46 protein-coding genes and 1 riboswitch are annotated in these 40,871 nt (G+C 49.4%); of the genes, 41 read left to right on the forward strand and 5 right to left on the reverse strand.

Going from position 1 to position 40,871, the window contains the following annotated elements:
- Window positions 1-243 precede the first annotated feature (243 nt).
- From M3212_RS19430 to M3212_RS19450, 5 genes are all read left to right on the forward strand, one after another.
- A complete protein-coding gene (locus M3212_RS19430; RefSeq protein ID WP_251195614.1) occupies window positions 244-432 on the forward strand; it encodes a hypothetical protein in 189 nt (62 codons plus the stop codon).
- A 22-nt stretch (window positions 433-454) separates the two neighbouring features.
- On the forward strand, window positions 455-1,570 hold the full coding sequence (locus M3212_RS19435; protein ID WP_251195615.1) for a GerAB/ArcD/ProY family transporter: 1,116 nt from the start codon (window positions 455-457) through the stop codon (window positions 1,568-1,570).
- Window positions 1,567-2,763 carry a Ger(x)C family spore germination protein gene (locus M3212_RS19440; protein WP_251195616.1) on the forward strand — a complete coding sequence of 399 codons (1,197 nt, stop codon included), beginning with the start codon at window positions 1,567-1,569 and terminating at the stop codon, window positions 2,761-2,763. Before M3212_RS19435 ends, M3212_RS19440 begins: the two co-directional genes overlap by 4 nt.
- A 12-nt stretch (window positions 2,764-2,775) precedes the next feature.
- The gene (locus tag M3212_RS19445; protein ID WP_251195617.1) at window positions 2,776-4,329 is read left to right on the forward strand and encodes a spore germination protein; all 1,554 of its coding nucleotides are present in this window, start codon (window positions 2,776-2,778) and stop codon (window positions 4,327-4,329) included.
- Between the two features lie 121 nt (window positions 4,330-4,450).
- Window positions 4,451-4,813, forward strand: a complete 363-nt coding sequence (locus M3212_RS19450; protein ID WP_251195618.1) for a GNAT family N-acetyltransferase — start codon at window positions 4,451-4,453, stop codon at window positions 4,811-4,813.
- A 184-nt stretch (window positions 4,814-4,997) separates the two neighbouring features.
- On the opposite strand, the gene M3212_RS19455 is transcribed toward M3212_RS19450, so the two are convergent.
- Entirely contained in the window at window positions 4,998-5,525 is a 528-nt protein-coding gene (locus M3212_RS19455) for a DUF309 domain-containing protein (protein ID WP_251195619.1), read from the reverse strand.
- Window positions 5,526-5,660: 135 nt separating this feature from the next.
- On the opposite strand from M3212_RS19455, the gene M3212_RS19460 reads away from it, so the two are divergent.
- The 3 genes from M3212_RS19460 to M3212_RS19470 all read left to right on the forward strand — a co-directional run bounded on the left by M3212_RS19460 (window position 5,661) and on the right by M3212_RS19470 (window position 7,991).
- Window positions 5,661-6,422 carry a segregation/condensation protein A gene (locus tag M3212_RS19460; RefSeq protein WP_251195620.1) on the forward strand — a complete coding sequence of 254 codons (762 nt, stop codon included), beginning with the start codon at window positions 5,661-5,663 and terminating at the stop codon, window positions 6,420-6,422.
- Window positions 6,419-7,009, forward strand: a complete 591-nt coding sequence (gene scpB, locus M3212_RS19465) for an SMC-Scp complex subunit ScpB (RefSeq protein ID WP_251195621.1) — start codon at window positions 6,419-6,421, stop codon at window positions 7,007-7,009. The genes M3212_RS19460 and scpB overlap by 4 nt, the downstream gene beginning before the upstream one ends.
- Before the next feature lie 85 nt (window positions 7,010-7,094).
- Window positions 7,095-7,991 (forward strand): superoxide dismutase, encoded by an 897-nt coding sequence (locus M3212_RS19470; RefSeq protein WP_251195622.1) that lies wholly within the window; start codon window positions 7,095-7,097, stop codon window positions 7,989-7,991.
- 306 nt (window positions 7,992-8,297) lie between these two features.
- Here M3212_RS19470 and M3212_RS19475 read toward each other — a convergent pair whose 3' ends face one another.
- Entirely contained in the window at window positions 8,298-8,978 is a 681-nt protein-coding gene (locus M3212_RS19475; protein WP_251195623.1) for a DUF421 domain-containing protein, read from the reverse strand.
- A 61-nt stretch (window positions 8,979-9,039) separates the two neighbouring features.
- Window positions 9,040-9,564: a hypothetical protein gene (locus M3212_RS19480; RefSeq protein ID WP_251195624.1), complete on the reverse strand. Its 525-nt coding sequence runs from the start codon at window positions 9,562-9,564 to the stop codon at window positions 9,040-9,042.
- Window positions 9,565-9,707: 143 nt separating this feature from the next.
- Here M3212_RS19480 and M3212_RS19485 point away from each other — a divergent pair, with 143 nt between their 5' ends.
- The 7 genes from M3212_RS19485 to M3212_RS19515 all read left to right on the forward strand — a co-directional run bounded on the left by M3212_RS19485 (window position 9,708) and on the right by M3212_RS19515 (window position 13,413).
- The gene (locus M3212_RS19485; RefSeq protein ID WP_251195625.1) at window positions 9,708-9,911 is read left to right on the forward strand and encodes a DUF1657 domain-containing protein; all 204 of its coding nucleotides are present in this window, start codon (window positions 9,708-9,710) and stop codon (window positions 9,909-9,911) included.
- Between the two features lie 116 nt (window positions 9,912-10,027).
- Window positions 10,028-10,462: a hypothetical protein gene (locus M3212_RS19490; protein ID WP_251195626.1), complete on the forward strand. Its 435-nt coding sequence runs from the start codon at window positions 10,028-10,030 to the stop codon at window positions 10,460-10,462.
- A 15-nt stretch (window positions 10,463-10,477) separates the two neighbouring features.
- Window positions 10,478-10,957 (forward strand): stage V sporulation protein AC, encoded by a 480-nt coding sequence (gene spoVAC, locus M3212_RS19495; RefSeq protein ID WP_251195627.1) that lies wholly within the window; start codon window positions 10,478-10,480, stop codon window positions 10,955-10,957.
- A 1-nt stretch (window position 10,958) separates the two neighbouring features.
- On the forward strand, window positions 10,959-11,975 hold the full coding sequence (gene spoVAD, locus M3212_RS19500; RefSeq protein WP_251195628.1) for a stage V sporulation protein AD: 1,017 nt from the start codon (window positions 10,959-10,961) through the stop codon (window positions 11,973-11,975).
- Window positions 11,972-12,322, forward strand: coding sequence for a stage V sporulation protein AE (spoVAE, locus tag M3212_RS19505; RefSeq protein ID WP_251195629.1), 351 nt, complete (start codon window positions 11,972-11,974; stop codon window positions 12,320-12,322). Before spoVAD ends, spoVAE begins: the two co-directional genes overlap by 4 nt.
- An 11-nt stretch (window positions 12,323-12,333) precedes the next feature.
- Entirely contained in the window at window positions 12,334-12,540 is a 207-nt protein-coding gene (locus tag M3212_RS19510; RefSeq protein ID WP_251195630.1) for a DUF1657 domain-containing protein, read from the forward strand.
- 15 nt (window positions 12,541-12,555) lie between these two features.
- Window positions 12,556-13,413, forward strand: coding sequence for a DUF421 domain-containing protein (locus M3212_RS19515; protein WP_251195631.1), 858 nt, complete (start codon window positions 12,556-12,558; stop codon window positions 13,411-13,413).
- Here the strand turns inward: M3212_RS19515 and M3212_RS19520 are convergent, their stop codons facing one another.
- On the reverse strand, window positions 13,414-14,133 hold the full coding sequence (locus M3212_RS19520) for a YetF domain-containing protein (RefSeq protein ID WP_251195632.1): 720 nt from the start codon (window positions 14,131-14,133) through the stop codon (window positions 13,414-13,416).
- A gap of 282 nt (window positions 14,134-14,415) precedes the next feature.
- Between M3212_RS19520 and M3212_RS19525 the strand changes: the two genes are divergently transcribed.
- From M3212_RS19525 to M3212_RS19650, 26 genes are all read left to right on the forward strand, one after another.
- Window positions 14,416-15,564, forward strand: coding sequence for a D-alanyl-D-alanine carboxypeptidase family protein (locus M3212_RS19525; RefSeq protein ID WP_285874789.1), 1,149 nt, complete (start codon window positions 14,416-14,418; stop codon window positions 15,562-15,564).
- Window positions 15,557-16,150, forward strand: a complete 594-nt coding sequence (locus M3212_RS19530; protein ID WP_251195633.1) for a nucleoside recognition domain-containing protein — start codon at window positions 15,557-15,559, stop codon at window positions 16,148-16,150. Before M3212_RS19525 ends, M3212_RS19530 begins: the two co-directional genes overlap by 8 nt.
- Window positions 16,147-16,683, forward strand: a complete 537-nt coding sequence (locus M3212_RS19535; protein ID WP_251195634.1) for a spore maturation protein — start codon at window positions 16,147-16,149, stop codon at window positions 16,681-16,683. Before M3212_RS19530 ends, M3212_RS19535 begins: the two co-directional genes overlap by 4 nt.
- A 227-nt stretch (window positions 16,684-16,910) precedes the next feature.
- Window positions 16,911-17,639, forward strand: a complete 729-nt coding sequence (locus M3212_RS19540) for a pseudouridine synthase (RefSeq protein ID WP_251195635.1) — start codon at window positions 16,911-16,913, stop codon at window positions 17,637-17,639.
- A gap of 131 nt (window positions 17,640-17,770) precedes the next feature.
- Window positions 17,771-18,298: a thiol-disulfide oxidoreductase ResA gene (resA, locus tag M3212_RS19545; RefSeq protein WP_251195636.1), complete on the forward strand. Its 528-nt coding sequence runs from the start codon at window positions 17,771-17,773 to the stop codon at window positions 18,296-18,298.
- A gap of 14 nt (window positions 18,299-18,312) precedes the next feature.
- On the forward strand, window positions 18,313-19,950 hold the full coding sequence (locus M3212_RS19550) for a cytochrome c biogenesis protein ResB (protein ID WP_251195637.1): 1,638 nt from the start codon (window positions 18,313-18,315) through the stop codon (window positions 19,948-19,950).
- Between the two features lie 58 nt (window positions 19,951-20,008).
- The gene (ccsB, locus tag M3212_RS19555; protein ID WP_251195638.1) at window positions 20,009-21,196 is read left to right on the forward strand and encodes a c-type cytochrome biogenesis protein CcsB; all 1,188 of its coding nucleotides are present in this window, start codon (window positions 20,009-20,011) and stop codon (window positions 21,194-21,196) included.
- Between the two features lie 143 nt (window positions 21,197-21,339).
- On the forward strand, window positions 21,340-22,056 hold the full coding sequence (locus M3212_RS19560) for a response regulator transcription factor (RefSeq protein WP_251195639.1): 717 nt from the start codon (window positions 21,340-21,342) through the stop codon (window positions 22,054-22,056).
- Entirely contained in the window at window positions 22,056-23,834 is a 1,779-nt protein-coding gene (locus M3212_RS19565) for an ATP-binding protein (RefSeq protein ID WP_251195640.1), read from the forward strand. Before M3212_RS19560 ends, M3212_RS19565 begins: the two co-directional genes overlap by 1 nt.
- A 311-nt stretch (window positions 23,835-24,145) precedes the next feature.
- A riboswitch (cobalamin riboswitch) is annotated at window positions 24,146-24,335 on the forward strand.
- A 139-nt stretch (window positions 24,336-24,474) separates the two neighbouring features.
- On the forward strand, window positions 24,475-25,473 hold the full coding sequence (locus M3212_RS19570) for a helical backbone metal receptor (RefSeq protein WP_251195641.1): 999 nt from the start codon (window positions 24,475-24,477) through the stop codon (window positions 25,471-25,473).
- Window positions 25,436-26,494 carry a FecCD family ABC transporter permease gene (locus tag M3212_RS19575; protein WP_251195642.1) on the forward strand — a complete coding sequence of 353 codons (1,059 nt, stop codon included), beginning with the start codon at window positions 25,436-25,438 and terminating at the stop codon, window positions 26,492-26,494. The genes M3212_RS19570 and M3212_RS19575 overlap by 38 nt, the downstream gene beginning before the upstream one ends.
- Before the next feature lie 18 nt (window positions 26,495-26,512).
- A complete protein-coding gene (locus M3212_RS19580) occupies window positions 26,513-27,988 on the forward strand; it encodes a heme ABC transporter ATP-binding protein (RefSeq protein WP_251195643.1) in 1,476 nt (491 codons plus the stop codon).
- On the forward strand, window positions 27,988-28,941 hold the full coding sequence (gene cbiB, locus M3212_RS19585; protein WP_251195659.1) for an adenosylcobinamide-phosphate synthase CbiB: 954 nt from the start codon (window positions 27,988-27,990) through the stop codon (window positions 28,939-28,941). The genes M3212_RS19580 and cbiB overlap by 1 nt, the downstream gene beginning before the upstream one ends.
- The gene (gene cobD, locus M3212_RS19590; RefSeq protein WP_251195644.1) at window positions 28,928-30,001 is read left to right on the forward strand and encodes a threonine-phosphate decarboxylase CobD; all 1,074 of its coding nucleotides are present in this window, start codon (window positions 28,928-28,930) and stop codon (window positions 29,999-30,001) included. Before cbiB ends, cobD begins: the two co-directional genes overlap by 14 nt.
- Window positions 29,998-30,576 (forward strand): bifunctional adenosylcobinamide kinase/adenosylcobinamide-phosphate guanylyltransferase, encoded by a 579-nt coding sequence (locus tag M3212_RS19595; protein ID WP_251195645.1) that lies wholly within the window; start codon window positions 29,998-30,000, stop codon window positions 30,574-30,576. The genes cobD and M3212_RS19595 overlap by 4 nt, the downstream gene beginning before the upstream one ends.
- The gene (locus tag M3212_RS19600; protein WP_251195646.1) at window positions 30,570-32,090 is read left to right on the forward strand and encodes a cobyric acid synthase; all 1,521 of its coding nucleotides are present in this window, start codon (window positions 30,570-30,572) and stop codon (window positions 32,088-32,090) included. The genes M3212_RS19595 and M3212_RS19600 overlap by 7 nt, the downstream gene beginning before the upstream one ends.
- On the forward strand, window positions 32,077-32,868 hold the full coding sequence (cobS, locus tag M3212_RS19605; RefSeq protein ID WP_251195647.1) for an adenosylcobinamide-GDP ribazoletransferase: 792 nt from the start codon (window positions 32,077-32,079) through the stop codon (window positions 32,866-32,868). Before M3212_RS19600 ends, cobS begins: the two co-directional genes overlap by 14 nt.
- Window positions 32,826-33,455, forward strand: coding sequence for a histidine phosphatase family protein (locus M3212_RS19610; protein WP_251195648.1), 630 nt, complete (start codon window positions 32,826-32,828; stop codon window positions 33,453-33,455). The genes cobS and M3212_RS19610 overlap by 43 nt, the downstream gene beginning before the upstream one ends.
- The gene (locus M3212_RS19615; protein WP_251195649.1) at window positions 33,455-33,829 is read left to right on the forward strand and encodes a bifunctional adenosylcobinamide kinase/adenosylcobinamide-phosphate guanylyltransferase; all 375 of its coding nucleotides are present in this window, start codon (window positions 33,455-33,457) and stop codon (window positions 33,827-33,829) included. The genes M3212_RS19610 and M3212_RS19615 overlap by 1 nt, the downstream gene beginning before the upstream one ends.
- Window positions 33,830-33,839: 10 nt before the next feature.
- Window positions 33,840-34,424: a cob(I)yrinic acid a,c-diamide adenosyltransferase gene (locus M3212_RS19620; RefSeq protein ID WP_251195650.1), complete on the forward strand. Its 585-nt coding sequence runs from the start codon at window positions 33,840-33,842 to the stop codon at window positions 34,422-34,424.
- 229 nt (window positions 34,425-34,653) lie between these two features.
- On the forward strand, window positions 34,654-35,577 hold the full coding sequence (locus M3212_RS19625; RefSeq protein ID WP_251195651.1) for a DMT family transporter: 924 nt from the start codon (window positions 34,654-34,656) through the stop codon (window positions 35,575-35,577).
- Between the two features lie 29 nt (window positions 35,578-35,606).
- Window positions 35,607-36,635 (forward strand): LacI family DNA-binding transcriptional regulator, encoded by a 1,029-nt coding sequence (locus tag M3212_RS19630; RefSeq protein WP_251195652.1) that lies wholly within the window; start codon window positions 35,607-35,609, stop codon window positions 36,633-36,635.
- A 178-nt stretch (window positions 36,636-36,813) separates the two neighbouring features.
- Window positions 36,814-37,485, forward strand: a complete 672-nt coding sequence (locus M3212_RS19635; RefSeq protein WP_251195653.1) for a GntR family transcriptional regulator — start codon at window positions 36,814-36,816, stop codon at window positions 37,483-37,485.
- Between the two features lie 20 nt (window positions 37,486-37,505).
- Window positions 37,506-38,390, forward strand: coding sequence for an acetaldehyde dehydrogenase (acetylating) (locus M3212_RS19640; protein WP_251195654.1), 885 nt, complete (start codon window positions 37,506-37,508; stop codon window positions 38,388-38,390).
- Between the two features lie 12 nt (window positions 38,391-38,402).
- Entirely contained in the window at window positions 38,403-39,410 is a 1,008-nt protein-coding gene (gene dmpG / locus M3212_RS19645; RefSeq protein ID WP_251195655.1) for a 4-hydroxy-2-oxovalerate aldolase, read from the forward strand.
- Between the two features lie 19 nt (window positions 39,411-39,429).
- Window positions 39,430-40,413, forward strand: coding sequence for a C-terminal binding protein (locus M3212_RS19650; protein WP_251195656.1), 984 nt, complete (start codon window positions 39,430-39,432; stop codon window positions 40,411-40,413).
- A 76-nt stretch (window positions 40,414-40,489) separates the two neighbouring features.
- Here the strand turns inward: M3212_RS19650 and M3212_RS19655 are convergent.
- The coding region (locus tag M3212_RS19655) for a hypothetical protein (RefSeq protein ID WP_251195657.1) at window positions 40,490-40,871 on the reverse strand (382 nt) is incomplete at its 5' end.

Consider the following 40,871-nt stretch of genomic DNA (forward strand, 5'->3'; position numbering starts at 1 on the left):
AACCACCTCACCAGAGGGTGAGATGGCTGGCAATCTTCTTTTATGAGTAATTTCTTAAATCCTAGAGAAAAAAGCAAAGGCAAAATAGAAACCCCACTTTTCAGAAGTGGGGTTTCTCGACAATCTGCCACCCGTTCTCACGGGTGGTTTTGATTTTTGCCGGTGTTCGTAAACGATAAATAAAATGTATGAAAGACGTGAAAGCTAAGGAAATGAAAGGAACGAAAACATGGAGGGAAGAAGATGACCCAGATTTTTCAAGATGTATTGGGCTTCATGCCAAATTTTTCGGTCATTATCGTTGCCGGTATTGCATTTTTTCTTATTTTAGTCTTCCATAATCTGGCCGAATGGTTTGAGAGAGTGACACGTCTTCCCTGGATGAAGGAAGAAAATCAGCACATACGGGATAAGCTCAAGAAACAAGAGTAGCTCATAAAAAGGAGTTCGTACTATGAGTAGTAATACCAGGCCATATAACATAGTTCCGGTTGAAATTAGCATGACGCTGATTGGGATGATTGTCGGGATTGGAATTTTAACATTGCCGAGAAGCCTGGCTGAGGAAGGCGGGACAATCGTCGCGTTATTGTCGATTTTAATCGGCAGTCTGCTGACGATTCTTTTCATCGTGGTATATACGAAGCTTCAACGCAATTTTCCTGGTGAAACGCTGCTTGAAGCATTTACCAATACAAAGGCCGGCTCCTGGCTGGCCAAATTTTTAGGGATGGCCTTTGCCTGCTACTTCCTGCTGTTACTGGCGTATGAAACAAGAATTCTTTCCATTGTCGTCCGAATATACTTGCTGATTGATACACCGGCCGAGGTCGTCGCAGCTGTCTTTCTTTTGACGACAACGTACGCCGTTACGAAAGGGCTGCAAGGCATCATCCATTTAAATTTGATGTTTGTGCCGATTACGGTTTTCTTTCTGATTGCGATGATGATCGTCGTATTACCGGAATTTGACTATGAACTGTTACTTCCTCTAACGGTAGGAGATAGCCGCTCAATTCTCCAGGGGGTAAAGGAAACAACACTTTCCTTATTGGGTGTCGAGATTATTTTTTTCTTTTTAGCAGCGATGAAAAAGGAAAATTTAAAAGTGGCGCCGATGATCGCCAGTGTTGTGATCATTTTTATTTTATATTTGGGAATTACCATCATCAGCTTCGCTATCTTCAGCGTGGGAACGACAGAAGTACTGACGTTTCCGACCGTGGAACTGGTGAAAGAAATCGAGATTCCCGGAGGGGTGTTTGAACGGGTTGAGGCGTTGATGATTACCATCTGGATGATGAGCATCTTTAACACGATGTCGGTTGCCCATTTCCTCGCGACGAAGATTGTGCGCGAGACGCTGGATATTAAGGAGCACTCACGGGTTTTACCAAGCTGGATTACGCTTGTGACACTGATTATTGCTTTTATTCCGCGCTCCATTTCGGAAGCTTTTCTGTTTGGAGAGATCGTTGGCTTTCTCGGGATTGGTTTAATCATTATTTCGCTCGTTTGTGCGACGTGGATTGTCTTAAAGCGGAAAAAGCAACAAGGAGGAGCGAGATGAAACGCGCTGGCTCAATCATCTTTATTCTATTCATTTTAACAGGCTGCTGGGATAGCCAAGATATTGAAGAACTTGGATTCGTGCTCGGGATAGCCTTTGATCCTGTCAAGGAAGAGGAAAAGCACGAAGCCTTTGTAGAAGAGGAACTCGGCGAGACGATTGGCGATAGCGATGTGGATGAACGTTTTTTTCGCAAAACGTATCAAATTGCTGTCCCGCAGGATTCGCAAAACGGAGAAGACATTCAATCTCACTTTAATTCAACATCAATTGGCTTAACGAATTTCAAAGTGGCGCGTAATTTGGCGACAAGGAGCAGCCGGGCTTTAAACAGCGAGCATTTAAAGGTGCTGATTATTAACGAAGAGCTTGTCAGAAACGGAATGCTCGAACATCTCGCCGATTTTTATTTACGTGACCATGAAATGAGACGAAGAGTACTTGTTTTAATATCGAGAGGAGAGGCTAGGTCAAGTTTCGATGTCAGAGTACCGTTGGAGAAAATGCCTGCTCTTTATATACGCGAGGTGCTGGAAAATTATGAAGTGGCTTTGCAAATGCCAAAGTATGTCGAGATGGGTGATGTAACGAGCTTCATCATTAATCAGCACAGCTATATCATTCCACGGATTGTCAGTGGTAAGACTGATATTAAAGTAGCGGGAGCCGCCGTGTTTGATGGGCAGGAAAATAAAATGGTTGGTTGGCTCGGCGAAGCAGACATAGAAGGATATAACTGGGTCGTTGGAGATGCCGAAAATGGTGTGCTCGAGGTGGATTACGAGGATAAGGGAGTCTTTGTTTATGAATCGTTTTCGGCCCGTGCATCAACACACTATGAACGGAAAGGCGATCAAAATATTTTTACAGTCGACGTAAAAACGGAAGGCGCCTTCGCTGAAAAGTGGATCGAAGGAATAGATGTGGCCGATATTGAGACGAATATAAAGCTGCAGCGCGCAGTGGAAGAGAAAATCAGGACCGAAATGGAACAAATCGTCGAGAAAATGCAGAATGAATTCGGTCTCGATATCTTTCAGTTTGGCTTGAAAATAAGGCAGAAAGAACCGAAATATTGGGAGGGAATTAAAGATAGGTGGGACGGGGAGGACGGCTTGTTTAAGGAGGCTGTCGTTAACTCGAATGTTAACGTTAAAGTGCGGAATTATATGACGGAGGAAAAATTAAAATAAGGAGGGTATCATTTGTTTAATAAAGTATACAAACGGCTGCGGGCAAGGCAAACGGAGACCGGAAATCAACCGACGCTTCCATTAAAGCTGTCGTCTGAGCTTAGTGAACTCTCCAAAACAATCGAGGAACTGTTTGAAGGAAGCGATGATTTTATTGTCCGCCCTCTTTTAATCGGTAAAAAGAAAAAAGCCGTTTTGTATTACATGGAAGGGTTAGTGAACTCAAAAAAAGTGGAGCAGGTCAGCCGGACTTTAATGGCAATGGAGGAAGAGGAACTGCTGGAGCTTGAGGAAAAAGAAACAGATTTTCTAACGCTTTTGCAGGAGCAGTATTTGGCATTGGAAGGCAGCCATGCCTTTCAAAGTTTTGATGAAGCAATACCTAAGCTGCTAGCCGGTGAAAGTCTACTGATCATTGATGGTCAGCCGTATTTAATCATTATTGACAGCCAGCAAGTGGAAGGGCGCGCAGTGGAGGAGCCGCAAAGTGAGGTGGTCATTCGCGGTCCCCGCGACGGATTTACGGAAAATATTCAAACGAATATTGTGTTGATCCGCCAAAGAGTTCGTGATGTAAGCTTCAAAGTACAAACAACATCGCTAGGTCTCCGCTCCAAGCGCAAGGTCGCGATCCTTTATTTGAAAGATCTTGTTACGCAGAACGTCATCGATGAAGTGACGTACCGGATCTCTTGTATTGAAACGGATGATATCGCGGAAACAGGGGTGCTGGAGCAGTTCATTGAAGATAATGTCCTTTCTCCGTTTCCGCAAATATCCCATACCGAAAGGCCGGACAAAACAGCGGCGCATCTCCTTAATGGCCAGGTTGTTATTTTAGTCGATGGCACCCCCTTTTCTCTTGTTGCGCCGATCACATTTCATCAGCTGTTTAAGTCACCGGAGGACTACTATGACCGCTGGCTGATCGGCAGTTTGATTCGTATTCTGCGCTATGTCGCCGCGTTTTTTACTGTTTTCTTACCTTCAATTTATATTGCGATTGTCTCGTTTCATCAGGGGATGGTGCCAACGACCTTGGCGCTCTCCATAGCCGGATCGAGGGAAGGGGTCCCCTTTCCGATCTTTGCCGAGGCGATGCTGATGGAAGCTACGTTTGAACTGCTGCGGGAAGCCGGAAACCGACTGCCGCGGCCGATTGGTCAAACGGTTGGGATTGTTGGCGGGATTATTATTGGAGATGCCGCTGTCCGCGCCGGAATTTTTAGTCCGATTATGGTCATTGTCGTCGCCTTAACCGCGATTTCGTCCTTTACGTTTCCATCCTACAATGTCGCGATCACCTTCCGGATTTTACGGTTTGCCGTGATGTTTGCCGCTGCGCTGTTCGGCTTGTATGGCATTGTCATCAGCTATATTTTGATCAATATCCACCTCGTTGGCTTAAGGAGCTTCGGGAGCTATTATTTGTCGCCTTACGCGCCATTTAACTCGAAAGACTGGCTTGATTTGGTAATCCGGGCCCCAGTTTCACTTCTTAAAATGAGAACGAAGGAACCGAAAACGAAGGAACCGAAAACGAAGGAAAGACAAACGCAGCCGTAAGAGCAGCAAGTCGTTACGAAAAAAAGAACCATTTTTTTCTCTTATTTAGTTCCCGATTTGTTTATGGTAGAATAAGCAGAAGTATAGGGGAATGACGAGATTAAAAAGTGAGAGGGTTCGTATGCTAGTACCTTATAAATCAGCGAATCGGAAAATTGCGATGGGGTTGCTTTCGTTTATGCGAAAGGAAAAGGACGTCAAAAGGCTGCTGAAGACAATGGAACAGTATGAAAACGATCCTGACTGGAAGCTCTACCTATGGAAAGAAGACGATTATATCGGTGTGATTGGTGTGTCGATCGAAGGAAGCGAGGCGAAGATCCGCCACATTTGCGTCAACCCTTCCTTTCGCGAAGAGGGAATAGGCACAAAGATGCTCGCGTCCTTAAAGCAAATGCTGCCGTGTGAAGTAAAGCCGACAAAGTATACGAAAACATTTGTTGCCGCTTGTGAGGAAAAGGAAGCAGAAGCCCGCAAAAGCTGAACAGTTGTCGGCTTCTGCCATCCGCTTCTATCGACGCCAACGTTTGCACGCTGTTTGCAGGGCCGCCTCAAAAAAGACTAATCATGTAAGGAAGCTGCTGAAAAAGGACGATTTTCAGCAGCTTTTTTAGTTTTGTTGCAAGTAAGGCCATTACTTTTCGGCGAGTTACGAAAAAGGAAGTTTATCAGCGGCCTCGTTCTAGTCTGATCACCCACTGGCGCTCCCGTTCAGCAATGACCTCTTTACGGTCGCGAAGAAGATGCTTATGGATAATATACTCATCTGTTGCCGGCTCCTCTGTACTCCAGTTGAGACCGAGCTCCCCGCAGCGCTGATCGCACGCTTTACGCAAATCCGGAGAGAGCGAAAGCGTAAGATCCTGAAAAAAGGGCGGGGTCTGACTAAGAAACTGAAGCTGTTTATGAATCTGATGCTGGAGCTCATTCGGATCAAGTCCCAGCTGTTGAAACCGGTCAGGCCGGGCGGCGATTTTGGCCGCGGCTTTCTGGTACATCCGCTCAGCTCCGGCCAGGTTGCTGCGGCGATGGTGGTAGAGGCCGACGGCGAGCTGGATCAGGGCAACCCAGTAGTGATGCCGCTTCTCGCGCGGCTGTTCTTTCCAGTACTCCTCAAGCAGTTCGTGGCACTCAAAATAATCGCGCCTGACGTGGAATTCAATTAAGTAATCAAGATACGGTGTCGGATACATCATCAAAAACTCCCCATTTTCTAGTCTCTTTTATTGTTCCAGTTTATCATAGTTCATGAGACGAAGGCATGTTCCCCGCTACTGAGAAGTATGTTATAATCTGCTCTAGCACATAAACTAGAAGCCTATGGTGGTCAAATGAATCCATATAGTGTAAAACTCGAAACATTCGAAGGTCCGCTCGATCTTCTTCTTCATCTTATTAATCAGGCAGAAGTGGATATTTATGATATTCCGGTTGCCGCCATTACCGATCAATATTTAGAGTATATTCATGCGATGCAAGAATTAGAGCTTGACGTCGCCAGCGAATATCTTGTGATGGCGGCAACCTTGTTGATGATCAAGAGCAAAATGCTCCTGCCAAAGCATGAAGAGGAACTGTTTGAGGATGAATGGGAGGGCGAGGAAGAAGATCCGCGGGAAGAGCTGATGTTTCGTTTAATTGAATACCGCAAATATAAAGAGGTTGCGGCGGAGCTGAAAGAAAAAGAACAACACCGTTCTCTCATCCATACGAAGCCGCCGGAAGATCTTGATCCCTTTATTTCAGATGAAGAAAAGCGCGAGATCGCGATTAAAGGAGTCACGCTTTTCGATATGCTGAGCGCCTATCAAAAGCTAATGAAGCGTAAGCAGTTGCAGGCGCCGCGAACCTCAACGGTAACAAGCCGGGAGTATTCGATTGAGGAGCGCATTCAGGAAGTGATGGAAAGCCTCAGCCGCTTTCATGGTCAATGCCGTTTTGATCAATTATTCACAAGAGCGGAACGTCCACATATTGTCGTCACGTTTTTGGCGATCCTTGAGCTAATGAAAACAAAATCAATCAGATGCGAGCAAAGCGACAATTTTCAGGACATCATGATCTACAGCATGGAAGGGGGCGAACAGGGATGAAGCTGGAGGACATACAATCAATTATGGAAGGTCTTCTCTTTGTGATCGGCGATGAGGGATTATCGATTGAACAGCTTGCTGATATTATCGAGCTGGAGCCGGAAACCGTGAAAGAGGCCCTTTTCGCTTTGCAAATGAAGTATGAGGAGCAGAAGCGCGGCTTGCAAATTATCGAGGTCGCCGGGGGCTACCGCTTTACAACGAAACCGGAGCATGCCGGATACATAAAAAAGCTGGCGGCTTCCCCGCTTCATTCAGGCCTTTCACAGGCCGCACTTGAGACGTTGGCGATTATTGCCTACCGTCAGCCGTTAACGCGAATGGAAATTGAGGATGTGCGCGGAGTCAAATCGGAAAAGGCGATTCAAACGCTCTCCTCGAAGCTGCTCATTAAAGAAGTTGGACGGGCCCCGGGAGCCGGACGCCCGATTTTATACGGCACGACAGCTTTTTTCCTCGATCACTTTGGCTTAAACGGATTGGAGGACCTGCCGCCGCTGCCTGAGGATGTGGAAGAGCAGGAAATTGCCGAGGAAGCCGATCTTTTCTTTAAAAAATTCGAGGAAGAACTGGAAGCGGGCGAATAACTTTTCTCTTTTCATAAAAGACAAACAATAACCCATGACCCGTGTCATATAATAAAGAATCTTTGACATACGGGGAGTGATCGGTGTGAGTACCTCAGAGGATATTTATCAGTGGGCATTAGACATGAAATCGCTGTGGAATCGCCACGGAAGCACAATTGAAGCGCAGGTCCCCTACCAGACGATTAAGCCATTTATGAGCTCGTTGCTGGAACTTTTGCATCAGTGTGAGAATCCGGAGGAGTATCGGTACGGGCAAAGCCCGGAGCTAGAAGAGCTGGCTGAGCAAGTGTTTGTTAATTGGAATCAGCTTGTTGTTTTCCGCCAGGATGGTGGAGAGGAGATCAGTCACTCGCCCGTACCGGTGGGTGGTCATACGCTCCCTCCGCTCCCTTATGCCTACAATGCGCTTGAGCCTTATATTGCTGAAGAAATTATGAGACTGCATCATGATAAGCACCACCAGAGCTATGTCGACGGTTTAAATAAAGCCGAGCGTGAAATGCAAAAGGCGCGCAGGCGCAATGATTACGAGCTGATAAAGCACTGGGAGCGTGAAGCCGCTTTTCATGGCGCTGGGCATTACCTGCACACCATTTTTTGGGAGATTATGAGCCCGGACGGCGGTGGTGAACCGGGAGGAGAATTGGCGGCGCAAATCAGGCAGGACTTTGGCAGCTTCAGAAAGATGAAGGAGCATTTTTCCGCCGCAGCGAATGAAGTCGAGGGCGGGGGCTGGGCCTTTCTTGTTTGGTCTCCACGCGCTCACCGGCTCGAGATCCTCCAGGCGGAAAAACACCAGAATTTGAGCCAGCAGGACATGATTCCGCTGCTCGTCCTTGATGTGTGGGAGCATGCTTACTATCTTCAGTACAAAAATGAACGTCAGCCTTATATCGAAAATTGGTGGAACGTCGTAAACTGGCCGGCCGTCGAAGCGCGCTACCGGAAAGCGCAGGAACTAAGATGGGAACCTTTTTAAAAAAACGGGCATGGAAGCGAGCAAGACTGCAATCGCTTCCATGCCCGTTTTTCTGTTAAAGAGACCTACTAAAAGGAAAAGGCAGCCGCTCCGTTCTGCCCAAATGGATCAGGAAGAACCCCGCTTCCTGATCCATTTAAAACCCATGTGCAGACTCCGCACGCTGCTTCAAGGATGTTGGCCAAGCTCCGCTCGCTACGCGCGCAGAGAGGAAAAACCCGTTCCTCTCTGCGCTTTAAAAGAATGGTAGCGGCTCCGCAATTGGCTTCAAAGAACCACCAAAAGGAAAACATCTTTTGGTGGTCGTCAATAAGTTTGGATTTCGAAGCCGTCTCCTTCGAGCCATTCGGCGAAGAGGACGGATGATGGGCCTGGGATTCCCCGCTGTTGCAGCTCCTGGATGAGCCATTCTGGTTCTTTTTTAAGTACTGTCAGGCTTTCCTCGACAATTTCCCCGTCTAAGATCAGGAAAATCGGCAGGTGAACTGATTTTGCCGGTATTCCTAAATCTTCGTTTACCGGCGTATCGAATTTCTTTTTTCGCATCACATTGACAGAGCCGTTCGTTTCGAGGATGCCAAATTGTACTTCGCGAACGGAAAAAACCCCTTTTTCCCGTAGAAGATGATGGAGCTGGTTTAAATCAAGCTTGTTTTTTTTCAGTTCGTTATATTGAATTTTTCCATTGCTGATGATCAGGGAGGGACTGCCTTCCAAAATACTTCGTGACGCCCGGAACTTTTGCGTCAGCATCTCGATGAAATAAATTAATGCCCCCCATACCGCAATCGCATAAAGGACATACTGGAGTCCGATATCTTTATCATAGATCGCATTACCGACAAGCTCTCCAAGCACTAAGGCCGAGATAAAATCAAATGGCGTTAACTGGGTGATTTGATTCTTGCCAAGGATTTTCGTCATAATGAGCAAGGCAAAAAATCCGACGAATAGCTCTGCCGTTAAGGAGAGAAAATTGGTGTTCACACTATATGGCTCCTTTTGTGAAGTTGGTTTACTTAGAATAGTGTGCACAGGTTAACGGATTTTATGTAGCCTTCTCCAGTTGAATAAGCCACTTGTCAAACTGTTTTACCAGCTCCTTTGAGGCGAGATGAAGCCGGCCAAGCTCCGTATCAGCGAGCTCAGCTTTGCCGCGAAAGACTGTTTTGACCGCTCCGTTCTGATCAAGCCAGTGGGCTTCAAGGTAATGCCTGTAGGCTGACCAGTACCGCTGGATGACGAGGGCAGCCTCGGCGGAAAACAGCTCAGCGAGGTTGGCTTCAGACAAGCCGTGACTTGTCGGCGTATCACTGATTAAATGGGCGTGAATATCAAACTGCTGTTTCGCGACAGCTTCCCGTAAGCGGTAGCAGAGCAGAAGGAGGTGGGCGCGCCGTTCTTCTTTCAGGGCAGTTTCGGCATCTGTTGCCGCCGTGCGCTCCGCTTCCTTCAGGCTGTCTGTCAGCGTGAGAATGGCTGCTTTTAGTTTTTTTTGCTGAACATAAATCAGCAGGCTGATCACAGTCAGCAAGAGAGTACAAAAAAGCAGGATGCTGTAAGCGAGGGTCATCGGTTTTTCCTCCGTGCTTGTTTTTTCTTAAGTGTACCACAAAGGCAATTTACAAAAATTGTATCTCATAAATTGATCCAATATTTCAATCCTAAAGAGGAAGGTAATCATCTTCAACTGAGTGAACGAAGGGGGGAAAGAAAATGACAGTTGCAGCTAAAATGAAACAAACTGTGGCCGGGTTGAAAAGTGCGCAAGCCAGTTTGGAAACCTTCGCGCTGGAAACAGAAAATCAGCAGGCGAAGCAGCTCTTCCAGCAGATGGCTACGCAAACGCAATCGATTGTTGATGGGCTTGAACCTCGTCTGCAGGAGATTGAACAAGAGGAGCCTCAATACAAGCAATAACGTCATAGCGAGTGGTTGTCTGCGCCTGGATACAGAAACCGGGCGCAGCTCGACTCCCGCTGGCGGGCCAGCGTATGGAGGCTGATCTTACATATAGAACAAAAGGAGAGATGTGTATGAAGCATGTCCGAAATGGACTCGTTCTCTGTCTGTTGCTTGCCGGCTGCCAGTCTGTCGCCAATCCCCCTGATATTCAGCCTCTTTCCTTGGAAGACCAGGCTGTGATTGAGCAGCAGCAGGCCGATGAGGCTAAGCGAATTCTTTTGTCGATGGAAGAAATCGTCGAAGTAAAAGGGGTAAACGATGGAGAAGATAATATTTATCTTGCCCCGGAAGTAAAGCATTTCGACCGCTTTCGGCTAAAGGAAATACGAAAGCAGAGTCATGATAGAGTGAAGAAGCGCTATCCAGAAGCAAATGTCCATGTTTCCACCGACAAAAAAATCTTTTTGGAGCTTGGCAGACTGGAGCAGGAATTAAAGGAGAAAAAGATAAGCGAAAAGCGGCTTACAGACGAGCTGACAAAACTGGAAGATAAGATGAAGGGGTAGGAAAGGAGGAAAACGATGTCTTCAAGTAAAAAGAAAAATGTCACACCGGCTCAGGATTCTTATCAACAGCTCGCGCAAAAGCATGAGATCAAACGTCCTGTTGTGAAAAACTGCATCCGGGCTTTCTTCGTAGGCGGGTTGATTTGCTTGTTTGGCCAGGGGCTTCAAGTGATGTATTATACGTTTTTCGATTTTACCGAGCGGACGGCCGGTAACCCGACAGTGGCAACGTTAATTTTTATCGCTGTCCTGCTGACCGGGTTCGGTGTATATGATCGCTTTGCTCAATTTTCAGGTGCCGGCACGGCCGTCCCTGTCACCGGCTTTGCCAATTCGATCGCGTCGGCGGCAATTGAGCACCGGACGGAAGGGTATGTGCTTGGCGTCGGCGGCAATATGTTTAAGCTAGCCGGTTCAGTCATCGTTTATGGAACGGTGGCGGCTTTTATTATCGGTCTGATCAAAACAATTCTCACCCAATGGGGAGGACTGTAAGATGCTGACAGGACATCAAACATGGCAATTTGAGCAGAAGCCGGTCATCACCTCGACGGGAACGGTTGGCGGACCATTTGAAGCGAACGGTCAGCTGGCACAGGATTTCGATTTGCTGCATGACGACTTGTGGCTCGGCCAGGATTCGTACGAAAAAGCGCAAAAGGTTTTGCTCGAAGAAGCGATTACGCGCTCGCTTGAAAAAGCGCAGCTGCAAAAAGGCGATATTCAATTTATGTTTGCCGGTGATTTAATCAATCAGATCACTCCATCCAGCTTTGCCGGCCGCACGCTCGCGATTCCGTATTTCGGTTTATTTGGTGCTTGCTCCACCTCGATGGAAGGGCTGGCGTTAGCAAGTTTCATCGTCAATGGCGGGGGAGCACATCGTATCGTGGCGGCTGCTTCGAGCCATAATGCGGCGACGGAAAAGCAGTTCCGTTATCCAACAGAGTATGGCGGTCAAAAGCCGCCGACCGCACAATGGACGGTAACAGCGGCGGGGGCGGCCGTTGTGGCAGCGCAAGGGAGTGGCCCGCAGATTACGTCGGCGACAATCGGCAAGGTGGTCGATATGGGCTTGTCGGACCCGTTTAATATGGGGGGAGCGATGGCCCCGGCCGCGGTCGATACGATTATTGCTCATTTTCGTGATCGCGCTCTGCCCGCTGATTATTATGATCTTGTCGCGACCGGTGATCTCGGCCGGATCGGGCGCTCAATCGCGATGGAAATGCTGGAGCAGAAAGGACTTCCGTTAAAGAGCGAGGTCTTTCAGGATTGCGGGCTGATGATTTATAGGGACGGCCAGCCAGTGCAGGCCGGGGCAAGTGGCGCGGGCTGTTCTGCCGCCGTCACCTACGGTCATTTACTGAACCGGATGAAGCGCGGAGAGATTAAACGCATGTTGATCGTGGCGACAGGAGCGCTGCTGTCTCCGCTTTCCTATCAACAGCAGGAAACGATTCCCTGCATTGCCCATGCGGTATCAATTGAGGCTGGAGGTGAGCAGGAATGATATTCGTGACAGCATTTATTGTCGGGGGGCTCATCTGCGTCGTTGGTCAAATTCTGATGGATGTCATGAAGCTGACTCCGGCCCATACGATGAGCACGCTTGTCGTCGCCGGCGCTTTGCTTGACGGCTTCGGTTTGTACGAACCGTTGATTGACTTTGCCGGAGCGGGAGCGACCGTGCCGATTACGAGCTTCGGTAACTCGCTCGTTCACGGGGCGATGGCCGAAGCGGAGCAGACGGGGTTGATCGGAATCATTACCGGTATTTTTGAAGTGACAAGTGCCGGGATCTCGGCGGCGATTATCTTCGGCTTTTTGGCGTCGCTCGTCTTTAAATCGAAAGGATAGGAGGGAAAAAGATGACGGTCGGAAGCCAGCTTCACGGCACGCTAGCTTCATTGCGTTCCATCGAAGCGACATTATCGACATTGGCGCAAAAAACAAATGAACAAGAGGCGAGAGAAGCGTTTCATCAAGGAGCGTTAAAAACAAGAACCGTGATTCATGAGCTAGCGAAGCGAGTGCATCAGGTGGAAAACGAAGAACCGCAATATCAGCAAACATAAGAAAGGAGGAGTACGATGCCTGGATGGATTGAAGTCGCACTGCGAAGTATTATTGGCCTGATTCTGCTCGTTGCCGTATCACGCCTGTTCGTCCGTAAGCCGCTTGGCGAAGCCTCTGCATTGGAGTTCGGGCTGGTGGCAACGTTTGCGCTTGTGCTCGCACTTGGGTCAGTCCAGCTTGCCATCCCACCGGCATTCCTTTTGATCGCCCTGCTCATCTGGGTGGGTGGAGCGTTGCTCATTGGCTTGCTCAGTATGAAAAGCAAAGCGTTTCGTTCGATCATCTATGGGAAAGGGATTCCGTTAATGAAAGATGGAAAAATCCTTGAGGACAATATGAAGAAGCAGCATATTTCCGCGGACGAACTGTTAAGAAAGCTACGCAGCAAGCAGGTCTTTCAAGTTGCTGATGTGGAATTTGCCGTCCTGGAAGGCAACGGTGAATTAAATGTATTAGTCAAGAAAGACAAACAGCCGTTGACGGCGAAGGAGATCGATAGGCAGGTCGCTCCGATCAAAGAGCCGGAAACGGTCATAATCGACGGGAAAATTTTAGATGAGCCATTAGCGACACGGGGGTTTAGCCGTGAATGGCTCGAACTGGAGCTGGCGAAAATGAATGCGATCGTCGAAAACGTCTTTCTGGCGCAAATTGACGAATACGGCCAAGTGACGATTGACTTATTTGATGATGTCATTCAAGTCCCGAAGCCGAGCGAGCTGCCATTGCTTGAGGCCGGATTGAAAAAAGTTCAGGCCGATCTTTCCTTATATGCGCTCGATACTGATAACAGTCAGGCGAAACAACTCTATTCCTGGTGTGCGCAGCAGATGGACGAAGTACATCAACGTGTTTCTCCCTTTGTAAAATAATTAATGCTGGATACGTTCGATTCGTTCATCGCGCTCTGTATAGGCAAGATGCAGCTCTTTCGCCTGGTTCATGGTGCAAAGAAAAACAGACTCAAGACGCAAGACTCCTTTCTGTTGCAGCTTTTGCCGCAGTTCCTCCACGGTGATCCGGAGATCCTCGAGTACCTCCTTCTGGATACGGCCTTCCATGATTACGGGATAGGAGATCCTCTCATTTGTCGGTTGCAGCCCGAGATCAGCCACCGTCGGGAGTGCTTGTTCAACGCGCGGCTTGACACTGAGCCGCCCATTTCCTTCCACAATCGCAATCTCGACATCTTCGATCGCGAAGATGTTTTTTTCTCTGAGCATTTGCAAAATATAATCAATCGAATAACTAATCGATTTAATGTTTTCGATTATTAGTTTCCCATCTTTGACAACGACGGTCGGTTCAAAGGTGATCCACTTTCCGAAAGTCCTTTTTTTAATGACAAGCCGGGCAACCGCTTTTTGCAACAGTCCAATAGCGACAATCGCGAAGGCCGTGTGGATATGACTGACGCTCGGATCAGCGATATCGGCTCCGGTAACGGAAGCTAGCGTAATAATAATCAAAAAATCAAAAATAGGAACCTCGCCGATTGAACGCTTCCCCATCAAAAGCGTAGTCGCTAAAAGTAAAGGAAGAATGGTCACAATTCTTCCGAAGATGAGAGCTAATTCTGCCAGCAGCGTCATTCATCATCAGCCTCCTTGACAATCATTTCGCGTACGGTCTTTAAATGGTTATTCTTTCCCAATCTGATAAATTTACACCTCATTGTCATAACACAGTTTGTCTCGCATAGACTTGGCTAATAAAGGAGTTGTCTAATAGAGAGATCGGCTTACCTGCCAGCAAGAAAAAGAAAGCAGTGGCGGTCGTCCGGCAAGGGAAATCACGCTTGGACGACCTTGGCAAACAGAAATGTTTATCTGAAGTCAAATGCTGTGATACTGATAGATAGGACGGGGATGGGAATGGTGAAAAAATGGCTGCTGGTCGTGTTATCAAGTATGATCATCATCACAGCGAGTCCGAGTAACGGATCGGCTGAGACGAGGAATTTCTCGGTGTCCGCCGAAGCGGCAATTTTAATGGAATCGGAATCGGGCCGGGTGCTATATGCCAAAAATGAGCATAATCCGATGCGCATCGCCAGTATTACGAAGATCATGACCGCTTTATTGGCGATCGAATCTGGAAAAATGGATGAAATGGTCAAGGTTTCGACCCGGGCGGAGGGAACGGAGGGATCTTCGATTTATTTACAGGCGGGGGAGGAGATTAAGCTCGAGGATCTCGTCTACGGCTTGATGCTGCGCAGCGGCAATGACGCCGCCGTGGCGATTGCCGAGCATGTCGCCGGCAGTCTCGAAGGTTTTGTGTTTTTAATGAACGAGAAGGCAAGTCAGTTGGGGATGACAAATACGAGCTTTCAAAATCCGCACGGACTTGATGATCATGAAGATCACTATTCCACTGCTTATGATATGGCGATTTTAACGCAGTACGCGATGGAAAACGAGCTGTATCGGACGATTTCGGGAACGAAATCGTACCGTTCTGAGGGCGAAACGACACGGGTCTGGCGCAACAAAAACCGGCTGCTGACAGAGCTGTATTCCTTGTCGACCGGTGGAAAGACAGGGTTTACGAAGCGGGCACGACGGACGCTCGTTTCGACGGCTGAAAAGGATGAGATGGACCTAATCGCGGTCACGCTTGACGCGCCGAGTGATTGGCATGATCACATGAATATGTTTAATTGGGCCTTCACCACATATACGATTCAAACGTTAGTCGAGGAAGGCATTCAAAAGAAAATTAAGGATGAATTTTATAAAGATCGGCTGCTCGCGCCCTATGAATTTTCCTATCCACTGTCTGAGGAAGAAGAGGAAGAGGTAAAAAAGGAGATCGTCGTTTATCGCCCGCCGGCAAAGGAGCGTCAGGATCAGTTCGTTCCGCCGCAGCCTGTCGGAAAAGTGGAATTGACGCTTGGGGAGGAACGTATCGGGCAGGTGCCACTTTACTATGATGCCCCGCCTGATGAAGAGAAGGAAGGGTTCTTGCGCCGCTTTTTCGAGCTGTTCTCGCTCATCATTGGGGTGAGATCGAGTGATTAACAAAATATGGGTAGCGATGCTCGTCATCGGGATTGGGTTTGCAGCGATAAACGGCAGAATGTCCGAAGTGAATGAGGCGATTTTTGCTGGTGCGAAGGATGCGGTGACGATTTGCTTAGGACTGATCAGCATTCTCGTCTTTTGGCTCGGATTAATGAAGATTGCCCAGGTCGCCGGTTTGCTTCGCGCTCTCAGCCGGATGATGAGTCCGATTGTCAGTCGGCTTTTTCCAGAGGTGCCACGTGACCACCCGGCAATGGGCTATATTCTATCGAATATGACAGCGAACTTATTCGGGCTCGGCAATGCCGCGACACCGATGGGAATTAAAGCGATGGAGCAGCTCAAGCTGTTAAATCAGAACCGGACGGAAGCGAGTCGCTCGATGATCACCTTATTGGCGATTAATACAGCAAGCATTACGCTCATTCCGACGACGGTCATTTCAATTCGCATGAGCTACGGCTCAGTTTCGCCGACGGAAATCGTCGGAACGACCTTACTGGCGACAACATGCTCAACGCTTGGAGCGATTTTGATTGATCGTTATTTTTACCATCGACGTATGAGGAGGCGGGCAAAATGAGCGCATCAATCACCACGGTCTCCATCTGGTTCATCCCTGTGCTAATTGCTTTTATATTGATGTATGCGACCTATAAGCAGGTGCCGACATACGAAACCTTTGTTGAAGGGGCGAAAGAAGGCTTCGATTTAGCGATTTCGATCATTCCTTATCTTGTCGGGATGCTAGTCGCGATTTCCGTCTTTCGTGCCTCGGGGGCGATGGAGGCGTTAATTGAAGCGGTCAAGCCTTTTCTCCAGGCAGTCGGTGTTCCGCCGGAAATTGTCCCATTGGCGATGATCCGGCCGATCTCGGGTACCGGTGCTTTGGGAATGACGACTGATTTGATCGCCACCTATGGCCCTGACTCCTTTATTGGCCGCCTCGCGTCAACGATGCAGGGAAGCACTGATACGACTCTTTATGTGCTGACCGTTTATTTCGGTGCGGTTGGGATTAAAAAGATGGGGGACGCGCTGAAGGTTGGTTTGCTGGCCGATATTGTCGGCATTATTGCGTCGATCCTGATCGTCTCCTATGTATTTGCATACTAGAGGCTGGATCAAGGTTGTTTTTGACCGTTGTTCCGGCCTTTACGCAATGAGCGAAGCTATGGCATCTTCTTTTTTAAAGCAGAGAGCAATGGGTCTGAGAGTATAAAAATTTTTAGGATGATCCGAGTCGTGGACAAACGGTGCACCAGCCATTTGTCCACGGCTCCTGTTCTTCGCTTGAGAATTCATGTTCGGAAGAGTATGATGGAACATGAGGTGAAAAAGAAATGGAACGGTTACAGAAGATCATTGCTCAGGCCGGCATTGCATCACGCCGCAAAGCAGAACAACTGATTATGGAAGGAAAAGTAAAGGTAAATGGAGAGGTCGTGCGTGAGCTTGGTGTGAAAGCATCAGCGAATAAAGATCAAATTGAAGTCGAAGGCATCCCGATCGACCGGGAGGAGCCTGTTTATTTTTTGTTATATAAGCCAAGCGGGGTAATTTCAAGCGTAAAGGATGAGAAAGGAAGGAAAGTCGTAACTGATTTTCTGGAAGTCGAGCAACGGGTTTTTCCGGTAGGCCGCCTCGATTATGATACGTCCGGTCTTTTGCTTTTAACGAATGATGGGGAGTTTGCCAATTACCTTATGCATCCGAAATTTAAAATTGATAAGGTTTATGTCGCGAAAGTAAAGGGAATTCCAACGCGAGAGGCGCTGAAACGGCTTCAGCAGGGTGTGCGGCTCGATGACGGGAAAACGGCGCCGGCCAAGGTCAAGCTGATGTCGATTGATAAAAAGAAGCAGACAGCGATTGTCCGGATCACGATTCATGAAGGGCGTAACCGCCAAGTTCGGCGAATGTTTGAGGCGATCGGGCATCCGGTGATGAAGCTGAAGCGCGAGGAGTACGGCTTTCTTAATCTGCGCGGGATGAACCCTGGTGACGTGAGACCGCTGAAGCCGATTGAGGTCAAGCATCTTCGTGAACTAGCTGTCACGAAACCGTCATAAAGCAAAATCCATTGTGAACATTTTCAACGTTATAATGGAATTAATCTAATCTGCATATCGCCGCATAAACCTGCTTGTTTTCCAAGCGGGAAGCGGTTGAAGAGAATAGAGGCTGTAAGGAGGTTTGTAGATTGAAACGAAGAAGACTTGTCATGCGTACAAGCATTCTGGCTATTATTGCTATCGCTCTTGCTTATACGTTTTATTCGAATTTCTTTGCCGATCGCAGTGTCGCCAAAGCGGGCGAGGGTTCAGTTAATTTTGTGCTTACCGATTTGAACGGGGAACGGATTGAACTTGAGGATTGGAAAGGGAAAGGCGTGTTTTTGAACTTTTGGGGTACATACTGTCCTCCATGTGTCAAGGAAATGCCAGTGATGGAGGAGCTGTATGACGAGTATCGCGCTCAGGGCGTCGAGATTCTTGCTGTCAACGCCGCTGAACCGGAATTAACAGTGCAGCGCTTCGTTGACCGTTATTCACTTACATTTCCGATCGCGATTGACAAAGGCCGTAATGTGATTGATGCGTATGGGATTTCTCCATTGCCGACAACGGTATTGATTGATGAGCATGGCACAATCGTTCATGTCCATCAGGGGGGAATGACGGAAGAAATGGTCAGAGATTTCATGGAGAGAATTAAACCGGCAACATAATTGAGGTGTCTAAAGTGAACAAAATAAAATGTGAATGTGGGCATGACAACCCTCATGGCACGCTCGTTTGTGAGTCCTGTGGCAAGCCGCTGCAGGAGAGCGAGGATCAAAAGAGCCTGCTGAATATGCGCTATGAAGGGGTGGCCCGCCGCTCACAAACGTACACGACAACATTTATTGATAAGATATGGATGTTTTTTTCGTCTGTTAAGGTAGGGATCTGGATTATCGTGCTGCTGCTCGTTGCTTCCGCTTTTGGGACGATCTATCCGCAGGAAATGTACATTCCACCTACGGTCAATCCCGCCGAGCATTATGCGGAGGAATACGGCATTACCGGGCAGCTTTATTATCAGCTCGGGTTTCACAATTTATACGGTTCTTGGTGGTATATGCTGCTGTTGGCGGCACTTGGGATTTCAATTTTGATTGCCAGCCTTGACCGCTTTGTTCCGCTTTATCGGGCGCTGAAAACCCAGCGTGTGACAAGGCATCAAAGCTTTATGAAGCGCCAGCGCATTTTTGGCACATCAAAGGTCGAGGACCCGGACGCGGCTTTTGCTCAAGTGAAAGAAAAGCTGAAGAAGAAGAAATACCGCGTTTCCGAGGAAAACGGCAATCTGGTGGCGGAGAAGAACCGCTTTGCCCGCTGGGGTCCATACGTCAATCATATCGGTCTTATTATTTTTCTTATTGGCTGTATGCTCCGCTTTTTTCCAGGGATGTATATTGACGATAGCATGTGGATTCGCGAAGGGGATACAGTCGTTGTACCGGGAACGGATGGACGTTACCATGTAAAAAATGAACAGTTTCTGATCGAGCTTTATGACGAAGATGATGAGATGTACGCCGAGGCGATTCAACGTTCAGGCGGACCTGTAGTCAAAACATATCAAACGGACGCGATCCTGTATAAGCAAGAGGATACGGGTGTTGTGGGCGAAGGGGAGCTTGTCCAGGTGGACGAGCATTATATCCGCGTAAACGAACCGTTGACCTTTGATGATTTTTCATTGTATCAAGTCAGCTACCGGCTCAATGAATTAAGTATGATGAGCTTTACCCTTGAGAACAAGGAAACAGGGGAAACATTCGGGCGGATGGATATTAACCTGCTCGATCCGGAGGCTGAGTACGATCTTGGTGACGGCTATCGCGTCGTAGTCGGTCAATATTTCCCGGATTTTCATCTTGATGGTAATAATGAGCCGGCGACGCAATCAAGTGTGCCAAACAATCCGGTTTTTATTTTTACGATGTACACACCTGACACACCTGAAGGAGAAACAAGTCTCGTCGGTATTAGACAGAATCTGGAGCCACTTGGCGAAAACCAGTATAAAATGACATTTGTCGATGTCGAAACGACCCATGTAACAGGTCTGACTGTACGAAAGGACAAAACATTGCCATTTTTAATTGTCGGTGGCGCGATTTTCATGTTTGGACTCGTTCAGGGTTCCTATTGGGCGCACCGCCGGATCTGGTTACAACGGATCAATGGTGAAATCTGGCTTGCGGGTCATACGAATAAAAACTATTTAGGATTGCGGAAGGACATCGATCTTGTAATTGAGGACAGCGGGATCACAACACCGGTGGATCAGCTGGAAGAAGCGGAAAAATCATCACAGAACAATAAACAATAAGGAATGAAAAAAGGAAGGGTGAGAGAGCTTTCCACACTTCCTTTTAGGAGGGTTTCAAATGGCAGAGTTGAGTGGGAATTTACTGCAAATTGCCTTTTTCTTATATTTAGGCGCCACGATTACATTTTCTGTTTCCGTTACCGGACGAAAATGGCGCAATCGTCAAGGTGAGATGAATGGAAACAAATGGGGGATCATCGGCTATATCTTCGCCATTCTTGGATCCCTGTTTTCGCTGGGTTATTTTTTTACCCGCTGGTCGGTAGCCGGGCACGCGCCGGTCAGTAATATGTACGAATATATGACATTCTTTGGAATTGCGATCGGAATCGCCTTTGTGATCTTGTTTGCGATTTACCGTTCCAATTATCTAGGGATGTTTACGATGCCGATTGTCATGCTGATTATTGCCTACGCATCGATGTTCCCGGGAGAAATTTCTCCGTTAATTCCGGCCCTGCAAAGTAATTGGCTGACGATTCATGTTATTACCGTCGCATTAGGACAGGGGATTCTCACAATCGGGATGGCCGCGGGGCTCATTTATTTGATTCGCTCGATTGATTTTACGAAAACAAGTAAGCAGACGGTCGCGATGGAGATTACACTTTATGCGATGCTCAGCTTAGTCGGCTATATTTTGATCGGGACGATCTTTAATGTGGCCGGTTATGAAGCTTCATTCAGCTACATTAATGAAAATGCTGAAGAAGCGACGATGGTCTACCCGATGCCGGCATTGATCGGTCCGAATGAAGGAACGCTGATGACGGATGACGCTTTGTCACCGTTGGTTAACGCCCCGGCAATTATTCGAGCAAATGATTTGAATACCGTTATTTGGTCAATGCTAACCGGCTTGCTGCTATACGTGCTGCTTCGATTGATTTTCCGTAAAAAGGTGGGGGCGATTTTACAGCCGCTACTGAAGCGCGTCAGCTTGCAGACGGTTGATGAGATTAGTTACCGGGCGATTGCGATCGGGTTTCCGGTCTTCACGCTCGGAGGACTCGTGTTTGCGATGATATGGGCGCAATATGCATGGACGAGATTCTGGGGCTGGGACCCTAAAGAAGTATGGGCATTAATTACGTTCTTATTCTATGCGGCTTATTTGCATTTACGGTTGTCAAAAGGCTGGCATGGAGAGCGTTCGGCTTGGTTATGTGTAATCGGCTTCGGGCTGATTATGTTCAATCTCGTCTTTGTCAACCTTGTCATTGCCGGTTTACACTCATATGCCTGATAAATGAAGGAATGAAGGTGAAAAGGGGATGTCTTAAGAAGGGTGTATTTCCCTTTTTTGAGACATCCCCTAAGCAGCTTTGCTTTTTTCGTCGGTGGGACAATGGTACACTACTGTTACATACAGCGAGGAGGAAAAGGTGAATGGAAAAAGAAGCACGGATTTTAGTTGTCGATGATGAAGATCGCATTAGACGGTTATTGAAAATGTATTTGGAAAGAGAAAACTATGAAATCGAAGAAGCTGAAAATGGTGAACAGGCGTTAGAGATGGCGTTACATGAAGAATATGACCTGATTTTGCTCGATATTATGATGCCGGGCAAGGACGGGATCGAAGTTTGTCAGGAGCTGCGGAAATCAAAAGCGACGCCGGTCATGATGCTGACGGCAAAGGGTGAGGAAACAAATCGCGTGCAAGGGTTTGAAGTAGGGACAGACGACTATATTGTCAAGCCATTTAGCCCGCGTGAGGTTGTGCTGCGGGTCAAGGCGTTACTCCGCCGTTCTTCGTCGACAAAGTTTTTGCAAACGGATACGCAGACGAAGGATGTCCTTGTGTTTCAACATTTGACGATTGACAATGATGCGCATCGTGTGACGGTTTCTGGTGAAGAAATCAATTTAACGCCGAAGGAGTATGAGCTGCTTCATTATCTTGCCCAATCACCGGATAAAGTGTTTTCACGAGAGCAGCTGTTAAAGGACGTCTGGAATTATGATTTCTTTGGCGATTTACGAACCGTTGATACGCATATTAAGCGATTGCGGGAGAAGCTTAATAAAATCTCGCCTGAAGCCGCAGCGCTTATTTCAACCGTCTGGGGCATCGGTTATAAATTTGAGGCTGTGAAGGAGTAATGCTCTGGCGCAGTGTAGTTGGAAAGCTGTGGCTGACCATTTTGCTGCTCGTTTCGGTCGTCCTAGCGATTCTTATGGTTCTTTTGCTGCAATCATTTGAGCAGTTTAATGTGAATGAAGCTGAATCTCAGCTCGTCAACCATGCGAATATGATCGCTTCCATGTATGAAGGCTATGAGTCAAAGGAAGATGCGCTTTATAATATTTCGCAATATGGGGATGCTTTTCAATCCGACATCATTATCTTTGTCGAAGGGGAAAAGCTGTGGAGCAGCGATGAATTACAGCGGGAGGCGCTTGCAAGCCTGTTTCATGATCAAGCGCTGGCGCAAGTGTTTTCCGGAGAGAAAGTCGTCACGACAGAAGGCGATTTTCCTTTTTTGAGCGAAGAGGAAGACAGCCATTCAGAAATCATGATTGTCGGTGTCCCGCTTCAGCCAGCGGAGCTGGAAGACAGTGCGGTTTTTCTCTATCAGTCGCTGTCGGCGATTGAAGAGACATCCAATGAAACGAAGCAGATCATTTATTTTTCCGCAGGAATTGCCATTATACTTACGACAATCTTCGCTTTCTTTTTGTCATCACGGATTACCGCGCCGCTGCGGAAAATGAGGCAGGTCGCACTTGAAGTCGCCGAAGGCAAGTTTAAAACAAAGGTCCCGATCTTGACTCATGATGAAATCGGCCAGCTGGCGATCGCCTTCAACCGGATGGGGCGTGAATTGAACAATAATATTCACGCATTGAATCAGGAAAAAGAACAGCTTTCGCGCATTTTGGTCAGCATGGCGGACGGTGTTATCACCTTAAATAAAAAAGGCGATGTCGTGCTGACAAATCCACCGGCCGACCGTTTTATCCAGTCGTGGTACTATGAACAGGGAATGGTACATGAACAGGATAAGGCGCTGCCTGAAGCGCTGCAATCATTATTCCAGCGCGTCGTCGCACTGGAGAAGGAACAGTTTATTGAGTATGAGATGCAAGGACGGAGCTGGACGATCTTAATGACGCCGCTTTATGATGATCATGATATTCGCGGGGCGGTCGCCGTCTTTCGCGATATGACGGAGGAGCGCCGTCATGATAAGCTACGCAAGGATTTTATTGCCAATGTCTCTCATGAGCTGCGAACGCCAATTTCGATGCTGCAAGGGTACAGTGAAGCGATCATAGACGATATCGCCGGTTCCGATGAGGAAAAGAAAGAAATCGCGAAAATTATTTATGAGGAATCGCTGCGGATGGGCCGTCTTGTCAATGAGCTGCTTGATTTGGCAAGGATGGAAGCAGGGCATGTCGAGCTGAAGGTGGAGCCGACCGAGGTGCGACCGTTTGCCGAACGGATTGTCCGTAAGTTTCAGGGACTGGCGCGTGAGCAGGATGTCGTGCTGGAGTTGGAAACGTCAGATGTTACGACGATTATGTGCGACCCTGACCGGATTGAACAGGTGCTGACAAACTTGCTCCATAATGCGATCCGTCACACCGAGAAAGGTGGTCACGTCAGCTTGATTGTCCGTCAGTTTGCAGAAGGATTAAAGGTCGATGTCCAGGATAATGGTTCAGGGATTCCGGAGGCCGATCTTCCTTACGTGTTTGAACGGTTTTACAAGGCGGATAAAGCAAGAACGAGAGGCCGGAGCGGCACAGGACTTGGTCTGGCAATCGCCAAAAATATTATCGAGGCCCATCAAGGGCAAATTTCGGTTCACAGCAAGGTGAATGAAGGAACGACATTCTCGTTCTTTATTCCATCGAAGGTTCAGGATGAATAAAGGGAAGAAGCAAGTGTTTGAGAGTCCAATCACAGTGGGTGCGGCAAAAGGGTTATTTTTCCTTTTGCCGCACCCTTCTTAGTTTAGGCGACTCTTATGAAAGCAGGCTTTCATAAGTAATAAGCCAGCGCTTTTCCTTTTAAACTTTGATAAAATTCAAAGTACCAGCTTCCAACATATGAAATTGGTACTCACTTTACCGTAGAACTGTACGAATTGTCAATCTTTAATTTAGCGGCCGTTTGAAAAGAGAATCGAAAAAAACTGCGAGGCTGTCCATTTTCATGTATAATGGAATTACTTATCTGAAATTACATAGCAAACGTAAAGGTCGTCCAGGTCCGCCTGGATGATAATAGGGAAGTTGGTGAAAGTCCAACACGGTCCCGCCACTGTAAGTGCTAGATTTCTTTAAATGCCCACTGTCTAAAAACTGTAGATGGGAAGGGAAAGAAATTGTCATGCATAAGTCAGGAGACCTGCCTTTACGAATGTGTGAAACCTTCGAGGAAAAGGGGAAGCAATAATGACCTGGCTTATTACGAAAAAAAGCCTTGTCGCGTTATTGACAGTCCCGGCACTCCTCTTTCAGAGGGGTGTTTTTCTATGATAAGGGAAGAGAGAAAAGGAGTGGAAGAGTGTGAAGAGAACAAAATGGATCGCCGTCACGATCTTAATGCTGTTGTGGGTTGTTATCCTAACGGGGTGTGGCGGAGAACCTGGGGAACAGCCGACAGAGCCGGCTGAAACAGAAACGGAACAAACTGCAGAAGGGGGAGAGGAAAGCGAATCCGGCTATCCTAAAACAATTGTAGATGCGTTAGAAAATGAAGTGACGCTCGATCAACAGCCGGAGCGCGTCGTTTCCCTTGTGCCAAGCATTACGGAAACGATTTTTGCCTTAGGCAAAGGCGAAACGGTCGTCGGACGGACAGAGTGGGACAATTACCCGGAGGAAGTGCTGGAGATTGAGAGCGTCGGGGATATGAATTTTGACGTGGAAAAAGTGATCGCCCTTGGGCCTGATCTTGTGCTTTCCCACGCTTCGAGCGGGCATAGCTCCGAGGAAGGACTGAATCAGCTTCGCAATGCCGGTATTCCAGTTGTCGTCGTTCATGACGCGGCTTCGATTGACATGGTTTATGAAGCGATCAGGATGATCGGCGAAGCGGTTGACGCCGAGGAAGAAGCCGAAACGGTAATTGCCGATATGCAGGACAAGTTTGCCGAGGTCGAAGAAAAAGCGAGTACAATCGCCGAAGAAGAGCGGCGCAAAGTCTGGGTCGAAGTATCGCCCGCGCCTGATCTGTACACGACAGGTAAGGGAACCTTTCTTGATGAGATGCTAACAATCGTTAATGCGATCAATGCCGCCGGGGAAGAAGAAGGCTGGATTCCATATACGGAAGAAGAAGCGGTTGCCTTTCAGCCTGATGTTATTGTCACAACGTACGGCTATTATGTCGACAATGCCGCGGAGCAAATTAAAGAGCGCCCGGCCTGGCAGGATGTCCCTGCGGTTGTTAACGAGCGCATTTATGATTTAGTTTCAGATGAGGTGACACGTTCAGGTCCGCGTCTGGCAGAAGGAGTCGAGGGTCTTGCGAAAGCAGTTTATCCAGAGGTATTTGGCGAATAATCTTGTTATAGCTTATGCTTCTGTCCTGCTCTTTTGTATCGGGGCACTTATTGTCAGCATCAGTTGGGGAAGCGTTCGGCTTCCCTTTCTGACTGTTGTCCATATCATTTTGCAGGAAGTCTTTTCTGTGCCGGTGAACCAGACGCTTGATCCGATGTTTATCAATATCGTGATGGAAATCCGTTTTCCGCGTGCTTTGCTGGCGATGCTCGTCGGCGCAAGTCTCGCCCTCGCCGGAGCGGCCTTTCAAGGCTTTTTGAAAAATCCGCTTGCTGATCCTTATACGCTAGGAGTGTCGTCAGGAGCGGCAGTCGGCGCCGTCGCCGTGCTGTTCTTTTCGTTCTCGCTTCCCCTAATCGGTCGTTTTACGCTCCCGTTGGTCAGCGTGCTGGCCGGCTTTGCGACGCTGTTTCTCGTCATATTGTTTGCGCGGCTTGTCCAGCGTTCGATGGCGACGGAAACGATTATTTTGGCCGGAATTATTTTTAGTTCGTTTTTAGGTGCGTTTATTTCGTTAATGATCGCTTTAACCGGCGAGGAGCTGCGTCATATTATCAGCTGGCTGATGGGAAGCGTGGCGATGAGAGGCTGGAGCTATATTTGGCTGATGCTGCCATTTTTTCTGACCGGCTTTTTGTTGCTGTTTTTCTGTCGCAAGGAATTGAATGCGCTCGCCTTCGGAGAGGAAACGGCGCGGCAGCTCGGTGTGAATATTGCCGTCAGAAGAGTGATCATACTCCTTGGGGCGACGACGCTGACGGGTGGAGCAGTCGCTGTTTCTGGCACGATCGGCTTTGTCGGGTTAGTGATCCCCCATTTGACACGCTTGCTTTGGGGACCTGATCATCGCCACTTATTGCCACTGTCAATGTTTGTCGGCGCGGGCTTTCTCGCGCTGACCGATCTGGTCGCGCGGACGATTATCGCGCCAACGGAACTGCCGATCGGTGTCATTACCGCGATTGTCGGCGCCCCGGTATTTGCTGCTATTTTGCTGAGACAGCGCAGATTACAAGCGTGAATAGAAAGGAAGACGACGATGATTACTTGTGAGGATCTCACTGTACAATATGGGACGAAGGATGTCGTCCGCTCGCTTACGTTTACGGTGAACAAAGGTGAAGTATTCGGCATTATCGGGCCGAACGGAAGTGGAAAAACGAGCCTGCTGAAAGCGATCAATGGCGGTTTGCCTGCAGCTGACGGACGGATTGAGATCGATGGCAAACCACTGGCGGCTTACAGCTCAAAGGAACTGGCAAAAAAGATGGCCGTTTTGCCGCAGCAGGCGGAAACCGCTTTTTCGTATTCTGTTTCCGAGGTCGTCGCTTTAGGGCGCTATCCGTATCAAAAAGGCTGGTTGCAACGGATGACGAAGCAGGATGAAGAGGTGATCAGGGCTGCAATGAAGCAAACGGATACGTGGAGGTTCCGCGACACGCCGCTGCAGCAGCTGAGCGGCGGCGAACGGCAGCGGGTGCTGTTGGCACGCGCTCTCGCGCAGGAACCGGATATACTTCTGCTTGATGAGCCGACCAACCATCTTGACCTTTCCCATCAAATGCAGCTGCTCGACGCCTTGCATGAGTGGACGGAAACACGTCAATTAACCGTCGTCACAGTGCTCCATGATTTGAATATGGCCAGCCTTTACTGCGATCGGATATTGCTTTTGGAAGAGGGGGAAATGGTCGCGCTCGATTCACCGCATAAAGTGTTGAAAGAAGACCAGCTGGCGAACGTCTATCAAACAACGCTCATGCGCAAGGAGCATCCCTCTGTCCCGCGGCCGTTAATTACGCTTATTCCGGACAAAGGGGAGCAGACGCCGCCTTCCATGCTCGACGCTCTTACAATTGAGCATACAGAAAAGTGGATCAAAATGACGAGTGAGAATAAGTGGAAGACATTGTCGTCAGCAGTACTTGGCGCCGGTTTCCGCTGGCATCACACATTTGTGAACCGCCATGTGGACAAAGATTATCATGCTGTTGATCCGGAGGAAGAGTACCGTGCATTTTTGACGGAGCATGGCTTGGATGATGAGGATACGTTGGCGATGATGACCGCGGCGTGCTTAGCGGATGCCTCGATTCTCCGCTCGGAGAAGCAAAGTCCGGCGCTGGTTGTGATGATCAGTGCCGGCACGTCTAACGCGGTAGATGCTTCCTGCGCCCACCGTCTTCCTGATTATGCAAATACGGTCGGAACGATTAACATATGGGTGTTCATCGACGGGGAGCTGTCGGAGGCCGCCTATGTGCAGGCTCTGATGACGGCGACTGAGGCGAAAGCGAAGGCATTGCATGATGAGGAGATCCGGGATGTGAACAGCGGGACGATCGCGACCGGCACCTCAACCGACAGTGTGATGATTGCTTCTTCTCAGGCCGGAGAAATGTTTCCGTACGCCGGGACGATCACCCCGTTAGGAAAAGAGCTGGCCCGGCTCGTCTATGAAGGGATGCGGCAGACACTCCAGCGCTATAAGCGCCGCATCGGTGACAGACGATGATTATGCATCTGATAGCGCTCGGAATGGCAGTGCTGATTGATCGCCTCGTCGGCGACCCGAGGCAGCTGCCTCATCCGGTTGTCGGCTTTGGAAAGCTGATTGCAATCGGGGAGCGCCGGCTGAACCGTGGGAGCGGGCGAAAGCAAAAGGGGTTGCTGATGCTGGTCATTGTCCTGTCAGTTGTTTTTTTCGTATCCGCTCTGCTCGTCTGGAGCGCATATATGCTTCATCCAGTTGCCGGACTTCTGCTGGAGGCCTGGCTCATTTCAACGACGATTGCCGAAAAGGGGTTAAAGCAGGCGGCGGATGAGGTGCGGAAGCCGCTCGAGTCCAACAATCTGGCAGAAGCCCGGCACCGGCTTTCCTATATTGTCGGCCGGGATACGGACAAGCTTGATGAAGCGGAAATTACCCGGGCGACGGTCGAAACGGTGGCGGAAAATACAAGCGACGGCATCACCGCCCCGCTCTTTTTCGCCTGGATAGGCGGGGCGCCGCTCGCTCTGCTGTACCGGGCGGTCAACACATGTGATTCAATGGTCGGCTATCAAAATGAGCGGTACCGCGATTTCGGCTGGGCTTCGGCCAACTTTGACGATCTGCTCAATTGGCTGCCAAGCCGGCTAACGGCGCTCGTGATGATTATCGCCAACCGGCCAAAGCTGCAGCGCTCGTCGCGCCAATGCTGGGCGGTTGTCCGGCGCGATGCGCGCAAGCATCCGAGTCCAAACAGTGGCTGGGGCGAGGCGGCGGTCGCCGCGTTGCTCGGCATTCAGCTCGGCGGAACGAATACATATCAAGGCCTTGTTTCAAACCGGGCCAAAATGGGAGACGCGCTTGAGCGGCTCCGTGTTGTCCATATTGAGGGGGCAACGCAAATTATGAGCAGAACCGTAACTTTGTTTACGCTGCTTCTGCTCGGATGCGGAGGTGTGATCATTGTCCTTACCTAATCATGGAGCAAATCCAAAGCAGTTTGCCGAAGCGCTTGCCATCAAACTGCCGGAACAAAGCGAAGACTTCAGTGTCAATACAAATCCCTTCGGACCGCCGGAATCGGTTATCTCCCTGCTCGCTTCCGGGCTCGCTGAAGCCGCTTCTGCTTACCCCGATCCGCACGGGACAGCTTTAAAGCATGCCGTCGCCGCGGCGAATGACCTTCAGCCGGAAAATGTGCTGCTTGGCAATGGCGCGGCGGAGCTGATTTTTCTGATTGCTGCTCATTTTCGCGGCAAGCGGGTCGGGATCATTGAGCCGGCTTTTTCAGAATACCGCGAGGCATGTGAAGCATATGAGTGCGAGGTTGAATCGATCGTGCTGCCGGCACCGTGGGAGCTGCGGCTTGAGCGGATCCTTCCGCTGCTGCCGGACCTTGATCTGATCTTTTTATGCAGCCCGAATAATCCGACCGGCATCAGCTACAGCCGCGACACGATTGTTGCATTGCTTCAGGCTGCCGGCGATCACAAGGTGTATTTTGCCGTTGATCAAGCGTTTTACGATTTTTGTCTGGAAGACGTCGAGCTGCAAAGCCTGCTTGCTGATCATCGCCGGCTTATTATACTGCGTTCCTTGACAAAAATGTATGCAATTGCCGGTTTACGGCTTGGCTATCTGCTGGCTGAGCCGGGACTCGTCCAGGCGATCGCGCACCGTCAGCCGCCATGGAGCGTCAACGGATTAGCACAAGTCGCCGGAGAGCAGGCCTTAAAGGAGCAACGCTTCGTAAAGCAAACAGTTGCGATGATCACAGCGGAGCGCGAGCGGATCTGTGCCGAGCTGGAACGGTTAGCCTTCGTCGTTTCTCCCTCGACTGTCAATTTCTATTTACTGTCCGAACAGAAAAAGCAGGACATGAAGCCGCTGCTGCTTTTTCTCGCCGAAAAAGGCATCGTTGCCCGCCATACGTATAATTTTAACGGGCTGGACGGGCATTATATCCGCCTTGCCGTCAAGCAGCCCGAGGCCAATGAGCGGCTGCTCGCTGTGCTGAGGGAGTGGAGAGAGCGGTGATTAGTTTTATTACGGGGGGAGTAAGAAGCGGAAAAAGCCGTTATGCTGAACAGCGCGCGATCGAGCTCGCCAGCAGGAGGACCGACTGCCGGCTTCATTATTTTGCGACAAGCGCTGTCTACGACAGGGAAATGGAACAGCGCGTAAACATCCATCAGCAGCAGCGGCAGGCGAGCGGCCAAAATTGGCACGTATGGGAGCAGGAGCGCAATCTTCATACGCTGCTCGCCCAGGTCGATAAACAGGAGGTCATCTTACTGGATTGTGTGACCACCTTGGTCAGCAATGAATTGTTTTACGGCTGGGAGCGGGGAGAAGAGCACTGGCGCAACGCGGACTATCAGCGCAAGGTCGTCGCCAAACTGACTGCGCTTTTCAACCGGCTGGCGGCTGATTATCAGGCGGTGATCGTCTCGAATGAAGTCACCTCAGATCTCCCGGCGGCTGATGAAGGGACTGTCATTTATCAGCGGTTACTTGGACAGCTCCACTGCCGGCTTGTCGCTCTTGCCGACGAGGCGATCGAGTTTGAATGCGGCCTGCCGTGCTGGAAGAAGGGGGGAAAGGGATGCTAGGTGTAATGATTCAAGGCACATCCTCTGATGTCGGAAAAAGCTTTATCTGCACGGCGCTTTGCCGGGCGTTCGCCCGCCGTGGCCTAAGCGTCGCACCGTTCAAATCACAAAACATGTCAAACAATTCCTATGTGACAAAAGAAGGGGCTGAAATCGGTCGCGCCCAAGGAATTCAGGCAGAAGCGGCGGGAGTGGAAGCAAGCGTCATGATGAATCCGATTTTGCTCAAGCCGAGGAATGATCATACATCGGAGGTCATTCGCTTCGGCCGTGTTCATCAGACGCTTTCCGGCAAGGATTACCGCCGGCAATTTTACGAGCTTGGCTTGGAAACGATCCGTGAGGCGTTGGCCACGCTTGAGGCTGAGTATGACGCGATCGTCATTGAAGGAGCGGGCAGTCCGGTTGAGATGAATCTTAATGACCGAGAACTCGTTAATATGAAAGTGGCGGAGCTGGCCGATGTGCCGGTGATCCTTGTCGCTGATATTGACAGAGGTGGTATTTTTGCCAGCATCGCCGGGACGCTCCAGCTGCTGAGCGCGCAGGAGAGAAGCCGCGTCATCGGCGTCGTCGTCAATAAATTCCGCGGCGATCCCGAACTGTTTGTCAGCGGGCGAAAATGGATTGAAGAAAACCTCGGCGTTGAGGTGCTTGCCGTCCTGCCGTATCTCGACCATCACCGGATCGAAGCAGAGGATTCACTCTCGCGGCAAACGCGCTATCGCCAAGCGGTGAAGCGGCATGATCAGCTTGAGATTGTAATGATTGACTTGCCCTATTTATCAAATGACACTGATCTGGAACCTTTTCTTCATGAGCCGGATGTTTCGCTGCGTCTCGTTGGGATGCACGATCAGCTCGGCTGTCCTGACGCGGTGCTGCTGCCGGGGACGAAGAGTACGATTCGTGATCTGGAGGCGATGATGGCCACCGGTCTGAGCGAGCAGCTGAAAGCTTACGTCCGCCAAGGAGGAACGGTCATTGGCATTTGTGGCGGCTACCAGATGCTCGGCCAGACGATCATCGACGAAGCCGGCACCGATACGGGAACAGCCGGACTGAAAGTAAAAGGGCTGGGCATTCTCCCAGTGGAAACGGTTTTTGCCCAGGAGAAATGGACGAGTCAATCAGTCGGGAAGCTCGTGGCGCCACAATTCGAGGCGCTGGCTCCGCTGACCGGCTTTGAAATTCATCTCGGTCACTCGCGGCAGCTGACGGAAAGCGCACTTCCCTTTTTAACGGTCGCAGAGCGTGAGGACGGAATATTCGCTGAGGAAGGCCGGTTAATCGGCAGTTATTTTCATCATTTGTTTTACAATGATCAGTGGCGGACATGGTGGTTGAACCGCTTGCGGAAAAACCGCTCCTTGCCGGAACAGCCGGTCCGAAGCCTGCAAAGTGAGCGGCAAAAGGGCTATGAGCAGGCTGCCGATTGGCTTGAGGCAGAGCTTGATGTGCGGCGGCTGCTTGATAAAATCGAGGCTTGGAGGAAGAGCGATGCGCCACATTAACATTCTGTTTGACGGCATCGTTTTGGCGATTCAGTTTTTGACGGTTCTTCCGCTTAAAAAAAATGTGGAATGGGATGACAGGCGGGCTTCGGCCTCGGTTGCTGCTTATCCGTTTGTCGGACTGCTGCTTGGTGGCTGTCTTGCGCTTCAGGGCTATTTGCTGCTGCACTATTCGCCGATTTCTCCCTTGATTATCGCCTTTTATGTGCTCAGCTTTTCGCTGCTTTTTTCCGGAGGGCTGCACGTTGATGGCTGGGCCGATTTTTGCGATGCCGTTTTTTCACGGAGAGAGCGGACGCGGAAGCTGGAGATTATGAAGGACCCACGGCTCGGGACGTTTGGGGCGCTCGGCGTTCTCTGCCTTCTCGGCTGGCGCTTTGTCTTCATTTGGGAACTCGTGCAAGCGGCAAGCGAAGCGTTTCTGTTTGGGCTTTTTCTCATTCCGATCCTCATGAGACTGCTGCTTGGCTGGCAGCTGCTGCTCGGACGGTTTGCCCGTCAGGAAGGAATGGCCGTCGCTTTACGTCCGGCACAAAACCGAACGGTAGTGATCACGTACATCGGATGGTCGCTGCTGACGGCGGCGCTTATCGTCTTCATCAATCCGCCTTTTCTGATTCTGTTCGGGGGAGCGGCAGTCTTTTTGGCGATCTGGCTGAAGTGGGTCAGGCAGCAAATTGGCGGGATTACAGGTGATACCGTCGGCGCTGGCGGTGAAGGAGGAGAGACATTGTTATGGGCGATGCTTTGGCTGTCAGCCTTATTCGGCATGGTTTGACGCGTTACAATGAGGAAAGCCGCTATCTCGGCTCAACCGACCTGCCTTTGTCAGCAAAGGGGCGGCGCCAGTTGACTGCTTTCTATCCGCTTCCCCTTGGGAAAAACGATTTGCTCATCACGAGCGATCTGATCAGATGCCAGGAAACGGCGCAGCTTCTTTATCCCGGACGACGCTACCGCACTTTTCCGGCCTTGCGCGAGCTTGACTTTGGCTTATGGGAAGGGAAAACATATGAGCAGCTGAAAGAGGATCATCTTTACCGCCGGTGGCTTGATGATCCGCTCAAGGTCTCACCGCCGCAAGGGGAAACTTACAGTGCTTTTCAACAGCGGACGAAGCAGGCCTTTGTTGAGCTGCTCTCTCTCGCGGAGGACGAGGGAGCGGCCAGGCTGGTCGTCATCACCCACGGCGGCGTTATTCGTCAATGGCTGACAGAGTATGCACCTGTTAAACGGGATTTTTTTCAGTGGCGCGTGCCGACTGGCTGTCGTCTCAGCTTAATTGGAAAAAAATCAGACGTAAGGAGGGGGCTGCGATTCATTTCGTTACAGGAGGAGCCTTTCACGGGAAAAATAAATGGGTAATGAAGGACGCTTCCAAAGCCGGTCCCGTTGAGATTCAATGGTATAATGGCTATAAACTGTGCCCGCATCCGGCTCCGGAGCAAAATGGAACGGTGATTATTTTCGGGCTGGAAGCAATTGTACGTTCCTTTTTAACCGAAGATGAAGCGGGAGCGCGCGAACGGTTCCGTTCGTGGCTCGAGAGCTGGCTTTGCTGGGAGCAATCTGGCGGTATTCTTTATTTGGTCGGCTCCGATGTCGGCAAGGGTGTCGTCCCGCTTGAAAAAGAAGCACGGCTTTTTCGCGATTATGTCGGTGTCTGTTTTCAGGAAGTAGCAAGGAAGGCAGAGCGCGTCGATCTGATTTGGTATGGATTGGCGACACAATTAAAATAGGAGGCTGGTTATGAGACTTTATACAAGAACAGGGGATGAAGGGCAAACGAGTGTCATTGGTGGAAGAATGGCGAAGGATGATACACGGGTCATTGCTTATGGAACAACGGATGAGGTCAATTCTTTTGTCGGGATGGCGGTTGCTCAGCTTGATGAGGAGGTCTTTCCTGATATTAAAGCGGAGCTTGTCAAAATCCAGCACGAGCTGTTTGATTGCGGCGGCGATTTGGCGATGCTCAAGCAAAGGGAGGATCGGCCCTATAAAGCAAAGCAGGAGATGATCGACTTTCTTGAGGAACGGATCGATGCATATATTCAAGAAGCGCCGGAGCTGGAGCGATTTATTTTGCCGGGTGGCGCAGAGGCTGCCGCGACGATTCATGTCTGCCGGACGGTCACAAGGCGGGCTGAACGCTATGTTACGAGGCTCCATCGTGAATCAGATGTCGTCAATCCGATCGTGTTAAAATATCTGAATCGTCTGTCCGACTATTTTTTCGCGATTGCCCGCGTGATTAACAGCCGCCTTCAAGTGAAAGATGTTGAATATGAACGGAGCGCAATCGTCTTTCGCAACGGAAAACGGAAAGAGTAGGGGACAACAAGTTTGAGGCTGGACAAAAGGAAAAGAACCAACCTTTTGTCCAGCCTCAATATCGAGAAGTTATTTCCGAAGCAGCCTGAGAGTCCGGCTGCTTCATTTTTCGTAAAGCGAAGTATTTGACAATGATTACCTGAGTCGTTTATAGTTTAGTAGATCGATCTACTAATGGTTCGTGGTCGTTGTGCGGTTTTCATATATCATCCTAGAAGGAGGCATTCCTTTGTTTTCTTTTCAGAAGCATACATATTTATATGCTACAATAATAACAATCCTGATGGGCCATAATATGCTTTTAGTAAAGTCGCTTTTGTATACGGTTGAGCCGCTCGTGCTAACATTCGTACGGATGACGCTGACGGCGCTGGCTCTTTTAGTCCTTTGCTTTTTCGTTTATGGCGTCGTCAAACCAACAATGGAGCAGTGGAAGCTTTTGACGCTGATCGGCTTTTTTGGCGTGTTCGTTCATCAGATTACGCTGGCGATCGGACTTGAAACTTCCCATGCGACGAACGGCGCGCTTATTTTAGGTTTGAACCCGATCGCGACGACATTGCTTGGGGCCTTATTATTGAAGGAAACCTTGTTTCGCCGTCACTATATCGGCGTCATCCTGAGCTTCATCGGAATTTGCTTTATCGTTTTCCGAGGCTTTTCTTCATTCAGCTTTACAAGCGGCGATATTCTGCTGTTTTTCTCGATGCTGGCGCAGGCGCTGAGCTTTGTGTACACTCGTAAACTGGCGGGACAAATGAAGATTATCCCGGTAACGGCCTACAGCTATTTAGTAGGGGCGGGGATGCTTCTCGTTCTACCATTTGTTCAGGATATGAGCAGCATTTTCACATTTTCAGCATTTATCTGGCTTAAAATCCTGCTCGCTTCAGTCGTGTTAACGGCATTTGGCTTTATTGGATTCAATCTCTGTATTCAGCGCCTTGGAGCCGGAGGGGCATCGATCTTTTTAAATGTGATTACGGTCACGGCTTTAATCGGCGCGGTTATTTACTTAGGTGAAGAGCTGCTGATCCAGCATGTTTTCGGCTTTTTATTTATCAGCGTCGGGATTTGGGTTGCGACGCACCACAAGGACCCGGCTGTGAAAACAGACCTGCAAAACCGCTCCCATTCGGTTTCCTCGTCATAGGAGCGAGAAAAAGGAGGAATTGCTAACTGGTGAATTCCAAAAAAAGGCGGCGTGTGACGCTGCAGGATGTCGCCCAGGCGGCCGGAGTGTCACGGGCCACTGCTTCTTTAATCGTCCGTGGCAGCCCGAAAATTTCGGCTGCAACGCGCGAAAAAGTGTTAGGAAAAATGAATGAATTAGGTTATGTCTATGACCGCGTTGCCGCGAATCTGCGGTCCAAGCAGTCGACGACCGTCGGCTTGCTGATTACCGAGATCGCCAATCCCTTTTTTTCTGAGCTGCTTGACGGGATTACCGCCGAGCTTGAAAAAGAAGGATACACGATTATTTTAGGGACAACCTCGGATTCTTATGAAAAACAGGAACGGCTGCTGGCGACAATGTTGGAAAACCGCGTTGCCGGTATTTTATGGACGCCTGTGTCGTCCAGTACGGTCAAAACAACGAAACAGCTGGTCGATAGCCAGCTTCCCGTCGTTCAAGTCGGTCGGGAAATTACGGGTTCGACATTTGATTATGTCGGAATTGATAATCGAGCCGGTGCCGATTTGGTGATTTCCTATCTTGTTAAGGAAGGACACCGCCGGATTGCCTACTTGGGAGGGCCCTCCGCGTCGTCGCCATGGCGCGAACGGATTTCGAGCTATAAGCAGGCGCTGCTTCAGGCCGGACTGGAGGTTGATTCGTCGCTGATTGTCGAAAGTGTCGCGACGAGAGAGGGCGGTAGGAAGGCGATGGCTGAAATATTGAAGCTGGAAAGCAGGCCGACGGCGGCGTTTTGCTTTAATGATATTGTCGCGATCGGGGCGATGCAGGAATTGAAGGGAAAAGGGCTGGCGCCGGGTGTCGATATGGCGATTGTCGGTTTTGATAATGTTCAGGAGGCGTCGATTTTCACGCCGCGCCTGACGACGGTCTCTTCCTTTCCGAGGGTGATTGGTACCCAGGCGGCCAAGCTGCTGCATCAGCGAATTGATGATTTCAACAGACCTGCCGAGCGGATTATTCTGGAGCCGGAAATCCATATTCGCGAATCGAGCCAAGTCAGGCTTATATGAGATTATGAAACGCCGGGTTTCAATTGTTCATGCAGAGATGTTTTAAAAGGAAGCGACAGCCTTTTGAGGCATCTCTTCCTTTTCTCTTCTTGACAATGGTAGCAAGCTTATACTATATTACTAGTGAAAACATTAAACTGTTAACATTCTGATGATTGCGAATAGAGAGGTAATAATGATGGAGCTATTCACAGAAGAAGTGCAACGAAAATTGATTTGGCAACAAGTGCTTGAGAAATTGCGCAAGCGGATTATTTTGGGAGAAATGAAAAAGGGTGAGCATTTGAAGGAAGTCGTGCTGTCAAAGGAGCTCGGCGTCAGCCGCGGTCCGGTGCGGGAAGCGATCGTCCAGCTGGAAAAAGAAGGTCTGGTCCATACGTTCAAAAATGGCCGGACAAAAGTGAACGGCTTTTCCAATGAGGATGTCGACAATCTCTATTTTGCACGGAGTGTCGTAGAAACAGCGGCGATAGAGCAAATTCACATGCCGGTAGACGAACGATATCTTGCGGAGATGGAAGGGTTGCTAAGTGCAATGGAAGCAGAGGATTTATCAAACCGCAATGTTAACTTTCTCGATTTACAATTTCATTATTCCTTAATCCGGTTATCAGAAAACAAAACGCTGATTCAAATGTGGCTTAGTACGAATGGTGTCATTAAAGCGATTATGGAAATCACCAATGAACATAGTCGCGAACAAAGGGCAACGAACTTAACCCAGCACGGTGAAATTTTAAAAGCGCTTCAATCAGGAGACCGGCAACAGGTGAAGCAAACGTTGGAAGCTCATTTACACTATGCGAGGAAGGTTTTGAAAAACTTTTTCGAAACAATTCATATATCTTAAAAAGTACAGGAGGTACGTTGATGGAAGAGAATAGAAAGGTCCCATGCGGTATTATTGGCTCGGGGAATATTGGCACTGACTTACTGGAAAAGCTCAAACGGAGTAAGGTGTTGGAGCCGACGGTGATGATCGGCATTGATCCACAGTCAGACGGTTTACAGCGGGCAAAGCAAAAAGGGCTCACGACGATCGACAATGGCATTGAAGGCTTTAAGGCGCAGCCTGATTTGGCCGACATTCTTTTCGATGCGACAAGCGCCAAAGCGCATATTCAAAATAATAAAGTGCTGCAGGAGCTTGGAAAAACAGTCATCGACTTAACACCGGCTGCCATCGGCCCTTATGTCGTTCCTGTGATCAACATCGACGATCACATTGCTGAGTCGAACGTCAACATGGTCACCTGCGGAGGTCAATCTACGGTTCCAATTGTAAGCGCTTTAAATAAGGTGGCTGATGTCGCCTATGCAGAAATTGTGTCAACGATTTCCAGTAAAAGCGCCGGGCCCGGTACACGGCAAAACATTGATGAATTCACGCAAACAACTGCGAAGGCGCTAGAAGAAGTCGGAGGAGCCGATAAGGGGAAAGTGATTATCATTTTGAACCCGGCAGAGCCGCCAATCATGATGCGCAATACGATTCACGTCATGATTAAAAAATATAACGAGGAGATTTACGAGCAAATTAGAACGACAGTGACAAACATGGTCGAGCAAGTGCAGCAATACGTTCCAGGATACACATTAAGCGCTGAGCCTTATTTTAACGAAGATCGAGTGACCATCTTCCTGCAAGTTACCGGTCTCGGTGATTATTTACCTGAATATGCAGGCAACCTTGATATTATGACGTCAGCCGCCGTAAGAGTCGGAGAAGAATTTGGACAGCGAAACGATCGCTAGGAGGGGAAAAGGATGGGAACAGAAAAGATTACAATTAATGATGTAACGCTGCGCGATGGAATGCACGCCATTTCGCATCAATATACAAAGGAGCAAATTGCCGAATTAACGAGAGTCATCGATGAATCAGGTGCTGACATTATCGAAGCGACGCATGGCGATGGTCTTGGGGGCAGCTCGATTCAATACGGTTTCTCAAAGGAAACGGAAGAGACGATTATCCGGACGGCGGTCGAAAATGCGAAGTCGGCTAAAATCGGCGTCCTGCTCATCCCGGGCATCGGCACAATTGAGCATTTGCAGCGCGCCCATGAATACGGAGCAAGCGTCGTCCGGATTGCGACTCATTGTACAGAAGCCGACATTTCGGAGCAGCATATTAAATATGCGCGCGACTTAGGAATGGATGTCGTCGGCTTTCTGATGATGGCTCATATGATTCCGGCCGATCAGCTGGCTGAGCAGGGCAAGAAGATGGAGGCGTACGGAGCGGGAACCGTTTATTGCACAGACTCGGCCGGGGCGCTGTTAATGGATGATACTCGCCGGCGCATTGCCGCGCTGAAGGAGCAGCTTTCCGTCGAAATCGGCTTTCATGCCCATAACAATCTGTCGCTCGCCGTCGCGAATTCCATCGTCGCCATTGAAGAGGGAGCGAACCGGATCGACACAAGCCTTGCCGGAATGGGAGCGGGAGCTGGAAACACCGCGACGGAGGAACTGGTTGCCGTCATGAACAAGGCGAACATCCGCCACAACATCGATTTATATAAAGCGATGGATGCGGCTGAGCATGTGATGAAGCCGATGATGAAGCGTCCGATCTCGATTGACAGATTGAGCTTAACGATGGGCTATGCCGGCGTGTACAGCTCATTCCTGCTGTTTGCGTTCCGGACCGCCGAGGAATATGGCATTGACGCCCGCGATATTTTGATGGAAGTTGGACGGCAAAAAGCGGTCGGGGGGCAGGAAGATATCATTCTGTCAATCGCACAGAAATTGGCAAACGAAAAATAATAGAAGGGGGAGCGCGATTATGCTCGTGATCTTAGCAGATGGGAAGTCGTTGGAAGGAGATCATTATCAAATTGAGGAAGCGTTCTTTCGCGAGCGCGGAGTTGAATTCAGAGTAGAGGATTGTACGACAGAAGAAGAGGTAATCGCGGCGTGCAAGGATGCCGATGCGGTACTGAGCGTCTACGCTCCGATGACGAAAAAGGTGATTGAAGCTTTACCGAACTGTAAGGCTTTGGTGCGCTATGGGATAGGATTTGACAATATCGATGTGCAGGCTGCTTCAGAGCGGGGAATCGCCGCCTGCAACATTCCTGACTATTGCATTCCTGAAGTCGCGACCCACACGATGGCGATGCTTTTGCAATTTGAACGGAAAATCGGCTTGCTCGATGCTTCCGTGCGCGAAGGACATTGGAATCCGAATGCCGGCTTTTATTCCCGCCGCCTGTCATCGTTAACGCTCGGTCTGATTGGCTTTGGGAATATCGCTCAGGAAGTCGCGAAATATGCCGCGGCGTTTGAAATGAAAATCGTCACGTATGATCCGTTTATTTCCGATGAGATCGTCGAGAAATACGGGGTGAAAAAGGTCACGCTGGAGCAATTATTCACCGATGCCGATTATATCTCGGCTCATGTACCGTTGAATGAGCATACGCATCATCTGATTAATGAACAGGCCTTTGATAAAATGAAGAGTTCGGCTGTCCTGCTCAACACCGCCCGTGGTCCAATTATTGATCAAACGGCGTTAGTGAAAGCGATAAAAGAGAACACGATTAGAGGGGCTTGCCTTGATGTTCTTGAGCACGAGCCATTACAGCTCGATGACGAGATTTTAAAGCTTGAGAATGTCGTCATTACCCCGCATGCCGCCTTCAATAGCGAAGAAGCAAAGCAGCGTCTTCATTTACGAGTGGCAGAAACCGCATACGCGATCCTCCAGGGAGAGCACCCGAACAACATCCTTAACCGGCAGGCAGTCGTCAGCGCAAAAGGGTGAAGTGTCCCTTTTGCGCTGACGACGAAGCAGCGAGTGGAGGCCGCGCAAGGTTGTAAAAAGCCAGAAGGAAAGCGGGTTACGTTCCATCTGGCTGAGCGCGAGACGGAGCCGCAGCCGCTTCCATGCACATAAAAGGGTGAAGTGTCCCTTTTGCGCTGACGACGAAGCAGCGAGTGGAGCCCGCGCAAGGGTGTAAAAGCCAGAAGGAAAGCGGGCTTCTTTCCTTTTGGCTGAGCGCGAGACGGAGCCGCAGCCCGCTTCCATGCACATAAAAGGGTGAAGTGTCCCTTTTGCGCTGACGACGAAGCAGCGAGTGGAGACCGCGCAAGGTTGTAAAAGCCAGAAGGAAAGCGGGCTTCTTTCCTTTTGGCTGAGCGCGAGACGGAGCCGCAGCCCGCTTCCATGCACATAAAAGGGTGAAGTGTCCCTTTTGCGCTGACGACGAAGCAGCGAGTGGA

Origin of the sequence: Halalkalibacter oceani (assembly GCF_023715705.1) — a bacterium.
GTDB classification, from domain to species: Bacteria; Bacillota; Bacilli; order Bacillales; family Bacillaceae_D; genus Halalkalibacter; species Halalkalibacter oceani_A.

What these genes read in the sequence shown, in the direction of transcription:
- M3212_RS19430 (WP_251195614.1), top strand. Translation starts at nt 244, where the DNA reads ATGACCCAGATTTTTCAAGATGTATTGGGCTTCATGCCAAATTTTTCG.
- M3212_RS19435 (WP_251195615.1), top strand. Translation starts at nt 455, where the DNA reads ATGAGTAGTAATACCAGGCCATATAACATAGTTCCGGTTGAAATTAGC.
- M3212_RS19440 (WP_251195616.1), top strand. Translation starts at nt 1,567, where the DNA reads ATGAAACGCGCTGGCTCAATCATCTTTATTCTATTCATTTTAACAGGC.
- M3212_RS19450 (WP_251195618.1), top strand. Translation starts at nt 4,451, where the DNA reads ATGCTAGTACCTTATAAATCAGCGAATCGGAAAATTGCGATGGGGTTG.
- M3212_RS19455 (WP_251195619.1), bottom strand. Translation starts at nt 5,525, where the DNA reads ATGATGTATCCGACACCGTATCTTGATTACTTAATTGAATTCCACGTC.
- M3212_RS19460 (WP_251195620.1), top strand. Translation starts at nt 5,661, where the DNA reads ATGAATCCATATAGTGTAAAACTCGAAACATTCGAAGGTCCGCTCGAT.
- scpB (WP_251195621.1), top strand. Translation starts at nt 6,419, where the DNA reads ATGAAGCTGGAGGACATACAATCAATTATGGAAGGTCTTCTCTTTGTG.
- M3212_RS19480 (WP_251195624.1), bottom strand. Translation starts at nt 9,564, where the DNA reads ATGACCCTCGCTTACAGCATCCTGCTTTTTTGTACTCTCTTGCTGACT.
- M3212_RS19485 (WP_251195625.1), top strand. Translation starts at nt 9,708, where the DNA reads ATGACAGTTGCAGCTAAAATGAAACAAACTGTGGCCGGGTTGAAAAGT.
- M3212_RS19490 (WP_251195626.1), top strand. Translation starts at nt 10,028, where the DNA reads ATGAAGCATGTCCGAAATGGACTCGTTCTCTGTCTGTTGCTTGCCGGC.
- spoVAC (WP_251195627.1), top strand. Translation starts at nt 10,478, where the DNA reads ATGTCTTCAAGTAAAAAGAAAAATGTCACACCGGCTCAGGATTCTTAT.
- spoVAD (WP_251195628.1), top strand. Translation starts at nt 10,959, where the DNA reads ATGCTGACAGGACATCAAACATGGCAATTTGAGCAGAAGCCGGTCATC.
- spoVAE (WP_251195629.1), top strand. Translation starts at nt 11,972, where the DNA reads ATGATATTCGTGACAGCATTTATTGTCGGGGGGCTCATCTGCGTCGTT.
- M3212_RS19510 (WP_251195630.1), top strand. Translation starts at nt 12,334, where the DNA reads ATGACGGTCGGAAGCCAGCTTCACGGCACGCTAGCTTCATTGCGTTCC.
- M3212_RS19515 (WP_251195631.1), top strand. Translation starts at nt 12,556, where the DNA reads ATGCCTGGATGGATTGAAGTCGCACTGCGAAGTATTATTGGCCTGATT.
- M3212_RS19520 (WP_251195632.1), bottom strand. Translation starts at nt 14,133, where the DNA reads ATGACGCTGCTGGCAGAATTAGCTCTCATCTTCGGAAGAATTGTGACC.
- M3212_RS19525 (WP_285874789.1), top strand. Translation starts at nt 14,416, where the DNA reads ATGGTGAAAAAATGGCTGCTGGTCGTGTTATCAAGTATGATCATCATC.
- M3212_RS19535 (WP_251195634.1), top strand. Translation starts at nt 16,147, where the DNA reads ATGAGCGCATCAATCACCACGGTCTCCATCTGGTTCATCCCTGTGCTA.
- M3212_RS19540 (WP_251195635.1), top strand. Translation starts at nt 16,911, where the DNA reads ATGGAACGGTTACAGAAGATCATTGCTCAGGCCGGCATTGCATCACGC.
- ccsB (WP_251195638.1), top strand. Translation starts at nt 20,009, where the DNA reads ATGGCAGAGTTGAGTGGGAATTTACTGCAAATTGCCTTTTTCTTATAT.
- M3212_RS19560 (WP_251195639.1), top strand. Translation starts at nt 21,340, where the DNA reads ATGGAAAAAGAAGCACGGATTTTAGTTGTCGATGATGAAGATCGCATT.
- M3212_RS19565 (WP_251195640.1), top strand. Translation starts at nt 22,056, where the DNA reads ATGCTCTGGCGCAGTGTAGTTGGAAAGCTGTGGCTGACCATTTTGCTG.
- M3212_RS19580 (WP_251195643.1), top strand. Translation starts at nt 26,513, where the DNA reads ATGATTACTTGTGAGGATCTCACTGTACAATATGGGACGAAGGATGTC.
- M3212_RS19600 (WP_251195646.1), top strand. Translation starts at nt 30,570, where the DNA reads ATGCTAGGTGTAATGATTCAAGGCACATCCTCTGATGTCGGAAAAAGC.
- cobS (WP_251195647.1), top strand. Translation starts at nt 32,077, where the DNA reads ATGCGCCACATTAACATTCTGTTTGACGGCATCGTTTTGGCGATTCAG.
- M3212_RS19610 (WP_251195648.1), top strand. Translation starts at nt 32,826, where the DNA reads ATGGGCGATGCTTTGGCTGTCAGCCTTATTCGGCATGGTTTGACGCGT.
- M3212_RS19615 (WP_251195649.1), top strand. Translation starts at nt 33,455, where the DNA reads ATGAAGGACGCTTCCAAAGCCGGTCCCGTTGAGATTCAATGGTATAAT.
- M3212_RS19620 (WP_251195650.1), top strand. Translation starts at nt 33,840, where the DNA reads ATGAGACTTTATACAAGAACAGGGGATGAAGGGCAAACGAGTGTCATT.
- M3212_RS19635 (WP_251195653.1), top strand. Translation starts at nt 36,814, where the DNA reads ATGGAGCTATTCACAGAAGAAGTGCAACGAAAATTGATTTGGCAACAA.
- M3212_RS19640 (WP_251195654.1), top strand. Translation starts at nt 37,506, where the DNA reads ATGGAAGAGAATAGAAAGGTCCCATGCGGTATTATTGGCTCGGGGAAT.
- dmpG (WP_251195655.1), top strand. Translation starts at nt 38,403, where the DNA reads ATGGGAACAGAAAAGATTACAATTAATGATGTAACGCTGCGCGATGGA.
- M3212_RS19650 (WP_251195656.1), top strand. Translation starts at nt 39,430, where the DNA reads ATGCTCGTGATCTTAGCAGATGGGAAGTCGTTGGAAGGAGATCATTAT.